We start from the raw sequence: 47,736 nt of genomic DNA on the forward strand, positions 1-47,736 counted from the left end.
TCAAAAGGTGTCCTTTTTGTTTACTAAAATTATGATAAATAGAAAATAGCTTCGCGCAAAAAGCGCGAAGCTATTTTCTATTTACTGGGGTTTTGTCCCAGCCTCGCTTGACTGTAGTCCATGTTATCAACTACTGACTGATTTTATTGAAGTGGAGTCTCTCCTCTTTTTTCATTATAGTATTGAACTCCGAATTGCGAGCCTTCAGATACCATCTTTGAATTTTCCAAATCAGCAATATCTCTCGCATCCACTTGATCCGGATGACCTGCTTTTTCAAACGTCAGTTCTTCGTTATCTTGTTTATTCATGAAGTTATTAATTTTGTCCTTGATTTTGGATTTTCTCTCATCATTCATCAGTAAATAGCTTGCTGCACCAGCTCCAAGTACACTTGCACCGACTGCAGTAATGATATTTCGTTTTCTCATCGACTTTCCTTCCTTTCCCTCTTTTGATACCTATATATTTCCCCGAATCAAATGAATCAAACATACTTCTATAAAAAGATTTTCCTAGTTTTTCCCGATTATGGTATACTTATTTCAACATCACAGGTCCCGAGGTGAAAAGATGCAAGTTAAATGTACAATATGTGATAATATAAATGAAATTCCTGACGATTCATTTAAAGCAAAACGCCTTAGGAATCGTCGTACATATATGTATCTGTGTGACGAATGTTATTATCGAGTTGAATCCAACACAAAAGCACGTCATGATACAGGCAAATTCCATTTATACCGTGATAAGCAAGACGAAGATGAATATATTTGACAATCTGGTTTTATTATTCAGAAAAACAAAAAAACGCTTCATGATGAAGCGTTTTTTGCTTTTCTTTGCATATACATTCTTGTCCGATAAATCGTTAATACGATTACAATGATAACTAAACTCTCTGTCATCGGCATTTTCATAATACTGAAAATCGTGGTTAAGTAATTACCGAGAAATAGCATGAAGTAGACAAATACGTTTTTCCACAAACTCAATTTTCTTGCAAAACCTAGTTTATAAGCAATTGCAGAAAGTACGAGATTAATGATATACATTTTCCAAAAAATATTTTGTACTCCATAATTTGCCACAATATAATCCAATACGATACTAAAAGATCCAGTCATAAATATTGTCCCCCATTAATCATCACTCTCTTTATCATACTAAATCTTTCAGCATCATGCTAGGTATAAGAAGGTGATTTTATGACACTTCTCTAACAGAATACGAGCCTTCCTACCGTTTTTCCCATCATTATACATATAGCGAATTAATGGAATGTATACTGCGACTTACTATAGATTAAAGAACAGACAGCTACAAAATAGCTGTCTGTTATCTTTTTTATTTAGTCGATTTATTGGCGATTTCTTCCTTCAACAATTCTTTAAATTCTTCTGTAGAAACAGTTGTTGTAGCTTTCTCGCCATATCGTCTGTAAGTCACTGCTTTCCCTTCAATCTCACTATCCCCTAATACCAGCGCGAACGGGACTTTCTCAGTTTGTGCCTGACGAATTTTATAACCGATTTTTTCGTCTCTTTCGTCAAGTTCTGTACGGATTCCTTCTCTTCTCAGTTCATCAGCAACTTGTTTCGCATAATCAAGATGGACTTGAGGAGATACTGGGATTACTTTTACTTGTACTGGAGCAAGCCAAGTTGGAAATGCTCCTTTGTATTCTTCAATAAGAAATGCAACAAAACGTTCCATAGTTGATACTACACCACGGTGGATTACAACTGGGCGATGTTCTTTACCGTCTTCCCCGATATATGTCAAATCAAAACGCTCAGGAAGCAACACATCAAGCTGGACAGTTGATAATGTCTCTTCCTTACCAAGAGCTGTTTTCACTTGAATATCCAATTTCGGCCCGTAGAATGCCGCTTCCCCTTCCGCTTCCACATAATCAAGTTGTAACTCTTCCATCGTTTCTTTCAATTGACGCTGAGTCATTTCCCACATAGCATCATCATCAATATATTTTTCTTTATCTTCTGGGTCACGGTAAGAAAGGCGGAAACTGTAATCCTCGATTCCGAAGTCTTTATACACATGCTGGATTAATTCTACAACGCGTTTGAATTCATCCTTTAACTGATCAGGTCTGGCAAAGATATGTGCATCATTCAACGTCATCCCGCGAACACGTTGTAAACCAGCTAATGCACCACTCATCTCATAACGATGCATCGTTCCTAATTCTGCAATTCGTACCGGTAATTGGCGGTAACTCCACAATTGATTTTTAAACACCATCATATGGTGTGGACAGTTCATCGGACGCAATACAAGTGTTTCATTATCCATCTCCATTGGTGGGAACATATCATCTTGATAATGATCCCAGTGACCGCTTGTTTGATAAAGGTCCTTACTTCCAAGTACAGGAGTATAGACGTGATCATAGCCAAGTTTCTCTTCCAAATCAACAATATAACGCTCGATCAAACGGCGGATTGTCGCACCTTTTGGCAACCATAACGGCAACCCTTGACCTACCTTCTGTGAGACAGTGAACAGATCCAATTCTTTCCCTAATTTACGATGATCTCTTTCTTTTCTTTCTTCCAGGATTCGTAGATATTCTTCAAGATGGGATTTCTTTTCAAATGCTGTACCGTAGATACGTTGGAGCTGTTGGTTATCACTATCGCCTCTCCAATACGCACCTGAAATGCTGAGCAACTTAAATGCCTTTATTTTGCTTGTACTCGGAACATGTACTCCTCGGCATAAATCAAAGAATTCGCCTTGTTCATAAATCGTCACCTGTTCATCTTCAGGGATTGCGTCAATCAATTCCAGTTTTAAGTGGTCACCAATCTCTTCAAAACGTTTCTTAGCTTCTGCGCGAGAAACTTCCACTCGTTTAATCTCTAAATTTTCATCAATAATCTTTTTCATTTCTTTTTCAATTTTTGGCAAGTCTTCTGGAGTTAGTTTGTGCTCCATATCGATATCGTAATAGAAGCCCTCTTCGATTACTGGACCAACGCCAAATCGAACTTCCCCGTAAAGACGTTTAATCGCCTGTGCGAGCAGGTGTGCTGATGAGTGGCGTAGGATGTCTATCCCTTCATCATCTCTGTAAGTCAGGATTTGAATTTCTCCTCCTTTTTCTATGGGACGGCGGAGGTCTAGAGGTTCTCCGTCCAATTTAATTGCTAATGATTGTTTTTTTAGACCGGAGGAAATTGAGCCTGCAACTTCTTCTCCTGTTATACCTTTTGGAAATTCTTTTTGATTTCCATCTGGGAAAGTTAAAGTAATTGATTCTGCCATTGCTTTTCATCTCCTATGTTTAAAATGGTAGTAACTAAATAATAAACTTTCTTCTGGAGGTCCGCAGCCCAAATACACCTTCGCTTTCCGTGGGCGGCTGGTGAGCCTCTGCTCCCACNTAAAATCCATCTAGGATGATTGTAAACAAAAAAGTGTAATGAACCGAATATAAACCAAATAAAAAAACCGTTCCTTTGCATTGCTGCAAAGGGACGGTATATGGTTATAACGTGGTTCCACCCTATGTTTCGATTAATATGAGTAACTCATAAATCGCTCTGATCTTTAACGCAGATGATACGCTACTATTTACTGAAGGTTTCCATAGTAGGGCTCGGAGGTGGTAATTAATTGACTGTATATAGAAAGCTTTCAGCCTAGGCTTTCTTCTCTTGTCTATACAGGGATTCAATCAATCATGTCCTCGTCAATGCTTCTCATTTTTAATAATTAATTGTATTATAACTCCCGTTTTTTAGAAAAGCAAGCCTATCTTCATTTTTCACTTGAATTAATGCTCATAGGAAGAATAAGTATAAGGAAAATCCTTAAATGATTTTAAAATTACTCGTTCTTGAAAAACATTGATGATAGTCTGCGTTTTTGGATTAGAAGGGTCGTCCACATACATGTTTATCTTTTCTGGAGCCATGGCAATTAATGGTGCTAAATTCCACTCATCCTCTGGGAAGCCAAATAAATAAAGCGGTGCTTTTTTCATGATGTTACGTAACTCAATTTTGGAAAGTTGCCTGCCAACCGTACTGTAGTAACTGAAAGGACTTCCTTCAACTACATGTATTAAGGGAATCATTGGTTCCTTTGTATGAACATATTCCCTTAACGTATTAATAAATGATTGATGTTCCTCTTCCCGTTTAAACTCATCGATAGCTAGTCCAATATAATGAACCAGGTCTTTTTTAAAGGCTTTCATCCCAAACTGTACAATTGAATCAAAGTGGACTGTCTGTGCATTGCGAATATGCATGAGGAAAATCGCTCTCAACAATTGAACAGGATGTTTATGCTTTCTTAACATTTTACTATCTTCATCCACACCTGTTACAATCCATTCCGCCAACTCATAAATCTTTTCAATTTCATGATGATCGGTAAAATAATAAGAATCTCGAATGATTTCATGGATTACTGACCGCAATCGATTGCTGATATAAACATGGACTAAGGAAACTGCAATCGATTGAAATATAATTTCGTTTAAAGGCTCATAGTTGATCGTCAGTTGATTCCCCCATTTTTCATTCACTTGCCAATGCACGGCTATCTGTTTGTTTTGCTGGAATACATGCTCACAGAAGCAAATTACCTCCTTGTCTGATTCAAAGAAAATATCCATTCGTAACATCACCCTCATCTACAACCAAACTGTTATATTATATGGAGGGCTTTATGGAAAAATGATAAGATTGGTTAATCTAGTGAAAACAAAAATAAAAAACTTCCTTCTAGTATCGTATCTTGTACTAGAAGGAAGTTTTATTAATTTCTACGATTATACCCTTCCAAATGCAACACTTCACTAACCTGTCCGATTCGTTCAATAATCCTTGCTGCCTTTATCGTCTCTGTCCCTGAACGAGTGGTTGCCAAATGCCCTTTGAGCTGTTCCAAATCATAGTTCGATGTAAAGAAAACAGGTAAGCCTTCCATCATTCGATACTGGAGAATGGAACTTAAAATCTCATCGCGGAACCAGGCTGATTGCATTTCTGCACCAATGTCGTCCAACATGAGGATATCCGTCTTTTTAAAAAGATCAATTTTGTCATTAACAGAATCATCTTTTAATGAAGCTTTAATTTCACGTACAAACTCAGGCATATAAATAATCGTGGAAGATATATTGTACTTTTTCAACTCATTCGCTATCGCACCTAATAGAAACGTCTTGCCGACCCCAAAAATTCCATATAGATAAAGACCTTTGTTAGGAAGCTTGGTCTTCGCTTCATTAAGGAATTCAAAAACCTTCAGCAATACTTTTGTACGGGATGCATCATTATCTATATCCGACATTCTTGCTTCCAATATTTCTTTGGGCATATATAAACTACTAATGAGCTTATTACTTTCTTGTTCTTTTTCATACATGATTCGGCTATGGCACTTCTCATATCGAATGTGTATTTCTTCATTCTCCACTTGAAGGATTGGAGAATAGCCTTGAATCATGTTTTTGCATTCACCGAATGATGCACAATGATTGCACTGCTTTGATTGAGTTTTATATTCGTATAATTTGACTAGACTTTTGTCTATTTCATTTTGACTTAATTCTGGATGGAGCGCGATAAATTCTTTGATTTCTTCGTCTTCCAAGAGTTCTGTTTTCATTTTATTATAGTTTTCTTTAAAGCTTTCACTGCGCGCCATCCAGGCTTTCAAGCTTGATTGAATTGGCTTCACTAAAAATCATCCTTTAAACGATTGGTTTAATTTCCTTCAGAAAATTGTTTGAGAAGTTGTGCTACTTTCCTTTGCTCTTCATTCATATCGATGGATTGAGACTCTTTAGGTTTTTCTTTATGTTTTCCTGCTTTATACCAATCAGGAATGATATCTTTGCTTGCCACCTTCTGATATCCACCTTTGCGTCTTGCTTTTGCCTTTTCATAGTTTGCGCGTTCTTGCTTAGCAAAATTCATAGCTTCTTTCGCGGTCTTCAGTTTAGCTCGTGACCAGTGGCTAGCGATTTTTTCAATATATGCCCTTGAAAGCTTCATATTTGTTTGGAGCAGCACGTAATGGATTAATACATTCATTACAGGGGCTGGAAGACCTTGAGTAGTCATTACATCACTAATCAGCTTCATGTCTTGTTCAGAGGCAAAATTTCCACTTGATAAATCTTCTAGAAGTTGCTTTGGCGAGATGGTTTCAAGCTCCTGTATGAGCAGCTCTTCCCTTGTTAATGGCTTTTTATCAGTTTGTTGATTAATGGAAGTTTCCGTTTTTGGAATCAAACGGATCGGTTTGTTATCATTCTTGGCACGATATATATCATGGCAAGCCTGCTTAAATTCTTCCCTGTCAAGATGGTTTTCTTCAGTAAGAGACCAGATAATGGCTTTATCAATTTCGAAGCTTTCTAAATCGTACAGAACAAGCATCTGCGTGATTAATTTACGGTTATCCTTTGTCAGTATACGATGGACAGGTATCATCCGTTGTTTCAACATATGTTCAAGCCATTCAAAATCTACAGTTCCATCTTCTTCGACCATTACCTCTTCTCCAGCAGCAACTTGAACAAGACTTGCTGTTTCTGTAGTCTGGAAAACCTCTTGAAAATCAGCTGTAATATTTTCACCGACTTCAGGTTGCACTTCCACTGTAAAGAAATCTTTTAACCTATCAAATTTCTGACTACCGATATAATGGTACAGGAGGGATGAAAACATAGCATCCTCAAAAAAACTATTCGGATCATAAGGAGATTGGAGATCATATGTGTAAATCGTCATCCCATCGTCTTGTTTCTTATACGTTCGAAGTAATCCGATAGCCTCTAATTTCCGTCTGGCTTCATAGATTTGATCAAGTGGCAACATTAAATAATTCATTAATGTATGATGAGTTTGTGGTGTTGATTCTTCCTGTAACGGCACTTCATTGATTAAGGTTTGATAGAGCATTAATGCCTCAGGACCAATGAGCGGCTGGTATAAGTGGGTCAAAGATTGTAAAAAGTTCTCTGGCAACGCTTCTTGCAACCTTACAAAGTATCCGTCTACTGGTAGTAGTTGTCCTATTCTCATCACGATTTTCACCCTTTTACTCTTCCTTTTCTTGCTTGTCACTACTAATTAATTCCTTAAGTTCATCTAAAAAGACAGATACATCTTTAAATTGACGATACACAGAGGCAAAGCGAACATAGGCCACTTCATCAACCTTAGAAAGTCTTTCCATCACCATTTCGCCAACGAGTTTCGAATCAACCTCTGAAGATCCGAGACCACGCAATTCCTTCTCTACTTCCAATGCAATAGTTTCAATGGTTTCCACAGGAACTGGTCTCTTCTCACAGGCACGGATTAGGCCTCTGGTAAGTTTTTCACGTGAGAACTCCTGCCTCATTCCATCTTTCTTCACGACAATTAACGGAACTTCTTCCATTCTTTCAAATGTAGTAAAACGTTGACCACATTTCTCACATTCTCTTCGACGGCGAATAGCTTTTCCATCTTCAATTGGTCGTGAATCAGTAACCTTTGTATTTTTATATTCACAGTTTGGACAGCGCAATTTTCACTCACCCCTCTGTCGTCAATTTACATTCCAATATGTAGGCGATAAAATAGATATCCTCTATTTTAACACGTTTTAGCCAAATGTTCTATTCATCCTAAAAAAGATGCATCTTAATTTCCATATAACAATGGATAAGATGCATCTTATATTTAGATTCTATCAGGATATTTTAGCTGTTTCTTTATTCGTCAAATTTACACCAACAAGTTTTGTTAAATCTAGCACACGTGCAGAATAACCCCATTCATTATCATACCATGCCAGAACCTTTATCTTATTTTCCCCCATTACCATAGTCGATAATCCATCAACTACTGCTGAATAATCCGTTGTAGTGAAATCGACAGACACGAGTGGTTCCTCCGTAAATTGAACAATTCCATGGTAGCCATTCTCCGCAGCTTCCTTGAATGCCTGATTTACCTCTTCAGCTGTAACACTCTCTTCCACATCAACAACCAAATCCACAAGTGATACATCTGGTGTCGGAACACGCAGTGCCATTCCGTGTAATTTACCGTTCAGATGTGGCAATACTACTCCAAGCGCCTTTGCAGCACCAGTGGAAGTCGGAATGATCGATTGAGTACAGCCCCTCGCTCGGCGAAGATCTTTATGTGGATTATCAAGGTTTTTCTGATCATTTGTAAAAGCATGGACCGTTGTCATTAATCCATTTACTATTTGAAAACGATCATCCAATATCTTTACTACCGGTGCTAAACAGTTAGTAGTACAAGAAGCATTGGAAATAATATGGTGTACTTCACTATCATACTCATTATCATTGACACCCATTACAATCGTTTTATCAATTTCTTTACCAGGTGCCGTAATGACAACCTTTTTCGCTCCAGCTTGAAGGTGAAGTCCAGCAGTTTCATTCGTAGTAAATTTTCCCGTTGCTTCCACAACAACATCTATATCCAACTTATTCCAAGGAAGCTTATCCGGCTCCCTGGAGCTAACAAGCTTAATCTCTTTATCATTAACTTGAATTGAGTTATCAAGCGCTTTCACTTCTCCGTTAAAAATACCATGGACACTGTCATATTTAACTAAATGCGCTAGTGTTTCAGGTGGATAACTCGCGTTTATAGCTACTACATCAAACTGTTCATCTACAATTGCCTGACGAAAAACCATTCTCCCGATACGACCAAACCCATTTATTGCAATACGAATCTTATCCATTGTAACCCCATTCCTCCCAATAAAGTTATACTAATTATGTATTTCTGTAATTAGTATAACACATTTCAGGTTAAATGTGCGTCATATTTAAAGTAAATATAATGTTATAATATTACGAATGTTGGTTCTGATGGTATATCGTATGCAATAATTGGTCAATTTGGCACGTTTAAGCTCTACAATCCACGTTCCACTATATTCCATTCTTTTAGTATGTCTTTTAATTGTTCAAATGAATCTTGAATGGAACCTCTGTTATCAATAATTGCATCAGCGAGCTCTGCTTTTTTCTCTACAGGTATCTGCGAATTGATTCTTTGCATCGCTTCTTCTTTTGTAAAGTCGTTTCTAGCCATTAACCGTTCCAATTGTGTTTTCTCATCAACATATACAACTAGTATCTTTTCAACAAGATGCTCAAGCTTACTTTCAATTAATAACGGAATATCCAATACTACACATCTCTCTCCCGCTTCAATACATGCATCTCTTTGTTCAAGCATTCTTTTGCGAATGGCTGGATGCACAATTTCATTTAATTGCTTTCGCTTGGACTCATTGGAAAAAACAATTTCACCTAATCGATTTCGGTCAATGGTTCGATCTTCAAGGAGTATTTTTTCCCCGAATGATTCTACAATACGTTCATAAGCTTCTTCGCCCGGTTCAACAACTTCTCTTGCCAGTTTATCTGCATCGATTACTGGAATATCAAGTTTTGTAAACATGGATGACACTGTGCTTTTACCGGTGGCGATGCTACCCGTTAAGCCGATGACCAAACTCATCTAATCCCCCCTTACAGAGGCTGACATGCAGCACATATATGAGTGCCTCTGCCAGCCACTTTCAGTTTGATTATTTCTTCTCCACAATCTTTACATGCCTTCGTTTGTTGACCATACACATAAAGTTCTTGCTGGAACATTCCCATTTCACCTTGAGAATTGACATAGGAGCGAATGGTCGTCCCTCCAAGTTCCACAGCTTCCTTCAATGTAATAATTGCGGCCTCACGAATTCTTTTGATTTCCTCATCAGAGAGGGTATTGGCCCTTCTCATCGGATGTACACGTGCTTTAAATAAAGTCTCATCCACATAAATATTTCCCAAGCCAGTAACAATGGTTTGATCAAGGAGCACAGCCTTGATCAGTCGTTCTGTTTTATTTAATTTTTGCTTAAAGTAATCAAATGTAAATGCTGAATCAAATGGTTCCGGACCCAATTTCTTCAGTGGGGCACGGTTCATCTCTTCCCCAATCGGATATAGATGCATCGTTCCGAATTTACGGACATCATTATAATAGAGTGCTTCTCCATCCGTAAACGTAAAAATGACATGTGTATGTTTGTCTTTTTCCGTTAATACAGGCAAGACCCGATATTTACCTTCCATTCTTAAATGGGAAACCAAAACATAGTCATCAAGATAAAATAATAGAAACTTACCTTTCCGACCGAGCCTCCGAAATGTTTGGCCGATTAAAAGCTGTTTAAACCGTTCCACATCATCGGGTGCTTTTATGATTTTCCCCCAGTGAACATCGACAGCTTCAATGGTTTTATTTAACACTAATTGTTCAAGTGTACGTTTAATCGTTTCAACCTCTGGTAATTCTGGCATAACTTCCTATCTCCTTACTTAGCATCAAACCAACTATTGCCGTATTCATAATCCACTTTAAGCGGAACTGATAAATCTACGGTATTCTCCATAATTGCTGGTACAATTTTTATTAAGCGATCCAATTCGGTCTTTGGTGCTTCCAAGATTAATTCATCATGTACTTGAAGCAACATTCTTGCCTCAAGTTTTTCATCCAGTAATTTATGATGAAGATCGATCATCGCCTTTTTAATAATATCTGCTGCACTACCTTGAATTGGAGTATTCATTGCCGTCCGCTCTGCAAAGCTTCTGCGGTTGAAGTTACGGCTTGTAATTTCTGGTAAGTATCTTCTCCTCTTCATAAGCGTTGTTACATACCCTTGTTGTTTCGCGGTTTGGACAACATTATCCAAATACTCTTTGACACCAGGGAAGCTTGCAAAATATCTGTCAATAAAATCCTTAGCTTCTTTCCGGGTCGTACCAAGGCTTTGTGATAGGCCGTAGTCACTGATTCCATAAACAATTCCGAAGTTCACCGCTTTTGCTTGCCTGCGCATGTCTGAAGTGACTTCATCCTCTGCAACATGGAAAACATCCATCGCAGTCCTCGTGTGGATATCCATATCATTATTAAAAGCATCCACTAATTTTTCGTCCTGAGCAATATGGGCGAGGATCCTTAATTCTATTTGTGAATAGTCAGCTGCAAAAATAATCCAGTCCTCTTTAGAAGGTACAAAAGCCTTCCTAATCTTTCTTCCTTCTTCAATTCGAATCGGTATATTTTGCAGGTTAGGATCTACTGAACTGAGACGACCTGTTTGAGTAAGTGCCTGATTAAAGCGTGTGTGAATCTTACTCGTCTCTTTATTGACCACTTTTAATAACCCTTCAATATAAGTGGACTGCAATTTACCTAGTTGACGATAAAGAAGAATCTTTGGAATGATATCATGTGCATGCTGGAGTTGTTCCAAAACATCTGCAGCGGTCGAATAGCCGGTTTTTGTCTTTTTGATAACAGGAAGTCCTAATTTCTCAAATAGAATAGGCCCAAGCTGTTTCGGTGAATTGATGTTAAATTCTTCTCCAGCAAGTTCGTATATCTCTTCCATTAATGTATTTAATCTTTCTTTTAAATCGATTTCCATCTCTTTCAGCTGATTGGTATCGACAAGAACACCTTGGTGCTCCATTTCACCAAGAATCAAGGCTAATGGCATTTCAAGTTCGACTAACAACTCATATTGCTCATTTTCCTTCAATTGCGTAACCATTCCTTCTTGGGATTTATCAAGAGCTATTGCCTTACGAACGATGTGCTCAGCGAGAATGTCCTCTTCTGGCACTTTTCTCTTGGCACCTTTCCCATAAACTTCTTCATCAAATTGAACATCTGTGTAGCCGAAACGACTGCCAATTGCAGGTATATCATGATTGTTCTCAGAAGGATTTAACAGATAAGATGCCAGTAGAAGATCGAAGCTGATTCCTTTGAGATGTATTCCATTTCGTAACAAGGCAACAACCGTTTCTTTCGCATCAAACACCGATTTTTTCTTAGTGGAATCTTCTGCCCATGTTTTAAACAAATCAGATTTCAGTGCCACTTCCGTTGGAATGTAATAATTACCAGACTCATTTACTATGCTGATCCCGATTATTGGAGACTGATGATAGTTTTCTTCAATAATCTCAACTACTAAAGCAGAATACTCGGTGAACATCTCTTCCTTCACTTCAGAAACAATTTCCATATCTATTGCAGTCATTTCAACTGCTACGCCTGATTCTTCATCAATGGAACCTGATATTTTATTCAACAAGGAATTGAAGCCAAGTTCTTTAAATACCTTAGTGACTTTATTTTCCTCGTAGCCATTATACGTGATTTCATCAATTTTAACTTCGATTGGGGATTCTCGATTGATGGTTACTAGCTCCTTACTCATAAAAGCTTCATCTTTATAATTTGTAAGGTTTTCTTTTAATTTTTTCCCACCAAGAGAATCGATATTTTCGTAAACTTCTTCTAAAGTCGGGTATTCTTTCAATAATTTTAATGCTGTTTTCTCCCCGACCCCAGGTACTCCTGGAATATTATCAGAGTTATCTCCCATCAACGCCTTTAAGTCGATGATTTGATCTGGTGTAATCCCCATTTTTTCATGTAAATACTGCGGTGTATATTTATCAACCTCACTAATCCCTTTTCTCGTAACATGCACAGTTACATTGTCGGATACGAGCTGTAAAAGGTCCTTGTCCCCTGATATGACAGTTACTTCCCAATCTGCAGTATCAGTAACTTTTGATAATGTACCGATAATGTCATCAGCCTCATATTGATCCAGTTCATAATGAGGAATGTGGAAAGCATCGAGTAACTCTCTAACAATCGGGAATTGCTCGGATAATTCAGGTGGAGTTTTTTGTCTACCACCTTTATATTCTTTATAGGTTTTATGACGAAATGTTGTTTTACCTGCATCAAAGGCTACTAACATATGAGTTGGTTTTTCCTCTTCCAAGATGCGTAGCAACATCGTCGTAAAGCCATAGACGGCATTTGTATACACTCCCTTATCGTTATTCAACAAGGGTAATGCAAAGAATGCACGGTAAATAATACTGTTCCCATCTATTAACACTAACTTTTTTGACATTTGGACTCCTCCATTAGCTTTCTAGTTATGTTCATTTTATCATTGTATGGATAGAAATGAAAAAATAACGAAATTCAGACTCGTAAGGATGGTCGGTCTAGTAATAGGGCTATTTTGTATTTATACACAAAAAAAGCATAAGTAATGTACACTTATGCTGACAGATATAATGAATTATGTTGGTAAGCAAACAGTAATGATAGTGCCTTTATCAACTTCACTATCAATGAGGATTTCTCCATCATGGACTTCGATAATATGTTTGACAATAGCAAGACCTAAGCCTGTACCGCCTGAATTTCTTGTTCTCGCTTTATCAATCCGATAGAACCTTTCGAAGATTCGCGGCAATTCCTTTTCCGGTATTCCAATTCCCGTATCGGAAACTTCTATTTTTATCCTATCTTTTGCTTGATAAACCCTTAAAGCGACTGTACCTTCTTCCGGTGTATAGTGAAGTGCATTATCAATTAAATTAATAATGACTTGAGTGATCCGATCCTTGTCCGCTTTAATGTCGATATCTTCAATATCTTGGGTAAAAGTAATGCCTTTTTCCTCAGCTTTATACATAATAGCCGGAGTCAATGATTCAACTAATTCAATTGCATTTATTTTATGGAGTACGAGACGGAAATTATCACTCTCTAACTTGGAGAGTGCAAGTAAATCTTCAATCAACAGCTGAATTCGGTTACTTTCATTGTATATGATTTGAAGAAATTCTTTACTTATATCAGGGTCTTGCATCGCTCCATCAAGCAATGTCTCGGAGAACCCTTTTATGGAAGTAATAGGAGTACGCAATTCATGTGATACGTTAGCTACAAAATCTTTACGCATTCCCTCCAGTTTTTTCAACTCGGTTATGTCATGAAGAACCAATACCGCACCTTTCAGCATGTTCCTCTCATTAATAATCGGAGCACCAGAGATTTCTATATAAAACTTTTCTATTCCGATATAATGCTTAAATGAGTCTTTTACATTCGTTTCATACAAGAACACTTTCTGTATTGCATCTTGAACAGTCTCATTCTCCAATACTTTATGGTAGATAGAACCAATATAATCCTTCTCCGACTTACCAAAGTAATCCACAAACTTACGATTCACTAAATGGATATAGCCTTTTTCATCAAGCAATACCAACCCACTCTCCGTATTATCTATTAGGGTCGATAATTGCTCCGATTGAATTTGTTCTTGAAGTGAAAACTCAGTCAACTCCCTAGCAAGCCTATTGATACGATTACTTAGATTACCAAGCAGAGAATTTCTTGTGAAATGAAACCTCGCTTGGTAATTTCCTTTTGTAATTTCTTCTATTGTTTTTGATGCTTTACTAATTGGATGAATATAATCATGGTGAATCCTAATAAACATACTGCAAACTATCACATACACGATAATTAAAACAGCAATTAAAAAAATCATGTTTTCAACAAAGGTAGAAATTATTAGTCCTGCAACAAGTAAAATAAAAAACAAACTTATTACGTAGGAGAGTAATATTTTTGAAAATGGTGCTCTCATCGAGCAGGTTCCTCCATTTTATAACCGAGACCACGGATAGTCTTAATGTAAATTGGTTTTTTTGTATCCGGCTCGATTTTATCTCGCAAATGACTTATATGGACATCGACGATACGGGTATCTCCTACAAAATCATAATCCCATACACCGCTCAGCAACTGATCTCGTGATATTACTTTCCCTTTATTTTTAGCTAAGAAATATAACAACTCAAATTCTTTTCGAGTGAAGGTGACTACTTTTCCATCCATTTCCGCTTCATATCTTTCTGGGAAGATGGTTATGTTTCCGACTGAAATAGAACTAAAGCTGTTCTGATTTGCTTTTGTGGTCCGTCTCAGTATAGCTTTTATTCTTGCGATTACCTCTTTAGGGCTGAATGGTTTCGTCAAATAATCATCTGCCCCAAGTTCCAACCCCAGTACTTTATCAAATTCTTCATCTTTTGCAGTGAGCATGAGGATTGGTGTTTCAATCTTATTGTTTCTTAAATATTTACATACTTCAATTCCATCCATTTCTGGTAGCATTAGATCTAAAACAATCAAGTCATAATCATTTGTCTCTGCTTTTTGGACAGCTTCAGCTCCGTTATATGCTTCGTCTGTTGTAAACCCTGATTTTTCTAGATTGTATTTTAATAATGTAACAATTGGTTTTTCATCATCTACGATAAGAATTTTTTGACTCATTGTAAATCCTCGTCTCCTCTTATAACTAGTTATCTATTAATACAACTCTATCTTAACATTGAAACTTAAGTTGAGTATAACAAATACCTTAATATTAAGTAATTTTAACATAGTTTACAGTAAATTATTATTGACGCATATGGTGAAGAATATAATATTGAGTTGAATAGTAATATTCATAGTCCCTACCTAAGTCCGCAGCCCCGATACACCTTCGCTTTCCATGTGGCTGGTGAGCCCCCGCAGTGAAGAGAGCCAGACTAAGAACGACACGTCCTGTGCGTCGGGGGCTCGCGGGCCGCCTGCGGAAAGCGAGAGGTATTTAAACTGCGGGACCTCCAAAAGAAAAGCCGCTGAGACAAAGTTGTTTTCACAAAAATAAAACCACCATTCTATGAATTTCATAAAATGGTGGCTTTGTTATATGTCTTATAGATTTTTGATTAGCTCGTCTGCGAATTCAGAGCATTTAACTTCCGTTGCGTCGTCCATTAGACGTGCGAAGTCATAAGTTACTACTTTTGATTCAATCGTCTTGTCCATTGACGCTGTAATTAGATCTGCTGCTTCTCTCCAGCCTAAATGCTCTAGCATCAACACTGCAGATAAGATAACAGATGACGGGTTAACTTTATCTAAGCCAGCATACTTAGGCGCAGTACCATGTGTAGCTTCAAAGATTGCATGTCCTGTGTCATAGTTGATGTTTGCTCCAGGAGCAATTCCGATTCCGCCTACTTGTGCAGCAAGTGCATCAGAAATGTAATCTCCGTTTAGGTTCATAGTAGCAACTACATCAAATTCTCTTGGACGAGTTAAAATTTGTTGTAGGAAAATATCTGCGATAGCATCTTTAATGATGATTTTACCAGCTGATACTGCATCATCCTGTGCTTTATTAGCAGCGTCTTTTCCATCTTTTTCAACAATGCGGTCATATTCAGCCCAAGTGAATACTTTATCGCCGAATTCTTCCTCAGCTACTTCATAACCCCACTGTTTGAAAGCACCTTCTGTAAATTTCATGATGTTACCTTTATGTACAAGCGTAACACTCTTACGGCCTTCATTGATGGCATATTCGATAGCAGAACGTACTAGACGTTTTGTTCCTTCTTCAGATACTGGTTTAATTCCAATACCAGAAGTTTCTGGGAAGCGGATATTTTTAACGCCCATTTCGTTTTGAAGGAAATCAATTACTTTTTTCACTTCTTCAGAGCCTTTTTCCCATTCGATACCAGCGTAGATATCCTCTGTATTCTCGCGGAAAACAGCCATATCAACGTCTTCAGGACGCTTTACAGGTGAAGGAACTCCGCTGAAATGACGTACTGGACGTAAGCAAGTATATAAATCTAGTTCTTGACGTAATGCAACGTTTAATGAACGGAATCCTCCTCCAATTGGAGTTGTAAGAGGTCCTTTAATTGCAATTTTATATTCATCAATTTTATCAAGCGTTTCTTGAGGTAACCATTCACCAAATTTATTGAATGCTTTCTCACCCGCATAAACTTCTAACCATTCAATTTTCTTTTCACCATTATAAGCTTTTTCAACTGCAGCATCGATTACACGACTTGCAGCTGCCCAAATATCCGGACCAGTTCCATCTCCTTCAATAAAAGGAACAATTGGGTTATTTGGTACATTCAATACCCCATTTTCTACTACAATCTTTTCTCCCTGTGTCATGACACAACCTCCTATGTATATTCATTAAGAATAGCTGGATATGTGATCCAGCTATCCCTACTATCTATCTATAACTTAATTACTCTCGATTTTCAAGTGGAATAAACTTCGCATGTTCTGGGCCTACGTAATCTGCACGCGGACGGATTAAGCGGTTATTCTCATATTGTTCAAGAATATGTGCCAGCCAACCAGATGTACGGCTAACTGCAAAAATCGGAGTGAATAAATCATGATCAATACCTAAGCTGTGATATACGGATGCACTGTAGAAGTCTACGTTTGCAGGCAATCCTTTTTCTTCTTTTATATAGTCTTCTATTTTAATACTCATCTCAAACCATTTCTCTTCGCCCACTAATTCAGTAAGCTGTCGAGACATTTCTTTTAAATGTTTAGCGCGCGGATCTCCATTTCGATAGACACGGTGACCCATTCCCATAATCTTTTCTTTATTTGCTAGTTTATCTTTTACATAAGGAATAGCGTTATCCACTTCGCCAATTTCAGTCAACATCTTCATTACCGCTTCATTTGCTCCACCATGGAGTGGGCCCTTCAATGCACCGATAGCAGCAGTGATGCCTGAATACATATCAGATAGCGTTGCTACACATACACGTGCTGTAAAGGTTGAAGCATTCAATTCATGATCTGCGTGAAGCACAAGTGCTTTATCAATTGCTTCAACTTCAATATCTTTAGGTGCTCTACCATTTAACATATAAATAAAGTTTTCAGCAAAAGTATATTCCGGTTTAGGCTGAACAGGTTCTTCCCCATTACGGAGACGTGCAAACGCTGTCACAATTGCACCTAAATTCCCTTGAATACGGATAGCACGCTTCAAATTGGATTCCCTGTCCAGTTTTTCAGGGTTTTCGTCATACAATGACATATACGAAACAGCTGTACGTAATGCTGCCATTGGATGAACCGATTTAAGGTCATAAGACTTTAAATGTGCAATGAGACCCTCTGGCACTTTCATGTTTTCAACCAATGCTTTTCTTATCTCTTCTAACTCAGTTTCATTAGGAAGCTTTAAATTCCAAAGCAGATAAACTACTTCTTCAAAGCTCGCATTTTCTGCTAAATCATCAATTGGGATACCGACATATGTCAATTGGTCATCAATAATGGAACTGATTGAAGACTCAGCAGCTACTACTCCTTCTAACCCCTTAGTTGGTGTTGTCATAACAAAACCTCTCCTTTTTCTATATATTTGTTCACTCTAACTTTCTTGCGACAATATTATATTTAAAAAGGCATTAAACTTATATATTCATGTATTTTCATATATTTAATAGACTGATCATATAATATTGTCTACCCCAAGTCCATTATATAGGAAATGACGCATAAAGTGAATTGAAAGCGTTTAAACACAGAAAAATTAGCTGAATTCCTGAATTTTTAGTCTAATATTTCTATTAAAAACATATGTATAGAAAGAACCGAAGTTTTTGGGGGATTTTTAATGGACAAGTCAATTTTAACAAAAACATTAAAATTATGCATCATTTTACTTCTCATTGTCAGTATATATTTTATTTTCCGCTATACTTTTTCTCTTATATTTCCCATGATCATTGTTTTTCTTATCGCATATCTTATGGAACCAGCAGTCAAATTTTTACATACAAACCTCAAGCTTCCAAGAGCATTGGCAAGTATCCTCACACTGCTGACTCTATTATTGGTTGGCATAGGAATATTGTTTATGGTTGTTACAGAGATTTATGAAGGAATAGCTTATCTTGCAGAAATTCTTCCAGAACAGCTTCATCAATTCGGGACAATTATGGATCAGTTTTTCACTCAGAGGATTCTGCCAATCTATGAACAGATATTATTACTCTTTAATCAATTGACAGCGGATGATCAACTTTTTGTTGAGGAGTATATTACAGATTTATTCAAACATGTTGCAGGTCTTGTTGGCATGTTTTTTCAAAGTTTGTTATTCGCCATACCTCGTAATCTTGCAGCGATACCAGAATCGATAACCGTGACTTTCTTCATTTTGCTGGCCAGTTTTTTATTATCAGCAGATTACCCAGGAATCAAACACTTTTTTGCCAAACATATTCCAATAAAAGTATCTACTAAGCTCCAACATATCGTCTATCATCTTAAGAAATCAACACTAGGTTATTTAAAAGCACAATTCATTTTGGTAGCCATATCCTTTCATTTGATATTCCTTGGTCTATCCATTATCGGAGTCAAACATGCTCTTACCATCGCTCTATTTATGATTCTTGTCGATTTAATCCCATTTCTGGGGACAGGCTTATTGTTCATACCTTGGATCGGCTACTCCTTTATAACAGCTGACTATCCGATGACAATTGGACTATCCATTGTGTATGGAATTGTGATTATCACAAGACAATTGATCGAACCAAAAATATATTCAATGAATATGGCAATTCACCCACTCGCCTGGCTCGTTGCTGCTTTTATCGGCATGAGAATATGGGGAGTCCTAGGCTTATTGCTTGCTCCATTTGCCATCATTATCCTTAAAGGACTTATCGATGCCGGGTTGTTTCGATGGCTAATAGGTTATATCAACGGAAAAACTTAAAATCGGCGATATATTATCGGACCTTTTTGAACAAGTTTATAGAGTAATTTCGAAACTATCCGCTTGCACATAGATCGTGAAAAAGGTAATAGAAAAGTCAATCCAATAATATCTGATATCAATCCTGGTGCAATCAATAATAAGGAACCAACGATGATACAGAGACCATCTACTATTTCCGCCGCCGGCACTTGGTTTGATTGCATGGATTGTGATGCTCGTTCCCATGTTTTGAAACCTTGCTTCCTGCCAACAGCAAATCCGAGTAGAGCTGTTAATATGATGAATAGAAGCAGCGGCCATACCCCTGTGTTGCTGCCAATCCAGATAAGTAAACCAATTTCAATTAAGGAAAACACACCAAAACCGATTATTAACCAACGCATGATATCACAGCCTTTCCTTTTTTATGTCCAATATTATTGGCTGTATAAAAGAAGGATAAGCAATGCTATTGAATTTTAGCATTGCTTATCATTACCTTTATTATTATTTACAATACACTTGCATGACCGTTATAAATGTCACCTTTTGTTCCGTCGATTGTTACATGTTGTCCATCTTCCAATACCTTCATTGCATTTTCTACACCGACAATCACCGGTATACCTAGACTCAATCCGACAACTGCTGCATGGGAAGTCAAGCCGCCTTCCACAGTAACAATTGCACCTGCTTTTTCGATTGCTGGCATCATATCCCTATCTGTGCCATACGTTACAAGAATATCTCCTGGGCTGACTTTTGCAATCGCTTCTTCTCCACTACGAGCAATGACGACTTTTCCATACGCACTTTGACGTCCAATTCCTTGTCCTTTTGCGATAACATCTCCTATGATATGGACTTTAAGAAGATTAGTCGTACCACTTTCGCCAACAGGAACACCGGCTGTGATAATTACTCTGCTGCCATGACTGCAAATTCCTGAAGCTACTCCACGCTCAATTGCCACATCCAGCATCTCATCTGTATTACTCGCCTTTTCACTCATAATAGGCTGTACACCCCATACAAGAGCCAATTGACGATTTACTCGCTCATGAAAAGTGACGGCTATAATTGTTTGTTTCGGTCGATATTTAGAAATCATACGAGCAGTATGTCCACTTTCAGTCGGAGTGATGATTGCCTCCACATCTAAATTCATCGCTGTATGAGTGACCGATTGACTGATGGCTTCAGTAATCGTCATTTCAACTAACTTTGATCTTTCACTTAAGATACTTTTATGTTCAAGAGCTGATTCTGTTTTCAATGCGATATTATTCATCGTTTTTACCGATTCAACTGGATACATACCGGCTGCAGTTTCTCCAGATAACATAATAGCATCTGTACCATCAAAGATGGCATTTGCAACGTCTGATGCTTCAGCACGAGTCGGTCTTGGGTTCCGTTGCATGGAATCCAGCATTTGAGTTGCAGTAATCACCGGTTTGCCAGCAAGATTACATTTCTTAATTAGCTGCTTCTGTACAAGCGGTACATCTTCAGCTGGAATTTCAACTCCCAAGTCGCCTCGGGCAACCATTAGTCCATCGCTCACCTGTAAGATCTCATCGATATGATCTACGCCTTCTTGGTTTTCGATTTTAGGTATGATTTGAATATTAGTACCGAGATGTTCTTCCAATACTTCCCGTATTTCAAGTACATCCGATGCACGACGGATAAAGGATGGTGCAATGAAGTCCACGTTATTTTTTATTCCAAAAATAATATCTTCCCGATCTTTGTCAGTAATTCCAGGTAAATTCAAGGAAACGTTAGGTACGTTAACACCCTTTTTATTTTTGATTTCTCCTGAGTTGAGAGCTTTTGTTTCGATTTCATTTTTCTCCTTGTGAATCTCTACAACTTCCAACTCAATTAAACCATCATCCAGTAAAATCTTGGACCCGACCGCAACATCATGGATCAGTCCCGGATACGTAACTGAAAATCTTTCCGCATCGCCTTCAACTTCATCCATTGAAATAAACACGGTACTGTTCATTTCAATATCTGCTCGGCCATCTTTAAAGTTACCTGTACGAATCTCTGGCCCCTTCGTATCTAAAAGAATGGCGATATTTTTCTTTTTATTGGCTGCCGCTTCACGGATATTTTGGATACGAGCACCATGCTCCTCAAAGTCACCATGAGAGAAATTAAGCCTGGCCACATTCATTCCAGCATCAATCAACTGTTCTAAGATTTCAACTGACTCTGAAGCAGGGCCAATCGTGCATACTATTTTTGTACTTCTCAACGTAATTCCTCCTTAAATTTTAGAGCTATATAGATAATTCTTTTGATAATCGATACATTTCATCATGTATTGTATTAGATCCATTAAAAATATCATTAAAAGCATAATCCACAAGTCGATTATTCTCTATACCAACCATTCTACCCGCTTTACCATCCATTAAAAGCTCTATAGCTCGACCACCAAGTCTACTTGCGAGTACACGGTCCGTCGCAGATGGTGAACCACCGCGCTGGATATAACCAAGAACAGTGACACGAGTTTCCAATTTCGTTTCTTTCTCTATCTTTTCACCGTAGTCAAATCCGCTGCCGACTCCTTCGGCCAACAGAATGATACTATGTTTTTTACCACGTTCATGTCCACGTTTTAATCTATCAATAATATCCTGGAAATCTTCTTTCTTCTCAGGGATAATAATCGACTCTGCACCACCGGCAAGACCAGCCCATAACGCAAGATCGCCTGCATCCCTTCCCATTACCTCGATGATGTAAGTTCTTTCATGGGAAGTCGCTGTATCACGAATTTTATCAATCGCTTCAATAACAGTATTTAGAGCCGTATCAAAGCCAATTGTAAAGTCAGTGCCAGTTATATCATTATCAATTGTAGCTGGAATGCCGATACAAGGAAATCCTTTCTTCGTCAGAGCCTCCGCTCCACGAAAACTTCCATCGCCACCAATGACGACTAATCCTTCTATCCCGAACTTTTCCAACTGTTCAATTGCTTTTTGTTGTCCTTCATCGGTCTTAAACTCTTCACTACGTGCTGAGAACAGAGCTGTTCCTCCCCGTTGGATAATATCACCAACCGAACCGATTTCCATTTTTTCTATATTGCCTTCCATTAAACCTTGGAAGCCATATTTAATCCCATATAGTTCAAGTCCGTGATAAATTCCTTTTCGAACGACAGCGCGAATCGCTGCATTCATTCCTGGTGCATCTCCACCACTTGTCAGTACTCCAATTCGTTTCAACATGATCACCCCGTAAAATAGGTTTTTCTAATTGATAAATTGATTGCAATAAACTGTACTAATAATTTAATAGAACCTGTTACATATATACCCACTATCTTTAAAGATAAATAAAAAACGTCAAAATAGCAATTATTTAACCGTTAAATTTATGTTTATCAACTATTTCTACTATTTTTCGAGAAAAAACGTGGTACAGACCCATACAGGTACGTACCACGTTTTCTTATAATATATCAAATTGACCAATCTGTTTATATTTTTCCCATCTTTTCTCCAACAATTCTTCCTCATTCAGTTGTGATAAATTCTGGAGCGATTTGGATAGGACTGTATCGATAAATTTGGACTGTTCATCCACATCTCGATGCGCCCCACCTCTCGGTTCAGGGATTATTTCATCAATCACTTGCAACTTTTTCAATTCATAGGAAGTGATCCCCATCGTTTCCGCAGCTTTTTTTGCTAAGCTGGCATCTTTCCAGAGAATAGAAGCTGCTCCTTCTGGTGAGATAACAGAGTAAGTGGAATTCTCCAGCATATGGACATGGTCACCCACACCAAGCGCCAGAGCTCCACCACTACCACCTTCACCAATGACGATACATACAATCGGCACACGTAACCCGGCCATCTCCATTAGGTTTCTGGCAATCGCTTCACTTTGGCCACGCTCTTCTGCAGCCTTACCAGGATATGCACCTTTTGTATCAATAAAACAAACAATCGGACGCTTGAACTTTTCTGCTTGCTTCATATGACGGAGTGCTTTACGGTAACCTTCCGGATGCGGCATGCCGAAGTTGCGGCGAATATTTTCTTTCGTGTCTTTACCGCGCTGATGACCGATAACGGTAATTGGCTTGTCTTTATAGAAAGCAATTCCAGCTACGATGGCAGCATCATCACCGAAGTTGCGATCTCCATGAAATTCAATGAAATCAGTGAAGATTCTTTCGATATAGTCTAGTGTCGTCGGACGTTCCCCGTGTCGTGCCATTTGCACCCGTTCCCACGGTTTTAGATTACCATATATATCATCTTCTAAGACCCTTAATCTCTCTTCTAACGTCGCTATTTCTTCAGATAAATCAATTTCACTATCATTAGTGAACTTTTTCAGTTCAGCTATTTTTTCTTTTAAATTGACTACCGGTTTTTCAAAATCCAATACTTGCTTCATTTTTAATGCTCTCCACCCTTCTTATGTAGCTTCAGCAATGTAGAAAGGGTGTCTTTCATATCTTTACGATGAATAACCTTGTCCAATTGCCCATGCTTCAACTGAAATTCGGCGGTTTGAAAATCTTGCGGCAATTTTTCCCTAACGGTTTGTTCGATAACTCTTCTTCCGGCAAAACCAATTAAAGCTCCCGGCTCAGCAAAGTTGTAATCACCGATAGAGGCAAAGCTTGCAGATACTCCTCCAGTCGTTGGATGAGTCATAACAGAAACCATTAGCCCACCAGCATCACTGAAGCGTTTAATTGCAATCGACGTTTTCGCCATCTGCATCAAGCTTAATACCCCTTCTTGCATCCTTGCTCCACCGGAAGCACAGAAAATAATAAATGGAATGGATTCTTTTCTGGCATTTTCAATAGCACGAGCTATCTTCTCTCCAACCACGGAACCCATACTTCCCATGCGGAAATTGGAATCCATAACAGCAAAAGCAGTTTCTTGTCCGTCAATGGTGCCTTTACCTGTTACAACAGCTTCGTTTAAGCCAGTTTTTTTCCGGTCTTTTTCCACCTTTTCAATATAATCCGGAAAATTCAACGGGTTTGTAGAAGTGATGTTTGCATCCCATTCTACAAAAGTTCCCTCATCAAATAGGCTATCAATCCGTTCCCATGCGGTCAGCGGATGATGGTAGCCACAATTCACACAAACATGAAGCATCTTTTTGATTTCTTTTCTATAAAAGATTTTATTACAACCTTTGCATTTTTGCATAAGGCCTTCAGGAACATCGACCTTGCCATTTTCACTCGGTATCGATGCGTAACGTCTACGCTTGCTAAATATATCTTTCAGCAAGGATCATACCTCCTTCTCAAAAGCAACATACGAAGCATATCCACCACTCATCATAGCTTATCCTATTAGAGAAATTTGTCATAATTTGCAAGGAGCTATAAATTATTTATTATTGATATGATTTTACTGCTCGTATAAACTTTCTAACGCGTTGTTGTCTTTCTCTGCGATTATTTCCAAGAGCTTATCATAAAATACCTGGCTCTCATATACACTATCAATCGAATGCGAAAATTCTTCCAACAACATCCAAATTTTTAACAATAATTTATTATTTGCTTGTTGTAGCACGCATGTGAAAAAGTCGATATGTTTCTTCTCGGATGGCGCACTGCTTTTCACAATTGCTTCCAGCTTAGTTAAAGTATCCTCCTGAATCAGAGGCAATGCCATTTTGACTGCTTCTTTTTCAATCATGCGTTTAACTTGATGAAGCTCATTTCTTGTTTGATCCTCTAATAAAATGAAAGAAGATAATAATTCCACAGATTGCAATGATTGATAGGATCTAAGAAATGTTCCTTCACCGTGTCGAGTTTCAATTAATCCCAATAATTCCAAGGCTCGTAATGCCTCACGAATGGATGACCTTCCAGCCTGCAGCTTGTCGGAAAGCTCCCTTTCTGAGGGGAGCTTATCACCCGGGGATAGATGGTTATCACGGATATACATGCGTACCTCTTCTAAAACTCCTTGATATACTTTTGGTTTTGAAGACTTTGACATAACCTAAAATCCCTTCTGCAGCGTCATGAACGATCTATTCAAATTTTCCTGTAAGCTGCCTAGTTTTTTCCGCAACCTCTTCAGGATCAACTTGAAGACGTGCAACACCAGACTCCATCGCAGCTTGAGCTACACTTTTGGCAACAATTGGTGCTACACGGGCATCAAATGGAGCTGGAATAACATAATCTTCATTCAACTCCTCCTCAGAAATGAGGGATGCAATCGCATGGGCAGCTGCTACTTTCATTTTTTCATTAATGCGTGTCGCTCTAACATCTAAAGCTCCACGAAAAATTCCTGGAAATGCCAACACATTGTTGACTTGATTTGGGAAATCTGAACGGCCAGTACCAATTACTTTTGCTCCAGCTTGTTTGGCTATTTCAGGCATAATTTCCGGTTCCGGATTTGCCATTGCGAATATAATTGGATCATCATTCATTTTTGCAACCATTTCTTCCGTTAGTGCGCCAGCAACAGATACACCGATAAATACATCTGCACCTTCCAGCATATCTTCCAACGTTCCTTCTTTTCTATCTAAGTTGGTAAATTGCGCAACCATTTCTTTAACCTCATTCATCCCATACGGTCGACCTTCAAATATCGCACCTCGAGAATCACACATTACCATACTTCTAACACCGAAGCTTTCTAATAAACGGGCAATTGCAATACCAGCTGCCCCGGCACCACTTAAGACTACTTTAATATCTTTAAACTGTTTATCAACAAGTTTCAATGCATTAATTAAACCGGCAACAGTCACAATAGCTGTTCCGTGTTGGTCATCGTGGAAAATCGGAATGTTCATTTCTTCTTTCAAACGGTCTTCTATGATGAAGCAATTAGGTGCTGCAATATCTTCCAGGTTGACTCCGCCAAAAGTCGGCTCCATTAACTTCACCACATTCACAATCTGATCAACATCCTGCGTAGCCAAGCATATCGGGAATGCATCCACTCCAGCAAAACTCTTAAACAGTACCGCTTTGCCTTCCATAACTGGAAGTGAAGCTTCCGGACCAATGTTTCCTAATCCTAATACTGCTGAACCATCACTTACGACTGCCACCATATTCCCCTTCATGGTATAGTCGTACACACGGGATGTACGATCATAAATTTCTTTACATGGCTCTGCAACCCCTGGTGAATAAGCGAGGCTCAAGTCTTTTGAATCGTTTACTTGAACTTTGGATTGGACTGACAATTTACCTTGATTTACTTTGTGCATATGCAATGCTTCATCTCTTAAGCTTGCCATGATTTTATTCTCCCCTTTTTTAACATTCCTGAATTGATGGTTTACAGCAATCCAAGTGGTCTGACCACCCCTAATGACTTCTATATTATAACAAAAGAGATTTATCTGTAAAGCTCATACGCGTTCAGGTTTTCTTCACAACCACGTTGTCCCTGCCAAAAAATGTTCGTAACTGCTGTAGACAGGCACCCGTCGGTTCAATAAAATAACTTTGATTCAATTTATACGATTGTTTTTCTGCTTCATTATATAAAATGATCGGGACATTTCCTGGATACAATTTCGAAGCTTCGCCAATAACCGGCAACGCCTGTGGATTTGTTTGCTTCGTCGTTTTAATAAACATCATTTTATCAAATTTATGCTCAAGCTCTTGTTCTGTGAAAAGCTGGATATTATCAATAACAAATTGTAGCTTTTGATTCCGTTCTTCGACTTTTCCAATAATCATCACGATTTGTTCTTCCTCAAGCCAGCGTTTCACTTCACGGTACTTATCAGGAAAAATGACAGCATCGAGAATATCGTGTTCATCCGCAATCGTGAGAAAAGCCATTTGATCTCCGCGTTTGGTACGTATCTGCTTGATTTCCTGCAGAATAACAACAGTCTTCACGTTTTTCCTGCCAGCCAATGGTTCCATTGAAGCTATGGGAAGAAACCCGTTTGCTCGTAATTGGGAGCGATAATTTTTTAATGGATGGCTAGAAAGATACATTCCGACCAATTCTTTTTCATCCTGTAGTTTTTTAGTGATTGTAAAATCTTCAATCTCTACATAGTTTACGTCTAGGTTAAGCTGATTCTCAAATAGATTCGGCTGATCGTGGAACTCACGGAACAATTCACCTTGTTCTAATGCTTGATCAATGGATGCTAGCAAACTCGCGCGATTATTAAACAACTCATCAAAAGCACCAGCTAATATCAAATTCTCTATTGTGGAACGCTTAACCGATTCATTCGGCACTCGGAGACAAAAATCAAATAGATTTTTGAATGCTCCCCCATTTTTTCTGGCTTCAATGATTGCCCGTATCGCATCATTTCCAATCCCTTTTATCGAACTGAGACCCATCCGTATTTTATCTTTTTCAACAGTATATTTACCGAAGCTTCTATTTACCGATGGTGGTAATAGTTCCATGCCGATTTCATTCATTTCTTTAATATACAAATGCAATTTTTCTTGTTGATTTCTAGATCTCGTCAAGATTTCAGCAAAAAAACTTGCAGGAAAATTCGCCTTTAAGTAGCTTAATTGATAGGAAATCTTACTATAGGCGACCGCATGGCTCCTCGGAAAACCGTAGTTTGAAAAACGGACAATCCAACTGAATATTTCTTCCGCTACTTTTTCTGTATAGCCACTTTTCAAACAACCATCAATAAACCGTTGCCGCTCCTCCTGCATCACTTGATGATTTTTCTTACTGACGGCTCTCCTTAATATATCGGCCTCCCCAAGCGTAAAACCGGCAATCCGACTTGCAATTTGCATGATTTGTTCTTGGTAAACAAGCACACCATACGTAGTTTCTAAAATCGGCTTTAAATCTTTATGTGGATAAACAACTTCTTCCTTTTGATGCTTTCTCGCAATATAGTTAGGAATGAAATCCATTGGTCCTGGACGGTAAAGGGCATTAACAGCAACAATGTCTTCAAAACCAGTTGGTTTAAGCTCGCGTAGGACACGCTTCATCCCAGCCGATTCCAATTGGAATACTCCATTCGTTTTACCTTCACGAAGAAGTGAGTAGGTTTTTTCATCATTTGCAGGAATTTGTTCTAAACGTATTGGTTCTTTTCTGCGATAATTGATTGAATCTATGACCCTTTCCAATAAGGAAAGATTGCGAAGCCCAAGAAAATCCATTTTTAAAAGTCCGATCGACTCTAAATCATTCATTGCAAACTGGGTCAAATACGTATTTCCAGTGCCTGTTGTAAGTGGCACATGTTCAACCAGTGGTTGCTCACTGATCACCACACCTGCAGCATGGGTTGAAATATGCCTCGGCAAACCTTCTAGACGGACCGCGATAGAAAACAGAAGCTTCAACTTCGGTGACTGTTTAATATATTCCTTCAGTTCTGGAAGTCCCTTCATCATTTCTACAATCGATTTCGATGACTGGGTCGGAATCTCCCTTAAGATGAACTGGGCATCTTGTCCGTCAACTGCTAGGGTTTTAATCAACTCCCGAATGAGAGATCTCGCTGCAAATGTACCAAACGTAATGATTTGTGCGACATGTTCATGTCCATATTTTTCCCGGACATAGTCGATTACTTCGTCTCTCCTTTCATCAGAGAAATCGATGTCAATATCCGGCATTGTTTGGCGTTCAGGATTTAGAAATCTCTCAAATAATAGGTTGTAGTGAATAGGGTCAACATCCGTTATTCCAAGGACATAAGCCACAAGTGAACCGGCAGACGAACCACGTCCTGGACCAACTGCAATCCCTTGTTGTTTAGCGTAGGCGATAATATCTGCAGTAATGAGGAAGTAATCACTGAAGTCCATTCTTTGTATTACTGATAACTCATATTCCAACCGTTCCCTTATTTCTGCTGTAATGTTTGAATACTTTTCTGGAAGCTTCATGAAACATTGCTTTTCTAAATAGTCATGAACATCGACCCCATCCTCTAATGGATAGGTAGGCAACAGACGCTTTTGGAAATTAAATTCAACGGAACATCTATCCGCAATTTTCGCCGTTTCATGAATTGCATCCGGGAAAAGTCCACCAAGTTCCAATTCCACTTCTTGTACCGTTCGCAAATGCTTATTCCTTAATGCTTCATTGGATACTTGCATACTCCATTCTCTTCCATGTTTCATCGCTAGAAGACAGTCATAACTGTATACATCTTTCTCTTCCAAATAATGTACGTCGGTGGTTACGGTTATATTTGCTGGATAATTGTTCGTATAGTGCTTTAATAATGTTGTTTGCTTACTATTATTTTCTACACCAATGTAGAAATCTCCTTGTTCAAATAATCTTTCATACATACTCAAGTAAGAGTGGACTTCTTCAAAGCTGCTTTCTTCAAGTCTTTTGGAAAGCTCCACATCATTTACCGGAAGAATCCCAATCAAACCAACCGTGTGATCTGATAATTCATGTACAGTGATTCCTTCTCTTCCTTCAACTTGGAGTATCGTACTGAGACGAATGAGATTCTTGTAGCCTGAATTATTTTTCGCTAACAATGTAATCTTCGTATGTAAGTTATCTTCTCTTGAAACAGGAATAATCAACCCGATAATCGGCTTGATTCCAACCTTCTTACACGCTTTATAAAAAGGGATCACTCCATATAGAACCCCTTCATCCGTCAAGGCGAGTGCGGAAAAGTTCATTTCTTTTGCCTTAGCCACTAAACGATCAATGGTAATCGTACTATTCATAAGGCTGAAACCGCTTCTGACCTGTAAATGTGTATAAGACATACAATCCCACCTTCTGTTCTATGTGTACTATTATACCAAGGAAATAGGAACATGCATACGGTTAACACCTAATACCTGTTGTAACTGTATATCCTCGAAATATGAAACCTCTATCGGAACGATCGCTTCACACCGATATTGATGAACAATTTACGCAAGTTAATCAAGGTACTGTAATGGTTCATATTCATTCAGGATTCAACATAACATAATAAAGGACAGGCTAAAGGGAGTGAAGCAATTGATTGAGGAACGCTTTTTTGCCGCATTTATACACTGCTTTTTTATTGCTTTTGGAGTCATTCTCGGTGGCTCTGTCATTGGAAGTATCGGAGACTTCGCAACTGGAGATCCCCCGCTGTCTTCCATGACAAGAATTGCAGATCGACTTAGAATTTGGGCGATTGTCGCAGCAATTGGCGGTACATTTGATGCCATTGCCAATGTGGAAAGAGGATTATTTGGCGGTTCAACCTTTGATCTCCTGAAGCAGGTCCTTCTAATTGTCTCAGCTATGGGCGGTGTCAAGGTGGGGCTGACAATCATTGAATGGATTACACAGAAAGGTATGTCTTAAATGCATTTTCCACCATACTATAAGAGACCTGGTTGGCAGCGATTCTTCGTCGGTATGTTTACTGGTGGTGTGATTGGATATTTTATTTTACTTTATATGTACGGGTCGATGTACGAGAATCTACTAACTGAAAACTATGATTTACAGGAAGCGATTATTGACCTAAGAGAACAAAATAAAGTATTACTGGAAACTCAAGAAAATCAAGATACGGCATTATCCATTCAAGAAATAGAGATTATTATTTCCAACCCAGATATTATTAAAGATAGCTTACTTATATCACAGTTAAAAACATTAATAAAAGAAGAAATCAGTCATCTAATCGGGGTAGAAGTTCAAGTCGTTTCTGCCAGTGAAGAGTTGCTTATCTCAGCGATTGAAAACAAGGCATTCACAATCGATAAAGTCTCCTATCATTTTACAGTCTCCAGACTTACATTCGCTCCAAAACTTAAAATCGTAGTTGACGCGAATATTCTAAATTGAACAATTTATGAACATTTTAGACTTTTCGTTTAACGAAGGGTCTTTTTGTGTATGATGGAAATAACATATAATGTAAGCGCTCTAATTGAGTATAGGCACCTTTTCAAGATTATTCCATACGATAAAAGAGTATAAGGAGGGGAGAAACATGATTATTCCTGCGAAATCATTGGTAGTAGAAAATATGAAAAGATTAAAGAACGGAGAAACAGCCTTTGTTGAGTCAACTGAAGTGATTCGACTATTAGAGCGTGATATTGCCCGAGAAAATTTAAATGTTTTTATTGACAAAACACCAGCCGGTTGTTGGATTATTCCTCAAAAAGATTCTACAAAAGTTATGGAATAACCCAGACCAAAGGTCCGGGTTATTTTCTGTAATTTTTACATGTTATATCTAAATCATGGATGACCGCATCTGCTTCTTCCCAGCTGTAAACCGTCGCTCCCGAAGCCAATGGGTGTCCCCCACCGTTATATTTCGCTGCTATCTCATTAATCACTGGACCTTTAGAGCGGAGTCTCACTCTTATCAAATCATCTTCTTCGATAAAGAACACCCATGCTTTAATCCCTTTAACATCACCGAGTACATTAACGAGTTGTCCTGTCTCATCTGCAGAAACTTGATACTCATCCAACAATTCTTTTGTCAGCTTTATTGCACACAATCCAGACTCGAACATTTTAAAGTCCTGCAGGATATGACCTCTAAGCCGCATAATATTCGTCTCTACACTGTAAAGATTTTGATATAATTCCGGGCGGTCAAATTGATAGGTAACAAGCTCAGCAGCAAATTGGAACGTTTTCTTCGTTGTGCTTGGAAATAAAAATCTACCGGTATCACCTACTATACCAGCATATAGTAATCTCGCTCCCTCATCACTTAACTTGAATCCCTCGCTCTTTCCTGCTTCAAACAATTCATAAATCATTTCGCTTGTTGAGCTTGCATCGGTATTAACCCACACAACATCTCCATACGCATCCACATTCGGATGATGATCAATTTTAATTATCTTCTCACCCAACTTATGGCGCTCATCATCTATTCTTGGTGTATTCGCCGTATCACATACAATAACAAGAGCCCCTTCATACACATCCTCAGAAATGGTGTCCATTTTAATAAGAAATTCAAACTCGGGGTCGTCCACTCCAACAATATAGACATTTTTATCAGGGTAAGATGTTTGGATGATTTCTTTTAATCCACCTTGAGAACCAAGTGCATCTGGATCAGGGCGGACATGACGATGAATAATAATTGTTTCATATTGTTTTATCGCTTCAATAATACTACGTTTTTCCATAATACAGCTCCAATCTCCTTAAGGGAAAACCTATTATTTAGTCTTACTCCGTACATAACTAGAAAAATACTGTAAAACAAGTTAGAATAGAATAGTGATTTAGTATTTAAGGTAGTTTAGGAGAGATGATATGATAATTTTCCCTATAGGTATCGTGATTTCCCTTGTACTATACGTTTATTATAAGGTTGCTATTGTGAAAAGCAAAGATATCTTAACACAAAAGTATTTTAATGGTAAGTCCCGTATCTGCCTAGGTGCTTTTATTCTGCTGTTTGGAATTAACCAATATTTCTTTTATGAGACGACACTTTCTCTAATTATCGGCATTATATTTGTACTTTTAGGTGGTTTGCAGGTAACTCGTGGTTATAACGAAGCAAGGCATTATCGAAATGAATATCGGAGATTGAATCCTAGCGAATAAAAAACATGCACCTTCTCTTAGGTGCATGTTTTTTTAACGATTAATCAATTGTGCCATTAATAAGCCTTTACCAATAAGGTTTTTCTCATCAAACACTTCAACGTCCACTTTCGCATATAGTCGTCCAACCTCTAGGATAGTCGGCTTAATCCGGAGTTCACTATCGATTTGCACCGGCTTCGTGAAGTAAACGGTAATATTTTCAATGGATAATTCCGCTCTCCGTTTATCCATCAACAATCTACTGCTTGCCTCTATAATCAAAGCAGTGAAGACTCCGTGACCTAAGGTTCCTAAATGATTCGTCATTTGTGGTACAACTTGTGAAACGAATACATTTTCCTCATCAGGAGCAGCTTCCAAATTACTTGTAATGATATCTGTAATGGTCTCCCCTACTTGTGGCTGACGTTGTATTTGCTGCATTGCCTTCAGTACATCCTGTCTGGACACTACACCAATTAAAATTCGAGAATCATCTACTACCGGCAAGAGTTCAATACCTTCCCAAACCATCGTATGAGAAGCAGACGCCAGTGAAGTTTTAGACTGCACGGTATGAGGTTTCTTACTCATCACTTTGTCGATACTTATCTGTTCATCCTGACCTACAATATCTTTTGAGGAGATCATCCCAACTACGCGCATCTTACTGTCGACCACTGGAAAACGTGTGTGGGTGGAACGTCTATTTAATACATACCAATCCTCAATCTTATCCGTATTACGCATATAAAATGTATCTTCCAATGGAGTTGCGATATCTCCTACAAAGATAATTTCCTTTTTGATCAACTGGTCATAAATTGCACGGTTAATCATAGAAGCTACGGTAAACGTATCATAACTTGTAGAAATGATCGGCAAGTCCTTCTCGTCCGCAAGTTGCTTATTCCTTTCTTCTGTATCGAAACCCCCGGTAATCAACACAGCAGCTCTGGTCTGCAACGCACGATAATGCGCTTCCACCCGGTTACCAACAATAAGTAAAGAACCCGCATCCGTGTAACGCATCATGTCTTCCAGCTGCATGGCACCGATCAAGAATTTACTTAATGTCTTATGAAGGCCATCACGTCCTCCAAGTACTTGTCCATCAATTATGTTGACAACCTCTGCAAATGTCAGCCGCTCGAAGTTTTCTTTTTTCTTCTTTTCAATCCGAATGGTACCGACCCGCTCAATCGTACTTACAAGCCCTTGATTTTCCGCTTCCTTAATTGCCCGGTAGGCAGTTCCATCACTTACATTCATGACTTTTGCAATTTGGCGTACGGAGATCTTTTGGCCAACTTCTAAAGATAAAATATGTTGCAAAATCATTTCGTGTTTCGTAGCCATCTTAAACACCGCCTAATCTGTACTATAGCAATACTTCTAATTCAATTATACAGATTAGAACCCAACTACTCAACGATTAGCACGTATTTTGTTTTCCTCAAAAGACTGTTCCATTACAGGCGGTGCGATCATTTGTAAAAGATTCGCCAAATTCGCTCCAACTACAAGCAGCAAAAATGCCAGCCACATACCCCAAAACGTCATCTCCAAGCCTGAAGCTGCAAGTGTAAACTTCGGCCAGGCGAAATAGAGCATGAGAGCTGCCAGAAGTAGTCGGAGGGTGGGTAGGTTTTTCATAGTATGTTTCCTCCTTTTTAAATATATATATGGAGTAATCATGTGTGAAAGAACAATTATTATGTAAAGTGACTAGTCGTACCAAACGTCAATTGTCGGTTTATGTGAATCGTCCCATTCAATTATTGGATTATCCTCTCTGTCACTATCACCAGGATTACCTAGATTTACATCACATTTTCCTTTTATTTCTTTGTAAGCATTCTCTTCTATAATTGGATCCTTCGCTCGCCAACTTTCAATTTGCTCATCGAGAACAATTTTGCCTCTTTGCGGTCCATACCCTCTAACATGATGTTCGCAATTTCCAATCCATTGGATATGTTTCCATTCGCTTCTAAATTTTGTAAAAATAGAGGGTGAAGTGAGATAGCAGATAATGAAACGATACTTATAAACAACAATATTTTTTTAAAAGGAACATTCTTCTAAAAAACAGGCTCCATATGGTGCATAAGCATGAATGGAAGGACGGTTGTACCAGTTGCTCCATTTTTTCAACGTATATCTAACAGTTTATGTAAAACAACTGCATGTACCAATGAATCATCTCTTCCCCATAAAAATAAGAAAGTAATGCACCTGCAACTATATACGGACCAAATGGAATCGGCTGTTTTCGTTCAACAATTTTAAGTGCCATTAACGCTATTCCCACTACAGCACCTAATAGACATGCCAAAAAGAAAGCTAGGAGTACATTTTGCAGTCCTAATACAATTCCTAACACTCCAAATAACTTCATGTCCCCAGCACCCATACCTCCACGGCTAATAATGATAATCAACGCAAGCAGTGCAATTGCTATAAGCGAGCCGACAATCGGAGACCACCAAGGATCCAACGGACTGATAAATCGCATAATGATAAAAAATGGCAGGAAAAATCGCAATACATTGTTTTGAATGATCATATAGTGAATATCAGAAACGAGTATAATCATCAACATGGATACTAGCATTAATGCTATGACTAACTCCCAGTCGAATCCAATCTGCATGTAACTGAATAGAAATAAACATCCAGTTAATGCTTCAATTATCGGATATACAGGTGAGATTCTTTCACCGCAATACCTACATTTCCCAAACTGGATGAAATAAGACATAATAGGCATTAGTTCATACCAAGACAATGTTTTTTTACATCTTGGACAATAGGAGCGGTCATTTATAAATGTTTCATTTTTCGGTCCTCTAAGTCCTACCACGTTATAAAACGAGCCGAATATCGCTCCAAATGTAAAGAATAACAGACAATATATGTACTCCAACCTCCGGCCCCCCTCAGCTATATCGCATGTAACTTTTCACCCATGATTATAGCACTATATGGAAGTAATTTCATGAATCTACACAAAATTATTATGAAATTTACAATCAGAAAAAGCCCTATAAACAGTAAACTGTTTATACGGCTAACATTCGCAATATTTATCTATAACTATAATTCGATGGATTCGCCAATTTTCAATGCACGACCTTCTCCGGTTTTCACTTTACTTGCCCAAGCATCTGGATCTTGTTCAATCACAGGGAAAGTATTGTAATGGACCGGTACACTAATCTTCGCATTAATCCAATCAGCTGCAACTAAAGCATCTTCAGGTCCCATCGTGAAGTTATCTCCAATCGGGATAAACGCAATATCAATGTCATTCATTTCCCCGTACATCTTTAAATCGGTAAACAATGCTGTATCACCAACATGGTAAATCGTTTTTCCTCCGACAGTAAGTAAGATGCCGCCTGGCATTCCTCCGTAAATTACTGTTCCATCATCTTCCGCATAGGACGAGCCATGAAAGGCTTGTGTGAATTTTACTTTTCCAAAATCGAATTCACGGGAGCCGCCAATATGCATCGGATGGGTTACAACCCCTTTTGTTCCGAGATATACAGCAAGTTCGTTCGGTGCAACAATCAATGCATCTGTACGTTTTGCAATCTCCACTGCATCACCCACATGGTCATTATGGGCATGTGTCAATAATATAACATCTGCATCCACCGTACTTGCATCTAAATCACAAGCCTCATTGCCAGAGATAAAAGGGTCAAATAAGATCGTATGTGAACCTGTTTCAACTTTTACGACTGAATGACCGTGATAGGATACTTTCATTGAACATCTCTCCCTTTTTAATAATTCTATCTATATTCAAATTAAAACATAATGTATGGTGAAAGTTAAGTTATAACTGTTCGTTGAATTTATAAGATGTGGTTATGAGAAATTGAATATAGTATGAGTTCCTCTTACTTTCACCCTTGTAATGTAAAAAAAGCACCATCGGGTGCTTTTTTGATTTGTGCATTATTCTGTTGGGCTTTCGTCTTTACCTAGTTTTTTCTTTAGTGCTGCAAGTTCATCATCTACATCATTCGTAATTAAATCTTTGAATTCATCATCTAACGTCCGGCTTGCTTGCGAGATATCCTCAGATGTTTCAGCTTCAGCCTCAAAACGTAATACCTTTTCTTCCATACGTTCGAAACCTTGCCTGGATTCATCACCACTGATGGAAGACATCGTACGGTTCATCTTTGTTCTCGTTTTCGCGGATTCTGCACGAGCTTTCAAAGAATCCTTCTTCAATTGCATCTCACGGTATTCACGTTTCATTTCATCTAATTTATCACGGAGAGATGATACATCAGCTTGGGCACGTTCCCAAGACTCTGTTAAGCTTGCCAATGTATTTTCATGGTCTTTCTTATCTTGAAGTGCACGACGAGCTAAATCATCATTGCCTGCTTCGACAGCTTTTTCAGCTTGTTCTTGACGACGATCCACCATCACTTGAGCATCATTTACTTTTCGTTTCAACATTTTTTCATTGGCGATTTGTTTAGCTACCGCAGCCTCTGCTTCTCGAATGTCTTCACCCATATCCCTTAAAAATTGGTCAAGCATTTTCACTGGATCTTCGGCTTTGTCAATCATTGCATTAAGTTCTGAACTGACTACTGTTCTAATCCTTTTAAAAAATTGAAACACAGTTATCTCCTCCTTAATTTTAGCTAATGTATTGTTTCCCTTTTACAAAGGATAACATTCCTGTAATCTTCTATTCCTTATGTATTACGCATTGAAAATGAAAAGGTTTCAAGAAAAATGTAAAAAACTCTTATAAAAATAAAAGCACTGATTAAAAAATCAGTGCTTTTCCTCTATTTGTTCAACAATACTTTAACATCCTCATATTCCATTTGATGAGCATCTGCAACAGCTTTGTAGGCGACGTAACCACCTAATGTGTTTATACCATTGAGAAGTGCTGCATTATCCTTAACAGCCTGCTTCAATCCTTTATTAGCAACTTGCAAAATATATGGTGTTGTAGCATTCGTTAAACCTACCGTCGCTGTTTGTGGGACGGCTCCAGGCATATTAGCCACGGTATAATGGACAACATCATGTTTCATATAAGTCGGGTTATCATGCGTTGTAATCCTGTCACTCGTTTCAAAGTTACCACCTTGGTCAATAGCAACGTCAACCATTACAGAGCCTGGTGCCATTTGTTTCACCATTTCTTCTGTAACTAAAACTGGAGCTTTAGCACCTGGTATGAGTACTGCACCAATAACCAAATCAGATTCGATAACAGACGTATAGATGTTGTGCGGATTTGATACTAACGTATTAATGGAATTTCCAAAAATATCATCTAGTTGACGTAACCGGTCAGGGTTTAGATCAATTATCGTCACCTTTGCACCTAGTCCGACTGCTATTTTAGCGGCATTCGTTCCAACTACTCCACCACCAATAATTGTTACCTTTCCTCTGGCGACCCCAGGTATTCCTGAAAGAAGGATCCCTTTACCACCATGGATTTTTTCAAGAAATTGCATACCGACTTGGGTAACCATTCTTCCCGCCACTTCACTCATAGGAGTCAATAATGGTAAAGCCCCATTCGGCAGCTGAACCGTTTCATAGGCAAGTCCGGTCACTTTGTTCTCTACTAAAGCCTTTGTCAATTCAGGTTCATTTGCTAAATGTAAGTAGGTGAATAAAATAAGTCCTTCACGGAAGTATTTGAATTCTTCTTTTTTTGGTTCTTTTACTTTTAAAACCATATCCTGATTCCAAGCTTCTTCAGCAGTATCGACTATAACTGCACCCACTTCTTTATATTGTTCATCGAAAAAGCTAGAGCCTTCGCCCGCTCCTGTTTGAACGTACACCTCATGCCCTGCCTGCGTTAAAGAATATACACCTGAAGGGGCCATCGCAACACGATTTTCATTATTAAGTATTTCTTTTGGTATACCGATTCTCATTTCCAATCCTCCTATGTAGCATATTCAAATCTAAGCCTATTGTAACAAAAGAAAGACTATTAAGCATTCTTGGAAATAGAATTATTTGTCTGGAAGAGAATTAACTCTCTTCCAGACGAACGATACAGATTACCTGTTTTGGTTATTGAAGTGATGGACTCCACGGTTATTCTTCAACTGATCCTCAACTACTCCACTCTGATAACTTTCATTCAGCTGGTTTTTTACAGCGTCAATTCCTTTAGGGTCGGTAAACAGTTTGTTCTGCTTTTTTATTTTTGCCAAATCAGTCACCTCCTTGAATTTAGTGTGCCCAAGAACCTGTAACAAAGTTGTTATTTTTACTGGCAATATTTGATTGGAACACTTTCCGTTAGGGTATATAATTAAAGTAGGAAGGGGAGATAATTATGAAATATAAAAACATTGTTGTTGCTGTGGACGGTTCTGAAGCCGCTGAGAAAGCGTTCAAGAAAGCTGTTTCTATAGCTCTACGTAATGATGCTCGCCTTATTATTTCTCATGTTATTGATTCCCGGACGTTTGCGACAGCTGAAGCTTATGATCGTACACTTTCCAATCGTGCCGAGGAATATGCAAAAGAATTATTAGACACGTATATTGAAAGCGCAAGAAAAGAAGGACTGACTGATTTGGTAAGATGTATCGAATATGGATCTCCAAAAGTTAAAGTCCCACGTGACATCGCGGAGAACTTCAAAGCAGATTTGATCGTTTGTGGTGCAACTGGTATGAACGCAGTTGAGCGTTTCTTAATTGGCAGTGTCTCAGAAAGCATCACAAGACATGCCAATTGTGATGTGTTGGTGATCAGATAACACAACTTATATTAATTTGAAAGCATCCTTTATAGGATGCTTTTTAATTTTAACTAAAAAATGGGAAAGAGGCTGAAACCTCTCACCCATTAACTTAAGCGTACAGTGTCGCGTGCAATCATGACTTCTTCGTTGGTCGGAATCACGATTACTTTTACAGGCGAATGCGGATAATTAATAAATTGTTCTTTTCCACGTACGTTATTCAGTTTCGGATCCCAATAAACTCCCATGAATTCCAAACCTGTTAAGATTTTCTCACGTACTACATCACTATTTTCACCAACACCTGCTGTAAAAATAATCGCATCTACACCAGACATTTTTGCGGCATAAGAACCAATGAATTGGTGGATTCTTTCAGCAAATACAGTTAGAGCAAGTTCTGCACGTTCATCTGAAGCTGCCCTCTCTTCAATATCCCGTAAGTCACTGGAAAATCCGGAAAGTGCCAACATTCCACTTTCCTTATTTAATACGTGCACAACTTCATCGGCAGTTTTACCCGTTTTGTCCATAATATAAGGAATCAATGCAGGATCGATATCTCCCGATCGTGTTCCCATCGTCACTCCTGCAAGTGGAGTGAAGCCCATTGATGTATCAATGGATTTCCCTCCTTCGACAGCTGTAACACTTGCTCCATTTCCTATATGACAAGTGATGAGACGTAGATCCTCGATTGGAGTGCCGATCAATTCTGCAGCTCGCTCTGATACAAATTTATGGCTTGTTCCATGGAAACCATATTTCCGAATGCCATATTCCGTATAATAGTTTTTAGGTAAACTATATAAATAAGATGATTTTGGCATGCTCTGGTGGAATGCTGTATCAAAGACTGCCACCATAGGTACATCAGGTAAGATTTCCTGGAAAGCTCGAATTCCTGTCAAGTTTGCAGGATTGTGAAGCGGAGCCAACTCGGAAACATTTTCAATCGTTTGAATCACTTCATCCGTGATCAGTACGGAATCACTGAAGTATTCACCACCATGAACAACACGATGTCCAACCGCATCAATCTCCTGAAAGCTTTTGATGACACCAGAATCAGTCAATGCTTTGAGCAATAATTGTACTGCGACACCATGGTTTGGGATATCTGAAATTGACTTCTCCTTATTACCATTCACTTCCATTTTAAAGATCGAATTATCCAGACCAATTCTCTCAATAACACCGATAGCAGATACCTTCTCTTCTGGCATCTGAATCAATTGAAATTTTAATGATGAACTTCCTGCATTTATTGCTAATACATTTTTCATAAAATCACTCCAGCATTCAAGTATTATCTACCTTCATAAGTTTGAAACCAACGATTCATTTGTCCAAGAATGTCGGCCATCGCTTGATGGTTTGTTAAAGACGGAAGTTGCACCAAGAGTGGCTGTTTTGGACTTGAAGTTTCTTCCCCTTTTTTCTGAAGGACTAAAATGCTTTTAACATTCCTCGATGATTTAAAAATGGATTCCGGTAATCGAAGGACCCCAACGATATGTGCGTGTTCCTTCAAATAACGATTTAACTGTTCGGATTGATCACTTGTGAAAAGGAAATCAGGAATAACGAATATTAGGAACCCTGCTTCTTTCGTGTATTTCAAACTTTGTTCAATGAACAAATGATGTGAATAGGAATGCCCACTTCCCGCCTTCAACTTATAATCATTTGCTCGAATATCATCCGGATAATACCCAACTGGCAAGTCAGCTACAATCAAATCAACTGGGTCAATCAGAAACGGTGCCAAACTATCTTGATGGAAAAACTCAATTTCCTTCTTCAATAAATTGGCACTGCTTACGGCAAGCTGAATCAGCGTTGGATCTACCTCACTTGCATAAGCTGTCTGTTTTTGTGACAGTTGCTCCATGACTGTAAAAAGTAAATTGCCCGTACCTCCTGCTGGGTCGAAGATACGGATTTCTTGTTTATTCTTCATTAATTGATCCGCCAAATAGGCAACGATGAGTCCGATAGATTCCGGAGTCATGACATGTTGTTCTTGGACAGAATCTTTCATTCCTTTTAAAATAGCCAACTGGAGCGCCTTTTTAAGGTCGGTAGTCGAGTATTTAATTTCTCCCAGCTCGTCCAATGCATCATTCAGCTTCTTAGTTAATATGTCGTTGAATTCTTCGTTGGGTGAATCAAAAAACACCGTGTCCATTACTTCACTGAGACTATCTAAATACGGTTCATCCATATGAGCTTGAATTATTTCTGTTGTCTTCTCAAACCATTTAAAAAGTTGTTCTACTGTTGACTTTTCCATTCCATACCTCCACTAAACATCATATCCTTTGCATGAAAAATCTCTCTCGCGTCGCCTTGAGAGAGATTGAATTTACTTCGCTTGTTTGACAGCTTCTAAAGCAGCGTCGTAATCCGGATGGTTTGAAACCTCGTCAACATACTCCACATAGGTCACCACATCATTTGAATCGACAACAAAGATCGATCTTGTGAGTAAACGCAGCTCTTTGATAAGTACACCGTACTTTTCACCAAAGTCCCCATCGCGGTGGTCAGACAATGTGTCCAGGTTTTTGATGCCTTCTGCTGCGCACCAGCGTTTCTGAGCAAATGGCAAGTCCATACTAATCGTTAGAACTTGAACATTATCCAGCTTTTCCGCTTCCTCATTAAAAGTTCTTGTCTGCTTTGAGCAAACTCCTGTATCAATAGAAGGTACAACACTGATCAGCTTTACTTTTCCTTTGTATTCATCAAGAGATACTTCTTGTAGATCATTTGTGAGTACTGTAAAATTAGGGGCCTTGTCTCCAACCTTGATTTCTTTACCTACTAAAGTAACTGGATCATGATGGAATGTAATTTGCTTCATTTGTATCCTTCCTCCCATTATCTTTCTTTCCACTATTATGAAGAATCCTTTAATCATTGTCCAATATTTCACACCTGGAAGGAAGTGTACATGTTAAATTGTTACTTGTCTAAATATCAAAATTAATCGGATTTGTTTTTTCTTCTTTTCCACCCTTTTCTTTTTTCTCATTCCTTGATCCTTTATCTTTTATCATTTTTTCAACTTTCTCAATCACTTGCGGAGTCATATCTAGAAATTTCTCATAGAGATGGCTATTCTGATCAAGACGAACCATCTTCACATTTTCGTCCTTTATAATTAAAAAAGCTATCGGTGTAAGGGATACCCCACCACCACTTCCACCTCCAAATGGTAACGTTGCATCACTTTCGTTCGATTGAGAATTAAACTCACTACCTCCTGCAGCAAATCCGAATCCCACTTTGGAAACTGGTATAATGGTACTTCCATCTGGAGTTTCAATCGGGTCACCGATTATCGTGTTCGTCTCTACTAAAGATTGTAAACTTTCCATCGCAGTCGTCATTAAGCCTTGAATTGGATGTTCTTCCATATTTCATTACCTCCATCAATATTAATTTAGTTTTTGTAATTCCAACTTCAACTTCCTATACGTACGGAAGTTTAGAATCAGTTTGCAATCAAACTTCGAATAAAATCCCTCACCATGATAATTTGGTTGTACTTTCATGACGGGGTGCTGCACTGCTTTGAAATAGTTTGTCAACGCATGAACTGCCATTTCTTTTCCTGCCCAAATAAAACCTGTTAAGATTCCCGTAAAATGAGCTTCGCCAATACCGATTCCTGTCTCCCATTTTAGATTCTCCACTTTAATTTTTCTTAATAAAGGGAGTGACTCTCTCCACGCTACCGGAGATTTAGATGGGAAAGCAGCATCTTCATCTTCTAAAAAATCGGTTAATATCGGCAAATAAAAAGTATGCGACCACCAACGTACCTTAAACAATAAAACAGTTATCTTGATTCGATGGGTGTCAGTAAAGTTAATTCGGTAGTTTATATGGACTTGGAATCTAAGTAATATAAACAATAGGACAAGCAAGCAGACAATCAAGCAGAAAATTACAGACCAAATCATATCTCTTAATCCTTTTCCTTGAGTTCTATCGGCATTCCTCCCTATCCTAGTATGGATACAGAGAATCTGATTCTCTAACATCAGATTGAAATACCATCGATTACCACTTAGCTTGTCTATATATCAATTTTTTTATCCTATTAAGTATAAAATTGGATAATTTTATTTGAGATGATATGATGAAAATACAATGAGATTTGGGGAGGTTTTCCAATTTGGCACATAGGAATCATTTATATTTCTACTATCTTAAAGATGAAGATACAGACGAAAAAGTGTCACAGCTAACTGAAGTTGCTCAAAGTAAGGGTTACAAAATTGTTGATCATACGGATGAAGCAAACATTATTGTGAGTATTGGCGGTGATGGTACCTTTCTTCAGGCCGTAAGAAAGAGCGGCTTCCGACAAGATGCCCTTTATGTAGGCATTACCCGTGAAGGGGAGTCCGGACTATATTGTGATTTCAATTTAGATAACTTTAATGAAATGCTCCATCTTCTCATGCATGAAGAATTGGAGGTACGCCGATTCCCAGTAATTAAAACACGCATCAATAATGGAACCGATCATTATTGTTTAAATGAGGTCAGCATACGCTCAACTATTGTTAAAACAATTGTCATAGATGTACTTATCGACGATTGTCATTTTGAAACTTTCCGTGGGGACGGGTTAATTGTTTCCACCCCTACTGGAAGTACAGCTTATAACAAATCTGCAAACGGAGCGGTCGTTGACCCTCTTATTCCTAGCTTTCAAGTTTCTGAAGTCGCTTCATTAAATAATAATCAATATCGTACACTCGGTTCCTCTTTTATTTTGAATAAAGACCGGAAATTAACGTTAAACATTCAATCGACTGGAAATGATCATCCAATAATCAGTTTGGACAATGAAGCAAATCCAATACGTAAAATTGATTCCATAGAGGTTGAAATGGATGATGCGGTTATTAAAACAGTGAAATTAAAAAACAATTCCTTCTGGGATAGAGTAAAAAGAACTTTTCTATAGTAGTAGTATTTACCAATAGACTAAAGTCTATATCAAAAAGCAGGACGTTCATCCTTTGTATTGGATGGTCGTCCTGCTTTTGCCTATCTAGGCTAGTACTCATTTGTTAATGTTAATTAACTATTTTAATTGTTGTTGTGCCATGGAAACTAGTCTTTTGGTAATTTCTCCTCCAACAGATCCATTAGCACGAGAAGTAGTGTCAGCACCCAGGTTTACACCAAATTCCTGAGCAATTTCGTATTTCATTTGTTCTAAAGCTTGTTCTACACCAGGGACTAGCAATTGATTTGAGTTATTATTGTTAGCCATGTAGCTCACCTCCTTGGTAAACATAGATTGTGTAATTTGGAGGTAAAACATACATAACTACTATTAACAGTTCTTGGAAATAAATCTAGATTAATCCACGATATTAAAACAGATCCTCAAACTCTGATTCCTGTTGTTTCGATGTAATCTTTATCGTTTCAATACCTTCAATCGCTTCATTAATTGATTCACTAAAATCATGACGAGCCTCGTAAGCATTTACTTTATCACGTCTAGGTTTGGTTTTAGGAGATTTTGGAACAAAGATTGTACAGCAATCCTCATAAGGTAAGATTGATATATCATAAGTTCCAATCTTCCTGGATATAGCAATGACTTCTTCCTTATCCATCGCAACCAATGGTCTGATTATCGGATAGTTGGTCACTTCATTGATCGTATGCATACTTTCCATTGTCTGACTCGCAACTTGTCCTAAGTTCTCACCAGTCGTCAATGATAAAATTCCTTCCTGTTGGCAAACAGCTTCCGCAATTCGGAACATCATACGTCTCATAATAGTCATGCCATAGTTTTCCGGCATCTCACGAAAGATTTCCTGCTGGAGTTTCGTAAAAGGCACAATATGGACACGAATGGATTTCCCATATTTGGTCAATTGCTTAGTAAGGTCAAGAACTTTTTGTTTTGCCCGTTCACTAGTATATGGAGGTGAGTGAAAATGGATTGCTTCCAATTGAACCCCGCGCTTCATTGCTAGATATCCAGCAACAGGGCTGTCGATACCACCTGATAGAAGCAATAATGATTTTCCTGAAGTTCCGACTGGTAAACCACCAGCTCCAGGAACATTTTCCGAAGTGATATACGTTGCTTCGGCACGAATTTCAACCTTCACTTCCACATCTGGATGATGTACATCGACGGTAATATCATCCGTATTTACTAAAAGATGTGTTCCAAGCAATTGATTCATTTCAGATGAACCATGCGGAAACTGTTTATTTACACGTTTCACACTAACTTTGAATGTCTTTACATCCTTCGCTTTCTTTAAAGCATATAAAGCAGCCTCTTTAATTTGCTCAACATCATTGTCAACTTTAATTGCTAACGATAAACTATGGATTCCAAATACCTTTTTACAGATATCCATAATCGGTTCAGGGTCATGTCCATTCAAAAGAATAAACATTCTTCCTTGGGTCCGCTTAATTTTAACTTGGGGAAATTCTTTTAATTTAGCAAGAAGGTTTTCCTGCAATGTCAAGATGAAACTGCGCATATTTTTCCCCTTTAACGCCATTTCACCATACCGAATCAATATATGTTCATATTCCATATTATCTACCTCAAGACTTGTTTAAATTGATTTAAAGATCTACTGAATACATCAATAAATCTTTTCATTTCTTCCATTGTATTGTCATAAGAAAGACTAATCCTTAGGCCGGAAATAGCAACATCTCGAGAAAAACCGCAAGCTACTAAAATTTTGCTTTCATCTTTTTGTTTCGATGAGCATGCTGATTTTGTAGAGATATAAATGCCTTCTTCTCCAAGCATATGGATCATCACTTCCGGTTTGAGACCAGGCACTGAAATATTAAGAATATGTGGTGCGCCATCTTCCGGACTATTTATAATTACGTCATCAAATTGCTTCAATTCTTTCCACAAATAATCACGCATTTCTTTTAAGTGGTTGGCATACTGTTTTTCTTTTTCATGGATAAGGCGCAATGCTTTCACCATGGAAACTGCTCCTGCCACATTTTCCGTGCCAGAACGAAGCCCATTTTCTTGGCCACCACCATGAAACAACGGAAATAATTTCGTTGTTTTATTTACAAATAGGATACCAGTACCTTTTAACCCATGAATCTTATGGCCAGAGAACGTACAGAGATCGATACCTGACTCATAAATATTAACTGGTACTTTTCCTAAGCTCTGAACTGCATCAACATGGAAAAACAATTTAGGATATTGACGTAGTATTTTACCGATCTCCTCTATAGGCTGAATGGATCCAATTTCATTATTCACATGCATGATACTAACGAGAATCGTATCTTCTCGAATTGCTCTTTTAAGATCCTCTAAATTGATAATTCCCTTTTCATCAACCGGAAGCATGGTAATTTCAAACCCTAGTTTCTCTAGACTTTGACAAGCTTCTTCAACAGATGGATGCTCAATCGCCGTTGTTATAATGTGTTTTCCACGATTTTGATGTTCCAGTGCAATTCCTTTTATGGCAATATTATTTCCTTCTGTTCCTCCAGATGTGAATATAATTTCGTTCGCTTCAACTTGCAGGATGGATGCTGCTTGCTCTTTAGCCTTTTGTAAAAGCTTTTCTGTTGTTCCCCCCAATTGGTGAATGGAGGATGGATTTGCAAAAAACTTTTCAGAAGTTTTTTGAAAGCTCTCGATGACTGCTGAATCTGGCTTTGTGGTTGCACTATTGTCTAGGTAAATCATATTTCCTCCCCCTCGTATATTATGTTTAGGCCTACATTTTCCGCCTATTATTTCCTTGTAATTCACCCTGTTGATATGTCAAATGACTTGGACGCTCTGGGATATTCCTA

47 protein-coding genes and 1 other annotated feature are annotated in these 47,736 nt (G+C 38.3%); of the genes, 8 read left to right on the forward strand and 39 right to left on the reverse strand.

Features of this window, described 5'->3' with window-relative positions:
• Positions 1–143: 143 nt before the first annotated feature.
• Positions 144–431, reverse strand: a complete 288-nt coding sequence (locus ACFSBH_RS07645) for a hypothetical protein (protein ID WP_251514929.1) — start codon at positions 429–431, stop codon at positions 144–146.
• A 142-nt stretch (positions 432–573) separates the two neighbouring features.
• Between ACFSBH_RS07645 and ACFSBH_RS07650 the strand changes: the two genes are divergently transcribed.
• A complete protein-coding gene (locus ACFSBH_RS07650; RefSeq protein ID WP_251514933.1) occupies positions 574–777 on the forward strand; it encodes a YlaI family protein in 204 nt (67 codons plus the stop codon).
• 38 nt (positions 778–815) lie between these two features.
• On the opposite strand, the gene ACFSBH_RS07655 is transcribed toward ACFSBH_RS07650, so the two are convergent.
• The 14 genes from ACFSBH_RS07655 to citZ all read right to left on the reverse strand — a co-directional run bounded on the left by ACFSBH_RS07655 (position 816) and on the right by citZ (position 18,171).
• The gene (locus ACFSBH_RS07655; RefSeq protein WP_251514936.1) at positions 816–1,127 is read right to left on the reverse strand and encodes a YlaH-like family protein; all 312 of its coding nucleotides are present in this window, start codon (positions 1,125–1,127) and stop codon (positions 816–818) included.
• 220 nt (positions 1,128–1,347) lie between these two features.
• Positions 1,348–3,291, reverse strand: a complete 1,944-nt coding sequence (gene thrS, locus ACFSBH_RS07660; protein ID WP_251514940.1) for a threonine--tRNA ligase — start codon at positions 3,289–3,291, stop codon at positions 1,348–1,350.
• Between the two features lie 205 nt (positions 3,292–3,496).
• Positions 3,497–3,731 (reverse strand) — a binding site (T-box leader).
• Between the two features lie 71 nt (positions 3,732–3,802).
• Positions 3,803–4,660, reverse strand: coding sequence for a sporulation protein YtxC (gene ytxC, locus ACFSBH_RS07665; RefSeq protein ID WP_379596956.1), 858 nt, complete (start codon positions 4,658–4,660; stop codon positions 3,803–3,805).
• Between the two features lie 134 nt (positions 4,661–4,794).
• Positions 4,795–5,721, reverse strand: a complete 927-nt coding sequence (dnaI, locus tag ACFSBH_RS07670) for a primosomal protein DnaI (RefSeq protein ID WP_251514946.1) — start codon at positions 5,719–5,721, stop codon at positions 4,795–4,797.
• 26 nt (positions 5,722–5,747) lie between these two features.
• Entirely contained in the window at positions 5,748–7,073 is a 1,326-nt protein-coding gene (locus ACFSBH_RS07675) for a replication initiation and membrane attachment family protein (protein ID WP_285853769.1), read from the reverse strand.
• Positions 7,074–7,089: 16 nt separating this feature from the next.
• Positions 7,090–7,563 carry a transcriptional regulator NrdR gene (gene nrdR, locus ACFSBH_RS07680; RefSeq protein ID WP_251514952.1) on the reverse strand — a complete coding sequence of 158 codons (474 nt, stop codon included), beginning with the start codon at positions 7,561–7,563 and terminating at the stop codon, positions 7,090–7,092.
• Between the two features lie 165 nt (positions 7,564–7,728).
• Entirely contained in the window at positions 7,729–8,763 is a 1,035-nt protein-coding gene (locus tag ACFSBH_RS07685; RefSeq protein WP_251514956.1) for a glyceraldehyde-3-phosphate dehydrogenase, read from the reverse strand.
• 176 nt (positions 8,764–8,939) lie between these two features.
• The gene (coaE, locus tag ACFSBH_RS07690; RefSeq protein ID WP_251514960.1) at positions 8,940–9,551 is read right to left on the reverse strand and encodes a dephospho-CoA kinase; all 612 of its coding nucleotides are present in this window, start codon (positions 9,549–9,551) and stop codon (positions 8,940–8,942) included.
• Positions 9,552–9,562: 11 nt separating this feature from the next.
• Positions 9,563–10,390, reverse strand: coding sequence for a DNA-formamidopyrimidine glycosylase (mutM, locus tag ACFSBH_RS07695; protein ID WP_251514963.1), 828 nt, complete (start codon positions 10,388–10,390; stop codon positions 9,563–9,565).
• 14 nt (positions 10,391–10,404) lie between these two features.
• Positions 10,405–13,044 (reverse strand): DNA polymerase I, encoded by a 2,640-nt coding sequence (gene polA, locus ACFSBH_RS07700; RefSeq protein WP_251514965.1) that lies wholly within the window; start codon positions 13,042–13,044, stop codon positions 10,405–10,407.
• 174 nt (positions 13,045–13,218) lie between these two features.
• Complete coding sequence (pnpS, locus tag ACFSBH_RS07705; protein ID WP_379596961.1) at positions 13,219–14,481, reverse strand: two-component system histidine kinase PnpS; 1,263 nt, start codon at positions 14,479–14,481, stop codon at positions 13,219–13,221.
• A 95-nt stretch (positions 14,482–14,576) separates the two neighbouring features.
• On the reverse strand, positions 14,577–15,272 hold the full coding sequence (locus ACFSBH_RS07710; protein ID WP_251514969.1) for a response regulator transcription factor: 696 nt from the start codon (positions 15,270–15,272) through the stop codon (positions 14,577–14,579).
• A 429-nt stretch (positions 15,273–15,701) separates the two neighbouring features.
• Positions 15,702–16,970 (reverse strand): NADP-dependent isocitrate dehydrogenase, encoded by a 1,269-nt coding sequence (icd, locus tag ACFSBH_RS07715; RefSeq protein WP_251514971.1) that lies wholly within the window; start codon positions 16,968–16,970, stop codon positions 15,702–15,704.
• 79 nt (positions 16,971–17,049) lie between these two features.
• A complete protein-coding gene (citZ, locus tag ACFSBH_RS07720) occupies positions 17,050–18,171 on the reverse strand; it encodes a citrate synthase (RefSeq protein ID WP_251514974.1) in 1,122 nt (373 codons plus the stop codon).
• Between the two features lie 282 nt (positions 18,172–18,453).
• Here citZ and ytvI point away from each other — a divergent pair, with 282 nt between their 5' ends.
• A complete protein-coding gene (ytvI, locus tag ACFSBH_RS07725) occupies positions 18,454–19,566 on the forward strand; it encodes a sporulation integral membrane protein YtvI (RefSeq protein ID WP_251514992.1) in 1,113 nt (370 codons plus the stop codon).
• Here ytvI and ACFSBH_RS07730 read toward each other — a convergent pair.
• The 8 genes from ACFSBH_RS07730 to dnaE all read right to left on the reverse strand — a co-directional run bounded on the left by ACFSBH_RS07730 (position 19,563) and on the right by dnaE (position 30,313).
• Positions 19,563–19,952, reverse strand: coding sequence for an FxsA family protein (locus ACFSBH_RS07730; RefSeq protein WP_379596965.1), 390 nt, complete (start codon positions 19,950–19,952; stop codon positions 19,563–19,565). The genes ytvI and ACFSBH_RS07730 overlap by 4 nt on opposite strands.
• 107 nt (positions 19,953–20,059) lie before the next feature.
• Positions 20,060–21,820, reverse strand: a complete 1,761-nt coding sequence (gene pyk / locus ACFSBH_RS07735) for a pyruvate kinase (protein ID WP_251514997.1) — start codon at positions 21,818–21,820, stop codon at positions 20,060–20,062.
• A 25-nt stretch (positions 21,821–21,845) separates the two neighbouring features.
• On the reverse strand, positions 21,846–22,805 hold the full coding sequence (pfkA, locus tag ACFSBH_RS07740) for a 6-phosphofructokinase (protein ID WP_251515049.1): 960 nt from the start codon (positions 22,803–22,805) through the stop codon (positions 21,846–21,848).
• Positions 22,806–23,031: 226 nt separating this feature from the next.
• Complete coding sequence (gene accA / locus ACFSBH_RS07745) at positions 23,032–23,988, reverse strand: acetyl-CoA carboxylase carboxyl transferase subunit alpha (RefSeq protein ID WP_251514999.1); 957 nt, start codon at positions 23,986–23,988, stop codon at positions 23,032–23,034.
• A gap of 2 nt (positions 23,989–23,990) precedes the next feature.
• On the reverse strand, positions 23,991–24,848 hold the full coding sequence (gene accD, locus ACFSBH_RS07750) for an acetyl-CoA carboxylase, carboxyltransferase subunit beta (protein WP_251515001.1): 858 nt from the start codon (positions 24,846–24,848) through the stop codon (positions 23,991–23,993).
• 123 nt (positions 24,849–24,971) lie between these two features.
• A complete protein-coding gene (locus ACFSBH_RS07755; RefSeq protein ID WP_251515011.1) occupies positions 24,972–25,574 on the reverse strand; it encodes a FadR/GntR family transcriptional regulator in 603 nt (200 codons plus the stop codon).
• Positions 25,575–25,608: 34 nt separating this feature from the next.
• Entirely contained in the window at positions 25,609–26,844 is a 1,236-nt protein-coding gene (gene ystJ / locus ACFSBH_RS07760; protein ID WP_379596968.1) for an NADP-dependent malic enzyme, read from the reverse strand.
• A gap of 124 nt (positions 26,845–26,968) precedes the next feature.
• The gene (gene dnaE, locus ACFSBH_RS07765) at positions 26,969–30,313 is read right to left on the reverse strand and encodes a DNA polymerase III subunit alpha (protein WP_251515016.1); all 3,345 of its coding nucleotides are present in this window, start codon (positions 30,311–30,313) and stop codon (positions 26,969–26,971) included.
• 244 nt (positions 30,314–30,557) lie between these two features.
• On the opposite strand from dnaE, the gene ytrH reads away from it, so the two are divergent.
• The 3 genes from ytrH (at position 30,558) to ACFSBH_RS07780 (ending at position 31,728) form a co-directional block, all read left to right on the forward strand.
• On the forward strand, positions 30,558–30,890 hold the full coding sequence (ytrH, locus tag ACFSBH_RS07770; protein WP_251515050.1) for a sporulation membrane protein YtrH: 333 nt from the start codon (positions 30,558–30,560) through the stop codon (positions 30,888–30,890).
• Positions 30,891–31,379, forward strand: a complete 489-nt coding sequence (gene ytrI, locus ACFSBH_RS07775; RefSeq protein WP_251515018.1) for a sporulation membrane protein YtrI — start codon at positions 30,891–30,893, stop codon at positions 31,377–31,379. It abuts the gene before it with no gap.
• 148 nt (positions 31,380–31,527) lie between these two features.
• Positions 31,528–31,728 (forward strand): hypothetical protein, encoded by a 201-nt coding sequence (locus tag ACFSBH_RS07780; RefSeq protein ID WP_379596971.1) that lies wholly within the window; start codon positions 31,528–31,530, stop codon positions 31,726–31,728.
• Positions 31,729–31,747: 19 nt separating this feature from the next.
• On the opposite strand, the gene ACFSBH_RS07785 is transcribed toward ACFSBH_RS07780, so the two are convergent.
• Positions 31,748–32,695 (reverse strand): DHH family phosphoesterase, encoded by a 948-nt coding sequence (locus ACFSBH_RS07785; RefSeq protein ID WP_251515024.1) that lies wholly within the window; start codon positions 32,693–32,695, stop codon positions 31,748–31,750.
• A gap of 130 nt (positions 32,696–32,825) precedes the next feature.
• Between ACFSBH_RS07785 and ACFSBH_RS07790 the strand changes: the two genes are divergently transcribed.
• Positions 32,826–33,122, forward strand: a complete 297-nt coding sequence (locus ACFSBH_RS07790; RefSeq protein ID WP_251515028.1) for a YtpI family protein — start codon at positions 32,826–32,828, stop codon at positions 33,120–33,122.
• A 33-nt stretch (positions 33,123–33,155) separates the two neighbouring features.
• Here the strand turns inward: ACFSBH_RS07790 and ACFSBH_RS07795 are convergent, their stop codons facing one another.
• From ACFSBH_RS07795 to ACFSBH_RS07825, 7 genes are all read right to left on the reverse strand, one after another.
• Positions 33,156–34,463, reverse strand: a complete 1,308-nt coding sequence (locus ACFSBH_RS07795) for a DRTGG domain-containing protein (RefSeq protein WP_379596974.1) — start codon at positions 34,461–34,463, stop codon at positions 33,156–33,158.
• 69 nt (positions 34,464–34,532) lie between these two features.
• Positions 34,533–34,760 (reverse strand): hypothetical protein, encoded by a 228-nt coding sequence (locus ACFSBH_RS07800; RefSeq protein WP_251515030.1) that lies wholly within the window; start codon positions 34,758–34,760, stop codon positions 34,533–34,535.
• A gap of 508 nt (positions 34,761–35,268) precedes the next feature.
• A complete protein-coding gene (locus tag ACFSBH_RS07805) occupies positions 35,269–36,033 on the reverse strand; it encodes a prepilin peptidase (protein WP_251515031.1) in 765 nt (254 codons plus the stop codon).
• Between the two features lie 170 nt (positions 36,034–36,203).
• Entirely contained in the window at positions 36,204–36,884 is a 681-nt protein-coding gene (locus ACFSBH_RS07810) for a metal-dependent hydrolase (RefSeq protein WP_251515033.1), read from the reverse strand.
• 192 nt (positions 36,885–37,076) lie between these two features.
• Positions 37,077–37,760, reverse strand: coding sequence for a PspA/IM30 family protein (locus ACFSBH_RS07815; protein WP_251515034.1), 684 nt, complete (start codon positions 37,758–37,760; stop codon positions 37,077–37,079).
• A gap of 173 nt (positions 37,761–37,933) precedes the next feature.
• On the reverse strand, positions 37,934–39,052 hold the full coding sequence (gene ald / locus ACFSBH_RS07820) for an alanine dehydrogenase (protein ID WP_251515035.1): 1,119 nt from the start codon (positions 39,050–39,052) through the stop codon (positions 37,934–37,936).
• A 129-nt stretch (positions 39,053–39,181) separates the two neighbouring features.
• Entirely contained in the window at positions 39,182–39,337 is a 156-nt protein-coding gene (locus tag ACFSBH_RS07825; protein ID WP_251515036.1) for a hypothetical protein, read from the reverse strand.
• A gap of 125 nt (positions 39,338–39,462) precedes the next feature.
• On the opposite strand from ACFSBH_RS07825, the gene ACFSBH_RS07830 reads away from it, so the two are divergent.
• Positions 39,463–39,891, forward strand: coding sequence for a universal stress protein (locus tag ACFSBH_RS07830; protein WP_251515037.1), 429 nt, complete (start codon positions 39,463–39,465; stop codon positions 39,889–39,891).
• A gap of 89 nt (positions 39,892–39,980) precedes the next feature.
• Here the strand turns inward: ACFSBH_RS07830 and ACFSBH_RS07835 are convergent, their stop codons facing one another.
• The 5 genes from ACFSBH_RS07835 to ACFSBH_RS07855 all read right to left on the reverse strand — a co-directional run bounded on the left by ACFSBH_RS07835 (position 39,981) and on the right by ACFSBH_RS07855 (position 43,850).
• Positions 39,981–41,162, reverse strand: coding sequence for an acetate kinase (locus tag ACFSBH_RS07835; RefSeq protein ID WP_251515039.1), 1,182 nt, complete (start codon positions 41,160–41,162; stop codon positions 39,981–39,983).
• Between the two features lie 23 nt (positions 41,163–41,185).
• Positions 41,186–42,172: a class I SAM-dependent methyltransferase gene (locus ACFSBH_RS07840; protein WP_251515040.1), complete on the reverse strand. Its 987-nt coding sequence runs from the start codon at positions 42,170–42,172 to the stop codon at positions 41,186–41,188.
• A 72-nt stretch (positions 42,173–42,244) separates the two neighbouring features.
• Complete coding sequence (gene tpx, locus ACFSBH_RS07845; RefSeq protein WP_251515041.1) at positions 42,245–42,745, reverse strand: thiol peroxidase; 501 nt, start codon at positions 42,743–42,745, stop codon at positions 42,245–42,247.
• A gap of 109 nt (positions 42,746–42,854) precedes the next feature.
• A complete protein-coding gene (gene ytfJ / locus ACFSBH_RS07850; RefSeq protein ID WP_251515042.1) occupies positions 42,855–43,301 on the reverse strand; it encodes a GerW family sporulation protein in 447 nt (148 codons plus the stop codon).
• 21 nt (positions 43,302–43,322) lie between these two features.
• Entirely contained in the window at positions 43,323–43,850 is a 528-nt protein-coding gene (locus tag ACFSBH_RS07855; RefSeq protein WP_379596979.1) for a DUF2953 domain-containing protein, read from the reverse strand.
• A 215-nt stretch (positions 43,851–44,065) separates the two neighbouring features.
• Here ACFSBH_RS07855 and ACFSBH_RS07860 point away from each other — a divergent pair, with 215 nt between their 5' ends.
• Positions 44,066–44,866, forward strand: coding sequence for an NAD kinase (locus ACFSBH_RS07860; protein ID WP_379596981.1), 801 nt, complete (start codon positions 44,066–44,068; stop codon positions 44,864–44,866).
• Between the two features lie 120 nt (positions 44,867–44,986).
• Here ACFSBH_RS07860 and ACFSBH_RS07865 read toward each other — a convergent pair whose 3' ends face one another.
• The 3 genes from ACFSBH_RS07865 to ACFSBH_RS07875 form a co-directional block, all read right to left on the reverse strand.
• Positions 44,987–45,178: an alpha/beta-type small acid-soluble spore protein gene (locus ACFSBH_RS07865; RefSeq protein WP_251515045.1), complete on the reverse strand. Its 192-nt coding sequence runs from the start codon at positions 45,176–45,178 to the stop codon at positions 44,987–44,989.
• 103 nt (positions 45,179–45,281) lie between these two features.
• The gene (thiI, locus tag ACFSBH_RS07870; protein ID WP_251515046.1) at positions 45,282–46,481 is read right to left on the reverse strand and encodes a tRNA uracil 4-sulfurtransferase ThiI; all 1,200 of its coding nucleotides are present in this window, start codon (positions 46,479–46,481) and stop codon (positions 45,282–45,284) included.
• A 5-nt stretch (positions 46,482–46,486) separates the two neighbouring features.
• Complete coding sequence (locus ACFSBH_RS07875) at positions 46,487–47,626, reverse strand: cysteine desulfurase family protein (protein ID WP_251515047.1); 1,140 nt, start codon at positions 47,624–47,626, stop codon at positions 46,487–46,489.
• Between the last annotated feature and the right edge of the window lie 110 nt (positions 47,627–47,736).

It is taken from the genome of Oceanobacillus luteolus (assembly GCF_042678205.1).
GTDB lineage: Bacteria > Bacillota > Bacilli > Bacillales > Amphibacillaceae > Oceanobacillus > Oceanobacillus luteolus.

What these genes read in the sequence shown, in the direction of transcription:
- ACFSBH_RS07645 (WP_251514929.1), bottom strand. Translation starts at nt 431, where the DNA reads ATGAGAAAACGAAATATCATTACTGCAGTCGGTGCAAGTGTACTTGGA.
- ACFSBH_RS07650 (WP_251514933.1), top strand. Translation starts at nt 574, where the DNA reads ATGCAAGTTAAATGTACAATATGTGATAATATAAATGAAATTCCTGAC.
- ACFSBH_RS07655 (WP_251514936.1), bottom strand. Translation starts at nt 1,127, where the DNA reads ATGACTGGATCTTTTAGTATCGTATTGGATTATATTGTGGCAAATTAT.
- thrS (WP_251514940.1), bottom strand. Translation starts at nt 3,291, where the DNA reads ATGGCAGAATCAATTACTTTAACTTTCCCAGATGGAAATCAAAAAGAA.
- ytxC (WP_379596956.1), bottom strand. Translation starts at nt 4,660, where the DNA reads ATGTTACGAATGGATATTTTCTTTGAATCAGACAAGGAGGTAATTTGC.
- ACFSBH_RS07675 (WP_285853769.1), bottom strand. Translation starts at nt 7,073, where the DNA reads ATGAGAATAGGACAACTACTACCAGTAGACGGATACTTTGTAAGGTTG.
- ACFSBH_RS07685 (WP_251514956.1), bottom strand. Translation starts at nt 8,763, where the DNA reads ATGGATAAGATTCGTATTGCAATAAATGGGTTTGGTCGTATCGGGAGA.
- coaE (WP_251514960.1), bottom strand. Translation starts at nt 9,551, where the DNA reads ATGAGTTTGGTCATCGGCTTAACGGGTAGCATCGCCACCGGTAAAAGC.
- mutM (WP_251514963.1), bottom strand. Translation starts at nt 10,390, where the DNA reads ATGCCAGAATTACCAGAGGTTGAAACGATTAAACGTACACTTGAACAA.
- polA (WP_251514965.1), bottom strand. Translation starts at nt 13,044, where the DNA reads ATGTCAAAAAAGTTAGTGTTAATAGATGGGAACAGTATTATTTACCGT.
- pnpS (WP_379596961.1), bottom strand. Translation starts at nt 14,481, where the DNA reads ATGATTTTTTTAATTGCTGTTTTAATTATCGTGTATGTGATAGTTTGC.
- ACFSBH_RS07710 (WP_251514969.1), bottom strand. Translation starts at nt 15,272, where the DNA reads ATGAGTCAAAAAATTCTTATCGTAGATGATGAAAAACCAATTGTTACA.
- icd (WP_251514971.1), bottom strand. Translation starts at nt 16,970, where the DNA reads ATGACACAGGGAGAAAAGATTGTAGTAGAAAATGGGGTATTGAATGTA.
- citZ (WP_251514974.1), bottom strand. Translation starts at nt 18,171, where the DNA reads ATGACAACACCAACTAAGGGGTTAGAAGGAGTAGTAGCTGCTGAGTCT.
- ytvI (WP_251514992.1), top strand. Translation starts at nt 18,454, where the DNA reads ATGGACAAGTCAATTTTAACAAAAACATTAAAATTATGCATCATTTTA.
- ACFSBH_RS07730 (WP_379596965.1), bottom strand. Translation starts at nt 19,952, where the DNA reads ATGCGTTGGTTAATAATCGGTTTTGGTGTGTTTTCCTTAATTGAAATT.
- accA (WP_251514999.1), bottom strand. Translation starts at nt 23,988, where the DNA reads ATGAAGCAAGTATTGGATTTTGAAAAACCGGTAGTCAATTTAAAAGAA.
- ACFSBH_RS07755 (WP_251515011.1), bottom strand. Translation starts at nt 25,574, where the DNA reads ATGTCAAAGTCTTCAAAACCAAAAGTATATCAAGGAGTTTTAGAAGAG.
- ystJ (WP_379596968.1), bottom strand. Translation starts at nt 26,844, where the DNA reads ATGGCAAGCTTAAGAGATGAAGCATTGCATATGCACAAAGTAAATCAA.
- dnaE (WP_251515016.1), bottom strand. Translation starts at nt 30,313, where the DNA reads ATGTCTTATACACATTTACAGGTCAGAAGCGGTTTCAGCCTTATGAAT.
- ytrI (WP_251515018.1), top strand. Translation starts at nt 30,891, where the DNA reads ATGCATTTTCCACCATACTATAAGAGACCTGGTTGGCAGCGATTCTTC.
- ACFSBH_RS07780 (WP_379596971.1), top strand. Translation starts at nt 31,528, where the DNA reads ATGATTATTCCTGCGAAATCATTGGTAGTAGAAAATATGAAAAGATTA.
- ACFSBH_RS07785 (WP_251515024.1), bottom strand. Translation starts at nt 32,695, where the DNA reads ATGGAAAAACGTAGTATTATTGAAGCGATAAAACAATATGAAACAATT.
- ACFSBH_RS07790 (WP_251515028.1), top strand. Translation starts at nt 32,826, where the DNA reads ATGATAATTTTCCCTATAGGTATCGTGATTTCCCTTGTACTATACGTT.
- ACFSBH_RS07795 (WP_379596974.1), bottom strand. Translation starts at nt 34,463, where the DNA reads ATGGCTACGAAACACGAAATGATTTTGCAACATATTTTATCTTTAGAA.
- ACFSBH_RS07800 (WP_251515030.1), bottom strand. Translation starts at nt 34,760, where the DNA reads ATGAAAAACCTACCCACCCTCCGACTACTTCTGGCAGCTCTCATGCTC.
- ACFSBH_RS07810 (WP_251515033.1), bottom strand. Translation starts at nt 36,884, where the DNA reads ATGAAAGTATCCTATCACGGTCATTCAGTCGTAAAAGTTGAAACAGGT.
- ald (WP_251515035.1), bottom strand. Translation starts at nt 39,052, where the DNA reads ATGAGAATCGGTATACCAAAAGAAATACTTAATAATGAAAATCGTGTT.
- ACFSBH_RS07830 (WP_251515037.1), top strand. Translation starts at nt 39,463, where the DNA reads ATGAAATATAAAAACATTGTTGTTGCTGTGGACGGTTCTGAAGCCGCT.
- ACFSBH_RS07835 (WP_251515039.1), bottom strand. Translation starts at nt 41,162, where the DNA reads ATGAAAAATGTATTAGCAATAAATGCAGGAAGTTCATCATTAAAATTT.
- ACFSBH_RS07840 (WP_251515040.1), bottom strand. Translation starts at nt 42,172, where the DNA reads ATGGAAAAGTCAACAGTAGAACAACTTTTTAAATGGTTTGAGAAGACA.
- tpx (WP_251515041.1), bottom strand. Translation starts at nt 42,745, where the DNA reads ATGAAGCAAATTACATTCCATCATGATCCAGTTACTTTAGTAGGTAAA.
- ytfJ (WP_251515042.1), bottom strand. Translation starts at nt 43,301, where the DNA reads ATGGAAGAACATCCAATTCAAGGCTTAATGACGACTGCGATGGAAAGT.
- ACFSBH_RS07855 (WP_379596979.1), bottom strand. Translation starts at nt 43,850, where the DNA reads ATGATTTGGTCTGTAATTTTCTGCTTGATTGTCTGCTTGCTTGTCCTA.
- ACFSBH_RS07865 (WP_251515045.1), bottom strand. Translation starts at nt 45,178, where the DNA reads ATGGCTAACAATAATAACTCAAATCAATTGCTAGTCCCTGGTGTAGAA.
- thiI (WP_251515046.1), bottom strand. Translation starts at nt 46,481, where the DNA reads ATGGAATATGAACATATATTGATTCGGTATGGTGAAATGGCGTTAAAG.
- ACFSBH_RS07875 (WP_251515047.1), bottom strand. Translation starts at nt 47,626, where the DNA reads ATGATTTACCTAGACAATAGTGCAACCACAAAGCCAGATTCAGCAGTC.